A 51334-nucleotide genomic window follows, 5' to 3' on the forward strand; every position below is an offset into this window, starting at 1 on the left:
ATGGCGGGCATTGGGTTGACTGTCGTTATCGGTGTACTAGGTCTATTCTTTAGATTTGGCGGCGCTTTCAGCTATACGAATTCCATCAACTGGGAAAGTGCGGCCCGTCTTAGTTCTAATCTGTTGAATGAAAATATCCTCGATGATGTACAGGCTCTCTATCGTGTTAAAAGCATTGCTAAACGGACGGCTGAGCTTGAGGTTATTAACTTAACGCCTCAAGAGTTAAATGAAAAAATCACTGCCGTTGGTGGTAAGTTTAACGGTACAAATTTTGACGGTTCTTTCACCAGAACTATTACAATACAGCGACTAGCGGAGCAACCACAGTCCATAAACCTCGTTCTTGGAGAATCCTATGGCTTGTGGCCGTTCCTCGCTGAATATAACGAGCCTGGTGCGTACCTCGTTGAACAAGGTCGTAAATACGCTGCTAGTCCTCAAGCGATGAGCACACAGCTAGCCCTCGCCCAAGGTACAGGCACGATGCCGGCCATCAATGGTTTGTTGACGGGTATGCCTGACACAGGGTTATATCCTAACTACGAAGGTGAAAGTTTCAAAGAGCCTTATGGTTTAGGCATTGGTCCTGTTATGAAAAAGCTAGGCTACAAGACTGTATTCTGGTATGGCGGCTTTAGCACCTGGCAAAATGTTAAAAACTTTGTTTTATCTCAAGGTTTTGATGAATTCCACGATGCTTCAGAAATGCCAAGCGAAGACGGCAACGCTTGGGGTGTAGGCGATAAATATTTATTTAAAGCTATTTCTGCCTACATGGATCAACATAGAGGGGAAAAAATTCTCAATGTTATCATGACTACTTCTAATCATCCACCGTATAGCATCAATGTGGGTAAGGAAGGCTACGATGTGAATAAGGTAAAAGGTCATTTGCCAGATTCTATCGAAGAAAACGATAAGCAATTGAACGAAATGGGCCATATTTGGTACGCAGACCACGTAATGGGTGATTTTATCGCTCGCGAAGAAATAGCAGATCCTTCTGCACTCTTCGTCATTACAGGTGACCATAGCGAACGCTTTAACTTTGCTCGTGAAGTAGGCCCTAATGTGGCATCTACTATTCCTATTATTTTTTATGGTCGCGGCATTCATAAAGATTGGCTTGCGCCTAATGCGTTCGGCATGAGCATTCAAATCATTCCAACCTTGGCGGAATTAATAGGCCGACCTGGTCAAACCTATGAAGCGATGGTACCAAGTTTGTTTACACAAGAGAAATTTGTATTTAATCATAGATTATATCTCGATAAAAATGGCAAAGTGTTAGAACAAAGTGCGAGCATGCCTCAATCCTATGGAGATATGATTAAAAACATGCGCGAACTTGCGGCATGGCGTATTAAGCATGGGGATAGTATTCAATAAGGAACTTAAATAATTTAGGAATTAGATTGTATTATAAAATGTAATTATAACTTTAAGTATAATGGGGAGAAAAATGAATATCGTTGTAATATCAGATAAAAATAATGTAGTACGTAGACAAAATGTTATAAATGAATTTAATAAAAAAAATATAGCATTTAGATTTTTTGATGCCATTATGGCTAATAAGATGTCTAAAGAGGAATTAGATGCAAAATCTATAAAAGATACTTTTTTATCACCCAGTGAAATTGGCTGCGCATTAAGTCATTGTGGTGTATATGATGTATTTCTTAAATCTGATGAAAAAAGTATTATGATTTGTGAAGATGATATTTATTTTACAAAGTATTTTAATTATGATTCATTATTAAAAATAAAAGAATTTTTAGAAGAAACAAATGAACCTCGTTTAGTAGTTTTACAAAAGAGTATCTATCATCATAAACGTATAGGAAGTGTGAGAGAAAATATAAATTTATATTCAACACGAAATGCATTTTGTACTCATGGATATATGATTAATAGAACAGCAGCTGAAAATATTAAAAAATTACAAACCCCTGTAAAATTTGAAATAGATGCATTTAAATTTTATTATTGGTTAAATGCATGTAAATTATATTGTCTTGATAAAGATTTAATATTACAACTTAGTGAGGATTTAGCTCCGTCATCTGTAGAAAAAATATGGAAATCAGATCGAAAATCTAAAAAAGATAAAGCATATAAAGAGCTATATAATCAGCTACCTTTAAAAGGTAAACTTATTAGCCAATTTAGAAGATTAAATAAAGCTATATATAAACCTTTTGAATCATTAGATTATTAATTTTTTATTTTAAATTATATAGCTTATTTAGCTAAGATATTATTTTTAAAATAGGAATGTAAAATAATGCCATCTTTATCTGTAATCATTTTAGCCAGAAATGAAGAAAAACATATTGTAGATTGTATTAAAAGTATTCAATTTGCTGATGAAATATTAATTATTGATGATGGAAGTACAGATCAAACGGTACCTCTTGCTACTAACTTGGGGGCTAAAGTTATACCACATCCTCTGAATGGAGATTGGTCACAACAACGGAGATTTGGTATATCTCAAGCACATTGTGAATGGATTCTATTTATAGACTCGGATGAGCGTGTATCTCCTCAATTAGCAAAATCAATCCAAGAATCTATTAAAGGAGAGCCAAAGGCCTATTGGCTACGAAGATATAATTTATTCTATCACAATCCAGCTACTCATGGCGTAGTAAGACCTGATAAGGTTTTGAGATTAATGCCTCGTGAAGGGGCTACAGTGGAGGGGGCAGTCCATGAGACTTTTATTAGTCCTTATCCACAAGTTACATTAGAAGGTAAATTGTATCATTACACTTATGATAACTGGCATCAGTTCTTTGAAAAGTTCAATAAATACACTACAGCAGCGGCCAATAAGTACAAGGAACAAGGGAAATCTTGTAGTTTTTTAGGGGATATTATATTGCGTCCAACATGGGCATTTTTTAAGATATATATTTTGCAAGGTGGCATATTAGATGGAAAAATAGGTTTTCTATTATCTATCTACCATATGATGTACACCATGACGAAATATGTAAAATTATATTATTTAAACAAATCTAATGGGCAATTATAATCAGTAATTTAGTATAGTAGATTGCTATGGGGAATTATTGTTCTTGAAGTAGATATGGAAGTATGAATGAGTGAACAGTTTTTTCTATCCCTACAACAAAATATAAAACTAATGCTTTGGGCTCCTATATTAAGCACCATCTTTCGAATCATATTCATGATTGTGTATAATCCTTACCCTACATGGAAGGGACGCTGGAAATCTGTAGTGGGTTCATTGCGTTATGGCTTTTGGTGGGGGATGGATTTTGATGCTTATGTATTCTTACTACCCTTAGTATTGGTGACACTCCCTGCATTATTATTTGATGGGTATCACCAAATAGAAGATGCTGTACGGTTAGTGGGATTAACTATTTATTCCTGTATACTTTACGCAGCTTTTGCAGGAAAAATGATTTTTTATAAGCATTTCCATGATACGTATAACTATATGGTTCATTATGGAAATCATGCAGAGAAACATAATTTGATTGATGTATTTTTTAATCAAGATCGAGGAATTCTCGTCATTTTAGGATTGATTCCTATGATATTTATATCCTGGTATATGGGAGATTTCTTCTTATCCTTGCCATCTATACCCTATCCAACTATGGAAGAAACTTGGTCTATTGTAGCTTGGAATATAGGGCTTGTGGCTGCCTCCGTTTTGGGGTTTTATTGGTTCCGCTATGGTGGAACCTTATCTCATGATGATAAACCAGAATGGGATACGATTCCTACAGTAGTAAAAGAGGATATATTCTTTGCTCGTGCTACAGTACCAGATCTATGTGCCTTAGAAACTGTGCTAAAACATCCACTTCGTGATGAATATACGGCATCTGCTGAGGACATTGATGACGCGATTCACCGTATTGTTCCTAAGGATTATAAAGATTCTTGGCAGGATTTGAATACACCGCTTCATGCATTCAAGCGCGTTGCATCAGGCCCTCGTATTGATAGACCACAACATATTTTCTTTATTGTTGGTGAAAGTATCCCTCAGTGGTCTCTTGATGAACCTTATAAGGATCTCAATATATGCTCTGGTTTATGGGATTTTAAAGATAATCCTCATACGGTGCAAGTACCTAATTTTTTACCTGCCGGTAATGTATCTCGCCCATCTATTGTGAGTATGTTATCTGGTGTCTATGATGCGGGTACGGAAATCAATGAACGGGAAGCCTTCTGGCATGAACCATTGCCGACTTCTTTGGCATCTCAAATGAAGCGATTAGGCTATGATACGATTTATTGGTATGGTGGTAATGCTTCGTACGGTAATTTTAATCACTTCGGTAATGCCCAAGGATTTGACCGTGTGGAAAGTGCTTCTGTTTTCTGTGGCCCTGATGCACCTAAAACTTGGGTAGGCGTCTATGATCATGTATTTTTAGAACATATAGAACAAGAAATCAAATCTTTAGAACATCCTACATTCCATTTTATTTATACTACATCCAATCATGGTCCTTATAAAATGGAAGATTCCCTATTAGATTATGATCCTGAGAAGGTTATGCCAAATCTTGGAGATGATTTAAAATCTAACAAGAAACGCAATAAGGAATTGGCTACCTATCGCTATAGTGATAAGGCGATATTTAACTTTGTAAATGCTATGAAAGAGGCTTTTCCTGATAGTTTATTTGTTGTCACTGGTGACCATTCTAATCTATTTGGCTCTTTGAATAATACATCCTTAATTCAACGAGATTATACCTTGCGCGATACATTCTGTACTGTAGGATTGTTGCAACATCCTGCTTTCACCAAGGATACGATTACGGCGCCAATTGGCACGCATATGAGCCTCATGCCTACCATTATTGAAGCCATTGCACCAAAGGGTTTCGAATATTATTCCATCGTACCGTCCTTGTTTGATGAACAGCCAGATACATTAGTTACACCATATCAATGGATTACGCCTCATATGATGGGCGATGTTCGTATGGATTATGGTGAAAGCAACATACCATCCTATAAACCGGTTGAGCCAATTCGCCCTATTGATAATCATGGGGACGATGCGCGAGACTGGACATTATTAACTATGTGGTATATTAATTATTATGAAAATAAAGTTAAATACCAATAAGTATTGTTTATAATATTTTTATTCAGTAATAAGCAATTATGTTTTAATCAATATTTCTATACGATGACTAAATACGTAAAGTTTTACTATTTACTAAAATCCAAGGGCAAATTGTAATAGAGGGAGCATTATGTTAGGCAATTTTGGAAAACATTGGCATATAGGCCGTACTATATATGGCAAGCGCACATGGCGTGAAACGAGACGAACCTTCTTACATACAATGCGCTCTTGTCTTCATGACTCAACGGTTACGGAATTTGAAAACTTCTTTAAATCTTATACTCCAGATCCAAAGCTGTTGGAAAAACATCCTAGTCTCTATGAATTGATGAGTCGTATGTTTTTGATTAAAAACTCTACGCCACAATGGCGTTTGGAAGCTCTTCGTCAGCATTTCACCATATTACAAGAGGTGTTTACGGATAAAGCGATTCAGCTCATGTATGTAGACGAAGCGGAGTTTGATTATTTCGATAAAAAACGGGGTATTACCTTTTGGAGTTCCGATGAGCTCAATATGTCTGCTCATCTATATTACGAGCCGGGACAACGTAAGGAAGGTTTCTTGACAGTTATGCTCTTGCTCGAAGATAAGGGCGTATACCATGCAAATATTCGCTTTGCTAAAGGCCCTAATGGAGAGAGAACTCTTGTTATCGGTACTATTCAAGGTTATAAAGATGGTCTTGATCGAGCTAAGAAGATTACGAAAAAGATGTATGGTTACCGTCCGAAGAACTTTATTACCTTCTTGATTCGTGAAATCGCTCGTGCTGCGCGAGTAGAATCCATACTTGCCGTATCTGATGAAGGCTTTTATGCAAATTCACATATGGTGCGTGGTAATAAATCAAAGGTGGCCGTATTAGATACCTTGTGGGAGGATATTGGGGGTACAGTATTGGAATCCGATCCAAATTACTTTACTATTCCTCTTGAAGAAGAACGCAAACCTATGGAAGAGATTAAATCACAAAAACGTAGCCAATATCGTAATCGCTATGCTCTTTTAGATGAGTATGAAACTATAATTCAAGAAAACATAAAACCGTACGTAAAGGCCTAGAGGTGTGCTATGCGCGTAGCAATTTTAGAAAGTATTGTCATGCCTGCTGGTCATGAGGTGGAGTTTGATCGCATCCTCATCAATGAACTGAAGCGTCAAGGTCATGAACCAGTATTATTTGTGCCGGAGAACTTTCCTTTCAAAGTAGACTATGGAGTAGATATAGTGTACATAGGAGGGGGAGAAGTAGTGACCTATGCGGGGGCATCTAAATGGAAGAAGCTATTTTTATCCATTTTGCGAGAACGCCGTCGTCGCAGTTGGTTCACATCAGCAGCAGAAAAAATTAAAGAACATAATATAGATGCTTTAATCATTCCCACAGGGACATACCGTTATATTAAAGCTTTGTTAGACACGCCATTAAAGGACAGTAAGGCAGCAGTACATGTTATCTTCCATGGTATTGGGAAGGGCGAAATGGATCGCTTTATTAAGCAAGCTCATCGTGCTAATGCATATAAAAACGTGTACCTCGATGTTATCTCTTTGCGCGATGATATGTTGCGCTCTGATTTACCAAGAGTTCGTAAAATCTTGCCTCCTGTATTCTTGCCATCGAGTGAATTGAGTGGAGAACAAAAGAATAGTGATACACAAGGTAATGTTAATATACAAGACCAAAAAGTTCCGAATTCTACAACTTGTATAGGTACTAATTTGGAAACCTCTATATCAGCAAATAAACCGATAAAATTAGGTTTCTTTGGTCAATTTAGAAAAGAGAAAAACATTGAGCGCTTTATAGATGCCTTTGTATCGCTGAATTATGATGATTCGGTACAACTCGTCGTTCAAGGGGCAACGGTAAAGCCTGAAGATGGAGCTTTATTTGAGTCTATCATCAAGAAATATAGCCAGTATAATAATATTAAGTTCATCCATGCCAGTCTGATAGGGAAAGACTGGGATACAGCATTGTTGAGTGTAGATGCTCTATTATTGCCCTATGGGGCTGAACGATATCGCTATCACTGGGCAGCTATGTTATTTACGGCTATTGGCTTTCACAAGCCTGTTCTTATATCTCCAGAAATTAATCCCGAGGTATTAGAACAGTATTCTATTGGGGAATTTTTAAATTTAGATGATGCACATTCCATCAGACAGGGGATTCAAACGTTTGTAGAGAATTTACAGCATCATAAAGAGCAATATAATCAAGGTTTAATGAATGCAAATGAGGACTACAGTCATCGTGCATTGATTCAATCCATCATATATATATAGATTTATATTATTTGTAAGGGAGAATTACTATGAGAGTAGTATTAAAGTTAAGTTTAGAGTCATGGATTGCTATTATGATTACGTTAATGGTGTGTCTTACAAGGTTATCCATGGCAGCTGGTCAAGTATTTTATGTTATTGCTATTTTATTAAGTATTTTCTATATTTGGAAACATAGGCATGACTTATATGTTCCGTCCTATGTTAAAAAATATAGTAAAACGTTTGCTCTAATGTTGTTATTGTTATTGCCTTCCGCAGTATTAACGAACAATATAGCTGTAGGATTACCTGAATTTATCAATGTTTGGCTGTGGCGGATTCCTGTGTTTTTCGTTATCGCTCTGTGTATTCGTGATAAGAAAATATTATTTACGATGCTTGCCGTATTCTTTGTGGATTTTGGTATCGATAATTTAGTAGCCTTTTATCAACATTTTTCTGGAATGACTGATAGAGGGTGGGGATTTGGTAGTAGCGTGTTGACCATATCAGGCCTTATGGTTATGCTAGTACCTATTTTCTGCGTCATTTTATTAGATTCGGCCTTTCCTAGCTATGTGAAAGCATCTGCTCTATGGGCACTGGGTTGTGTTGGTTTTGGTATGTATGGCAATCAAAGTAGAGGTTCTTGGCTCTTTAATATGATTATGGTACCTATTGTATCTCTGCCGTATTTGATAAAGCGTTTTGTCTATGTAATAGCAGTTCTTGCTACATTAGGTGGAGTTGTATGGGGATTTAGTACACAGCCACATTATGTGGCTAGATTTGAATCCATTACCAATACGACCACAGATGGTTCCAACCTAGGTCGCTTTGATGTGTGGACATCGTCCATTAATATGTTTAAAGACCATCCTGTGACAGGTGTAGGTATAGGACAATGGCGTACTATATATGAAGCATCCTATCGATTACCAACGGAAAATCAACATTTATATCATGCTCATAATAACTTTATTCAACTTCTTGGTGAGGTAGGTCTGTTAGGTCTACTAGGGGTTCTCATCTTTTATGGATCTATTATCGTTGATAATTTTGTGGTTTGGGTTAAGACGCGAGATCCTTATAGTCTTTGTGCTATGATTGCTGTTATCTGTTATGTATTTGTATTTGGCCAAGTGGAGTATACTTTAGATAATTCGTCCGGAATGCGCATTATGTATTTTATGTTAGCTACGATGCTTCAATTGCGGGATAATTGAGAATCGTATATCTGTATTGGAAAGCATTTAACTACCATCTAATAGACAATTAAGTAGGATTCAAATAGACTTAAAAAATAAATAACTACATAAAAGATAGGTGAAATCTATGTTTTTTTATAGTTTTACATATTTAAATATGATACAATATATGTAAATATTGGTACATTGTATTCGTATGATAGAGAGGTTGTTTTCTTAATATTTTGAGATTGAGAAAATAACCTTTTCTTATAATTTGGGGTATTAGTATGAATAGTTCTATCTGTAATAACAATAATAAAAAGTTATTTATTAGTAAGCTCATAGTGCTTATAGCAGATTATATTGCTATTGTTTTGGGGACATTGGCAGCCTATTATTTACGTTTAAACTTATCAATTTTACCGGTAAGTTCAAATTTTAAGGTAGAAGAAATCTACGTATATGGTATTGTGCCTATCGTATTTTTAACTATATTATTGCTTAATAATGCTTATTCTGTGGTAACACCTTATTGGGATACGATGAAAAATTTATTTCGCAGCATTACCATAGGGGTTGTTGTATCGATTGTTCTAATGTACACGGGCCATGTAATTAATGATGTGTCTCGTCTATTTGTTGCCTTTGCTTATATATGTATGCTCGTATTTATCTTTAGCGAGCGTTTTATTGTAGGAAAAATACTTTCAAAAGCAGGGTATTTAACAATTCCAATCCTTCTCGTTGGGGCGGGTAAGACTTCGGAACTTGTAAAGAGGGCTTTAGATCGCATGCCGATTACTACCTATAAGATTATTGGTTATGTAGATGATAATCCTAAATCATCATCTATCGCTAAAGAATATCCATGCCTTGGGGCCTTTAAAGATGTAGAAAGTGTTATTAAAGATACAGGCGTTCAAACAGTACTGATTTGTGCGCCCGGACTTGAGCCAAAAAAATTGGTTTCTTTAATAAATCAATTACAATTGTTAGTAAAACGGGTGGCCTTTGTTCCTGAATTATTTGGTTTACCTACAAGTAATATTACAGCACGTGGCATGATGGAAGAGCAGGCGGTAGTATTGCGTGTACAAAATAATCTAGCTCGCAAGTCTAATCGTATTATCAAACGTATATTTGATATTGTGGTTACTATATGTGGTGGTTTTTTTATATTACCATTTATGCTATTCATAGCTGTTATTATTTATTTAGATTCAGAAGGACCTATTATATATAAACAAAAACGAATAGGACAGAATGGAAAAGAGTTTAATTTTTATAAGTTTAGGTCTATGGTTAAAAATGCAGATATCATACTTGAAGAATACTTAAATACTCATGAGAGTGAAAAGATAGAATGGCAAAAGAATTTTAAATTAAAGAATGATCCTCGAGTTACTAAGATAGGTAGAATAATCCGAAAAACAAGTATTGATGAACTACCCCAACTATGGAATGTATTGATTGGGGATATGAGTCTAGTTGGACCTAGACCATTATTACCCAATGAAGTAGAACGATATAACAGCTATATTGAGGATTATAAGTTAGTGTTACCAGGGCTCACCGGTGTATGGCAAGTAAGTGGTCGTAGTGATACAACATTTGAACAACGAGCGATAATGGATTCTTGGTATATTCATAATTGGTCCATATGGATTGATATTGTGTATTTGTTGAAAACCGTCTTGGCGGTTGTGAAGTCAAAAGGTGCTTATTAAATAATATATAGGAATTAGTATGAATACATATCTTATTTACATTGCTCCAGGTATTGGTGATTTTATTATTGCCATGCCGCTCATTCAGAGTATTAAATCGCAAGATCCAACAGCAGTCATTGATATGTTTACATGTAGTGATAAAAGACGTATTGGTCTAAACAAAAAGATGGTGGAGTTACAAGGGGATATTCGTCATTGTTACTACTACACTAAGAATGAACCATTTCATTCCTTAATGTTTTTGTTGAAAGTTGGTTATCATAGTTACGATTATGGTATTGTACTTGAGCATTTTAGTTCTAAGTATATGTCATCATGGCCGAGTAAGATAATAAATTTTTGTTGTAAAACTACTATAGGTGCGCATAATCCATATAATGGTGCTACCTATGAGAAATCTATAAATCGTCCAGATAGTTATTATATATATGACTTAGAAAATGATATATTGAAACAGTTAGGTTTTGAGCCAACTGTTATGCAGCTTGAAGCATATTCTGTTGATAAGAACCCTGAATTAAAACCAATCATAATCAATCATCCATCTATCGTTTTTTGTATAGGCTCAGGTCATGTAGCGAATGAAAAATTACACGATCCTTATGCATTAAGTCTTAAGTCATGGCCGACTAAGAATTGGGTAGAACTTGGAAATAAACTAGTTCAACGGGGTTATGAGGTTATCTTTATTGGTGGCTCAATGGAACAAGGTATGATTGAACCTTATCATGATGAATTAGATTCACGTATTGTTAGTTTTATAGGAAAACACTCTATTAAAGAGAGTTTTCAAGTGGTACGAGAAGCAGATCTTGTTGTCGGTGTAGATACAGGGCTTATTCATGCAGCCGCTATACAAGGAACTGCTACATTAACACTTTTTGGGTGTACGGATCCAATTATTGTAAAGCCATTCGGCCCATATAGTAAGATTATTTATCATGCCATAGAATGTTCACCATGTTTGGGATATGATCAATCTTATACATGTACTAATAATAAATGTATGCAGGGAATCTCAGTAGCGGTTGTATTAGATTCTATATTACATATTTTTGAGAGATAGAGAGATAGGAAGAATAAATGGATTGTTATTTATTATTACTAGTATCGTATGTAATATTTGTAGTATTAGGCTATAAGAAGTTTAAATTGCCTATCATATCCCCTACAATGATTACATTGGTATCTTTAACGATTGTTATTGCTTTGGGATACTGGTATAGATATGAAATGGGAACAGACCTTTACTTTTATACCTTCATAGTAATCGCTCTTGGTGGAGGGGTTATTTTAGGTACTGGTTATGGTGTGCAGAAATGGGCTAAACTTAATTGGGGAGATCCAATATCTATTGAGTATAATTTTGATAGTAATCGTTACTCTTTAGTGGGAATAGTAAAACTTCCTGTACGATATAAATACATATCTATGTATATGATATTTTTTATTTTATTTTCTTTATTCTGTGTATTCATTAATACGACTGGTGATAGTGATGTTAGTCGTATGACTCAATATAGGGATATTATTATATATCCTCAATTACATCCTAATGATACACGATTTGTATTTATTAACTCTCAATTTTATAAGATTGCATGGGCCATAACATATGTGTCGGCTTATGTAGCTATATATAATGGTGTTATTTTAAATAAGCCTATTTTTAAAGGAACGGGTCTTCTTACAATAGTTATTTTTTTCTGTATTGGTAGTTCTATTGCTATGGGCGCACGCCAACCAGCTATCGAAATATTTATCTTCATGATTTTGACGTATTTATTTCTCCTAGTAAAAGAGCAATATTTTGATCAAGTTAAAAGATTTTTATTTAAACTCATTCCTATTACTATAATTAGCCCATTTTTATATATTCTTTATGGTATATTAGTAGGTCGCCATGATGGTAATAATGTAACATTGCAACGGGTTACTGAATTATTAGCTGGTGGTATTTATGCGTTGAATATTCATATATGGGAGCCAGCACGCACTACTTATTTTGGACAATCTAGTTTTGCAGATGTATATGATAAATTGATTAATTTTGGCCTGTTACCAGAATCAGCACGAATGGCTTATCATGAATTTGATAAATTTGGCAATACATTATCTTTATTTGGGCGTTGGTATGAAGATTTTGGTATTTTGGGTGTTATTATTATGAGTATTATAGTGACTGCATTATTTTCATTAGCCTATGAATACTTACAACGTCGCTCTAATGGCGATATTTGGACTCATGTTTGGACAGCTATTTTTCTTACTGAACTAGTATCACTTGTATGGGCGGGCTATGATGATCGTATCCGTGCATTATTAGCATTTTATCAATTTGTTATTGTTGGTTTAATAGGTCTATTTATTTACGTAGGTTATCGGGTAAAGATAAAGTAACCAAAGAGGTAGATTATGAATATTTCCATCAAAAAAAGAGATGTTTTATGGTCTTATGGAAGTATGGCTCTCACGATGGCAGTAAATCTCTTACTATTGCCACTTTATATCTATTTCTTTACACCTGATATGGTGGGACTATGGTATGTATTTATTAGTATAGGATCTATTGCCTTACTATTTGATTTTGGTTTTTCCATTACCTTTGCTCGTAATATAACGTATTGTTGGAGTGGTGCTCAAGAACTTAAAGCAAGGCATGTTGCTTTTTCTGAATCAAAAGAAGTTAACTTTTCCTTATTAAAAGCTGTCCTTAAGGCTTGTCAATCGATTTACGCTATCTTAGGTGGTAGTGCTTTAGTGTTAATGTACACTTTAGGAATGTATTATATAGGTAGCTTAGTTGGTCCGAGTTCTCGCTGGGAAGCCTATATCGCATGGGGAGCGTATGGGTTTGGAATTTTTTTAAATCTTTATTATAGCTACTATATCTCATTTCTTCGAGGTGTAGGTGCTATTACATTGGCTAATAAAAGTATTGTTTATGCTCGTTTATTGCAAATGGTATTTACGATTATTTTACTTTTAATGGGCTTTGGTATTATTGGTGCGAGTATAGGCTACCTTATATATGGTCTTGGATTTAAACTCTTTGGGCACAGATATTTTTATAAATATGAGCATATTGGCGAGAAATTGAGATCTGCTACAAATCTTGTTGCTACATCTACAGCAGATATATTCCGAACTATTTGGTATAATGCGTGGCGAGATGGGATTGTATCTATATCTAATTATATATCAACTCAAGCAACTATTATTATTTCATCATTCTATTTAAGTTTGGCACAAACTGGTATGTATTCCATTGCTATTCAACTGACTACTGCAGTAGCTGTTGTTGCTAGTACACTATATAATACATACCAACCGGTCTTTCAAAATGCATATATCACTAAGGATCAGCCTCGTTTAAGAGAATTATTTTCTTTTTCGGTGACATTATTTATTGTGATTTACTGGGTTGGTATATTTGGTTTATGGCTTGTTGGGCTGCCACTATTAAATATGATTAAGTCTAATTTTGTTATTTCTGATACAGTTCTTTGGGGTGCAAGTATTATGCAATTTGTTATTTACTATCGGAACTGTTATACATCTTATTTCTCTTGTACTAATCGTATTATCTATGTAAAAAGCTTCATTCTATCTTCTGTAATGGGTCTTGTGCTATCTCTTGTATTTATGGAACTTTTCGATCTTGGTATTTTGGGGTTACTTGGTGGGATAATTTTATCTCAATTGATGTATAACAGTTGGTACTGGCTCTACAAGACGCATAAGGAAATGGAGATGAGTTGGATAGAATCTATTGTGAAAGGTATTGACAGTGTTTTAGGTAGAATTAAGAAATAATTATATTGACTAATTATTTTGTATGATTATTTTTTCTATTTAGAAAGAGGAATTAATATGGAGAGTAAACCTATACGTATTTTACATATCATTGGAATTTTAGTTGGTGGTGGTGTAGAAACGGTTGTGATGAACTATTATAAGAATATAGATCATTCTAAGGTACAATTTGACTTTGTTGTTCACGACAATGATAAAGTAGATATTACAGATATTGTTGAAAAGATGGGTGGTAGGGTTTATAAGATTCCAGCCTATTATAAAAATATTTTTGGCTTTATGTATAGTATCTATAATATAGTAAGAGAGAATAAATATAATATCGTTCATTGCCATATGACAACCCTTGGTATATTTTCACTATTACCTTCATGGCTAGCAGGTGCTAAGGTTCGTATTTTACACGGGCATAGTACTACTGTTAAAAGTGAAATAAAGCGAAATCTTATGAAATTAGTATTACGTCCATTTTCGACATTTGTAGCTAATCGTCAATTTGCTTGTAGTAAAATTGCAGCTTGTTGGTTATTTGGAAGTGATAAAAATGTAGAAATTATTAAAAATGCAATTGAAGTCGAAAAATTTCAATTTAATGAGAATTATCGAAATAAGCTTCGTGAAGAATTAGGTCTAGAGAATAAGTTTATTATTGGACATATAGGTAGATTTATGTATCAAAAAAATCATGAATATTTGATACAAATATTTAATAATATAGTTCATAAAATTCCCTCAGCACATCTTGTTCTAGTTGGTGATGGGCCATTGAGAGAACATATCTTACAAAAAATTGAGAATTTAGGTTTATCCACAAGAGTGACTTATTTAGGTTTACGGAAGGATGTACATAAATTATATAGTTTATTTGATATATTTTATTTTCCTTCTTGGTATGAAGGTTTAGGATTAGTGGCAATTGAGGCTCAAGCTGCAAAGCTACCAATTTTGATGAGTAATTTTATACCAGATGAAGCTGTCGTAGATAATACATTAGCTAAAAAATTAAATATTACAGAAAATGATATAAATCTATGGATAAATGAAACAGAACAAATTTATCAAAAATCTAATAATTTTATTTCACGTATAGGTGTAAATGATATTATTAGTCGTAATGGTTATGATATACATAAAGAAGTAAAACGTTTAGAGGAGCTCTATTGTGAATACAGTAAAGGCTAATACTAAACAATTAAATATTTTAGTAGAAATTATGCATGGTTTAGGTGATACTGTATGTGCTTTAGCATTATTAAAAGGAGTGCGGTATTTATATCCTGATGCAAGGCTAACAGTACTTTGTAAGATGAACTCAGGCCGTGATATTGTTGAATCTTCATATATTCTCATAGATAAGATTATTGTTCTTGATGTATATAAGAATATATATACAACATTTAAAACAATAATGAATTTAAGAAAACAAAATTTTGATATAGGGATTAGTGCTGGCATTACACCAGTAAAAAAATCACAACTTTTTATGAAATTATGTGGGGTAAAACAACATATAGGTTTTCAAGCTTCAGGAACTAATAAATATGACTATGATATGCATTTTGTGGAAGCTAATGTGAAGACGTTAGGTTTAGAGTTTAATGATGAATTAAGACCACAGTTATATGTAGATACTGATAGTGATAAATCCATATGTCATTATTTTGATAGTTTAGACCAATCAAGACCTATTATTGGTTTATGTATTGGTAATGCAGATCCATCCCTTACCAATCGTTGGCTAAGGGTTGGTCGTGTTTTTCCAAAAGCGTGGGGCATTACAAAGATGCATAATCTTTTAGACTTATTGATAAAAGATGGAAATCAAATTGTACTAATTGGAGGACCTCAAGAGATACCCTTATTAGAAGAGCTAACCGAGTTTTTAAAGTTACCACATGTTATAAATTTAGTGGGTAAATGTAGTATTAAACAAAGTATGGCTGCTATAAAACGATGTACCTGTTCTATAGGTATTGATACTGGTATGCAACATATTGCAGGTGCTTTATCAGTACCTACAATATCTATATTTGGGCCTACAAATCCTAAATATATAGGAGCTTTTTCAGATTGTAGTTATTTTGTAGAATATGAGATCGATTGTAAATATTGCTTTGGAACAAATCAATACGTTCATTGTAATCATCGTCGTTGCTTAACAGAAATTACTCCACAACAAGTGATGGATACTGTGCATCAGGTATTAAAAAAGGGTAATTATGAGAATGTATAGTGCATATAATTGCTATAAATATTAGTTCATTTTATTAATAGGAGGCATTACTTATGGATATTATTACACAAAGATTTGATGATCATTTAGATACTCATACGAAGATGCGTAATTATATTGAAGAGATTCGAGTAGTTGCGGATATATGTAAGAATGCTCTTGATAAAGGACATAAAATTCTTTTCTGTGGTAATGGGGGTTCAGCTGCTGATGCTCAACATTTGGCAGCTGAATTGGTAGGACGTTTTGTAAAAGAACGAGAGTCTTTACCTGCTATTGCTCTTACAACAGATACGTCTATTTTGACAGCTGTAGCTAATGACTATTCTTATGATGATGTCTTTTCTCGTCAAGTAGCTGGTTTGGGACAGGCTGGAGATGTATTAATAGGCATTTCTACATCAGGAAATTCTAAGAACGTGGTTAAGGCTACAGAACTAGCAAGACAGAAAGGTCTAAAAACAGTTGCATTTACTGGTGAAGGTGGCGGTAAACTTGGTGCTCTTTGTGATGCCGTGATAGCTGTTCCGTCTAAGACTACGGCCCGAATTCAAGAAATGCATATAATGGTAGGGCATATTATCTGTGAAATTGTTGAGGAAGATTATGATTAAGAAAACTATTAATAAGTTCTTACATGATAGTCTGCCTAATCTTCGTATAGCTGTCATTGGCGATCTAATGGTAGATCGTTATGTTTTTGGTGACGTAAGTCGTATATCTCCAGAAGCTCCAGTCCCTGTGAATCGAGTAAAACAGATGAAAGAAGTCCTTGGTGGAGCGGCAAATGTTGCTGCGAATCTTGCCAATTTGGATGTTCATGTATATGTCGGTGGAGTAGCAGGACAAGATACCCATGGAAACCTTTTACAAGACTTATTAGATTCTAATGGTATTGATAAGAGCGGTGTAGTGATCTCTAGCGAAAGATCTACTATAACTAAAATGCGAATTTTAGGTGCTCGTCAACAAATGATGCGGCTAGACTTTGAGACAGTTCGAGATGTTGACCAACAGGAAGAGGAGGAACTCATTCGTTGGCTGACTATTCTCTGCCAAAAAGGATTAGATGGAATTGTTATCTCTGATTATGGAAAAGGGGTTTGTACAGAAACTCTTTTAAGACAAGTTTTCAACTTGGCTAATCAATATATGATACCGACTATTGTTGATCCTAAGGGAGCTCAGTGGAATAAGTATGATGGGGCTACCTTTATTACTCCTAATGTGAAGGAGTTATCTGAACGAGTTGGTTACTCTATTAGAAATGATGATGATAATATAGTGACTGCAGCCAAAGAGGCTCTAGATACTAATAATATTCAATATATTATTGCTACTAGATCTGAAAAAGGAATTTCTGTTATTGCTAGAGATGGCCGAATTTGGCATAATCCAGCTACTCAACAAGATGTTTTTGATGTATCTGGTGCTGGTGATACAGTTGTGGCTACAATGATTTGCTCTATCGCGGCTAATCTCTCTATGCGGACCGCTCTTCATGTAGCTAATGGAGCAGCTGGTATCGTAGTATCTAAAGTGGGTACTTATCCTATCCATCGACAAGAATTAATTGACTTGTGGATGTCTCTTCAAGAAGGAAAATCTATAGAAAAGTCACTCTATTCTTGGGAAGAAATGAAGACTTTAGTTCGACAATGGCAAGATCAAGGAGATACAGTTGTTTTTACTAATGGATGCTTTGATATTCTTCATAGAGGGCATATTACGTACTTGCAAGAAGCGGCTCAACTAGGTGATCGACTTATTATAGGCCTAAACTCTGATGCTTCCGTAAGGCGCCTTAAAGGGGAAACGCGTCCTTTAGTAGAGGAAGAAGATAGGGCTTATTTATTGAGTGCTTTGGGTTGTGTAGATGGTGTTGTACTTTTTGATGAAGATACTCCATCCCAATTATTAGAAACTATTCGACCTAATATACTTGTTAAAGGTGGAGACTATAAAGTAGATGAAGTAATTGGACGTGAATTTGTAGACTCAGTACAAATTCTACCTTTTAAAGACGGATACTCAACCACTAATGTGGTAAATAAAATTGCTAATTTAGTAAAAGACAATAAATTATGATGATAATAATAAGATAAGTATTGTTGTTACCTCACATGTATAGAATACAAGACGTTGGACATAATATAGATAAATCTTATATAAAATATACGGAGGAGCTTTAGATTTTCTTCTAACAGCTTTTTTAGTATTTAGGGGCTGTTTTGTTACAGCCCCATTTTATATAGGTGTCAATGGAATTAGTAATGTATTTGTCTTAAAGTATTGAACGATTTATGTTCAAAATTTGCTATTTTTACACATAAATACTATAATTTAGTTAATTGGTGTCTAAAAAATAGAGTTTTTGAACATTAATTTTGAAAGAATTAGATTAGAATATAAAATATTATCGTTTTGTACATCATATTTTATGATCCTGCAGGAAAGATTGGAGAGATAGTATGAAGTTTGAACCTATGTATAAAATATACTATAAACAACCTTCTGATTGGCAGCGCATATTAGATAATCGTCGTAATTCTGAAAGCTCTATCTCCTTGCCTATTCCTATTCATGAATATAATAGACGTAATACATATGATGCTTTTTTTATATATCATCCTGTATTAGTTCAGCTTTTATTATCATTAGAATCTAAAAAAAGTGCTTTTATCAATTTAGTTTCCAAGGTTCCTACAGTTATGATTTTGCATGTAATGAATACATTTTTATCTACTGAAATCAAAGCAAGTAATGATATTGAAGGTGTTTATAGTAGTCGTAAAGAGATTAGGGCGGCTATACAGAATAGTCAGAATGATAAATTAAGATTTTCAAATATTATTGCTAAGTATCAGTCTATTTTAGATAATCCTCATGGATTTAAGTTTGAAAGTAGTAAAGATATTAGAGGTTTATTTGATGATATTATCAGCAATGAAATAGAAAAGAAAAATCAGCCAGACGGCGAGTTGTTTAGACGTGATTCTGTAGATATAGTGAATCATCAAGATAAAATAATTCATAGAGGGACATGGCCAGAGTCAGATATTATTATAGAGTTGGATCGAGCACTGGGAATTCTTAATAATGAGGATTTAGTGTTACCGATTAGAGTATCTATATTCCATTACTATTTTGGATATATTCACCCTTTCTACGATGGAAATGGGCGTACTAATCGTTTTATTTCGACAGCCTATTTGGCAAAATATTATCATCCTCTTATTGCATTACGTTTATCGGCTATAATTAATAATAATAAAAAACAATACTATGATGTTTTTAAAATGACTACAGCCGAGATTAATGGGGGCGATTTAACAACATTTGTAATTGCCTTTATTTCACTTATTGAAAAAACGATAGATAGTGCGATTGAGCTATTAGATAAGCGCATAAATCGGTTAGTTGAAGAGAAATTTAAATTAGAAGCATTTTTTGAAGTTCAACATATCAAAGATTCACTGCTTCAAGAGATATATTTCTTATTATTACAAGCTCGATTATTTTCCTTAGGTGCTGGTATTAGTAAAGCTGAAATTATGAATGCTTGTGGTAAAAGTAGAGGTACTATTTTTAATAGATTTAAACAAATTCCAGAAGAACATCTCATAAGGGTAAAAAATAGTCGTACCGAATCGTATATGTTAAAAACAAGTATATTAGAGTAACTTGGTAATATATAATTTATAAGGACAGTTGATTATATCAGCTGTCTTTTTTATGTGTAAAATTTGTCACAACATTCTCATATATTTCATGTATTTTATGATGTATACAAGTCATCTAGGTAGTTACCAGTTGGCGTAGTATTCATATAGTTTAAGAGGAAGAATATGAGGTATAGAGAATGAGAGCGAGCAATATTGAATTGTTGCGTATCATTTCGATGATACTAATTATTATGCACCATTTCAGCGTGCACGGTTGTTTCCCCTTTACGCCAGATTTAACGTTTAATAAGGTGTTTCTCCAAGTATTTGGACTTGGAGGTAAGGCTGGTGTAGTCGCCTTTGTTATGATAACAGGCTATTTTATGATTTCTAGTAGCTTGAAGTTGCACAAGTTTGCCAAATTAGTTGGGCAAATATGGTTTTACAGCATTGCCATGCTCGGCATGGCTATGGGTTTAGGACTCGATACGGTGACGTCAAGGAATATGATGCTCGCTTTATTGCCCATTGGTGCCATGAGTTGGTTCGCCCAGAACTTTTTAGTACTCTATTTATTAACGCCTATTATTAATCGAGTACTTCATTGGCTACAGCATACATACTACGTTATACTCTTAGTGGCTTCTACGGTAATTTGGTTCTTAATACCGACGGTGCTGAATTTGTGGCCTAATGTACCGCATACTACCTTTGGATTTAAACATATCTTTTCCTTTATCGTATTCTATTCGCTAGGGGCGTACATCAAGCTGTACGGTTCACATATAACAAAGAAAATAGGTATTATATTTAGCACCATAGGCTTTGTAGGGGCTTTTCTAGGGGACATCCTTGTCGATGTACTAGCCATAACGAATCCAGCGTATATGAAACAGATTTTCTACTTTACGCAAAATGATTATGGCTTCTTTCAATTGCTATTAGGCATTGGCTTATTTATTATTTTTTTGAAAGCAAAGATCACTTATCGTCCTTGGATCAATGTGATAGCATCTACTACCTTTGGCATATACCTATTACATGATAATAAGCTATTCCTTCATAACATGTGGGACAATGTATTGGCAACGTATCAGTTCTATGATTCAATACTATTACCTCTGTATGCAATTCTTGTAGTGGCGCTTATTTTTGTCATCGGTATGATTGTAGACTATGTGCGGTTAGCTTTCATAGAAAAACCTGTGATGAAAGCAATCACGCCGAGCCTTGAACGGATTCAGTCAAAGGTTGAGAAAGTACTGCCATTATAATGCGATTATCGGTGTTTTTTGGTATAATATATAAGTATTCTTACCATAAAACGGGAGGTAATTATAATGCGTAAATTCTTATATATGATAGCGGCATTGCTTGTATTAATTGGCATTAGCACAAATGATGTAGAAGCTCGTCAAGATGTGTATGCTACGACATATCTCGGTAATAGCTGGTATGTAGATCAAGACTCTGTAAAGCGAGTGGGAGATATACTCAACTTTACGGTGTACACAACAGCAGGTCTTAGCTATAAAGTGACATCTAGTGATGACAACTATTACAATGCAGACGTGTTTTACGATAATAATAAACTCGTATCGGATAATGGCCAATCCGTCTGGAAGTCGCCAGGCATGATGGCAGCCATGCGCGTGGCTCGTAGATAAACAAAAAAGGCAGGAATTATTGATATATCCTCCATTACTGAACATCTAGTAATGAAGGACATGTTATATAATCTCTGCCTTTTCTTTTGCTTTTTATTATATATTTTTGTATATTTCTATTTATAGATTCTTATGGACTCGCTTATATGTTCGATATATAATTGGATTAGGATAGTCAGCGAGGTTGGGCCTCTCTTCGTTAATGAAGGGAGGGGTGTCTATGAGTGATTATGAGTTAATCATGCTAATTCTAGAGGTAATAACTGTAGTTATTGCCTTTGGAGCACTTGTGGCTCTTATTTGTCTTGGAAAAGACAAATAGCCCTTCGTTACCAGTAACTGGATAACTGAAAGGCCATTTCATCAATTATTTATAGTTCTGAGATGAGCCTAACGGAACCACTCGCTTGGCTATCTACCTATATTATAGGGATAAAAATATATATCGTCAAATTGAGATGAGATACATTATTATAATAACTACATATAAATAATCATAAAAGCTGTACATACATAGATTAGACTGAACGGCTTTGATGTCAAAACGAATGTAACATCAAAGGTGGTTCAAAAATCGATTATGTGTGTACAGCTTTTTGTGTTTTGGTTTTAGTGTGTTTGTGTGAAAGTAGTCATTGGAAGAATAGACAGAAAAGGCTGTAATTGAATGCGATATAACTGCATTTCAATTACAGCCCTTTTTAGGCTCTGTATGAGATTTTAGTTATCTTTCTTGATAAATTTCACGATAATACCGCCTACGGTCGATGCAATGCCGAGGCCGAGACAGAACATACCGATGGTGTGGATAAGAATGGATGTCTGGTTATTCTTGGAAATGGCTTGAGCCGCTTGTTGTGCACTGGTCGCATGTTTTGCGATTTCTACGTTGTTCGCTGATGGATCTGGAATGATCAGCAAGATGACTACGGCGATGATTAAGGCTATAATGCCCATTGGTAATAATTTGTTCTTCATCGTAATTCTCCTTTTAAGAATTCATTAAATGCTATTTATACATCTTAATTATACACTTGTTATAAATATTTAAGAAGAACTTATATATAAATAAAATGAAATTTATTTATGTATATAAAATAATATTATGGATTGTAATGATTATATTGTATGGATATTTTGTATGAATGTAGCATATTGTATTTGCATTGACAATCCTCTATATATTTATATAAAATAGAAATAATTTCATGTTTTGTTCATGATAAAATCATGAGTCATCGACGTGTGTAATCGTGTGTAATTAAGTATTATGTACATAAATAAGTACGTAATTAAGTGCATAATGAGAAGTGTGTTTGTATGTAAGAGTGTGTAATGAAATATATAATCGTGTTGATGAGTGCTCTTTGCATGTTCGTTATGCCCATATTGGGGGAGCAGGTAAATAAAGCAGAGCAGCCAATGCAGGGGACTACGGTAAAACAAGTTCATAGTGAAAGTAAGACCGTATTATCTGACGACTCAGATACATTCCATGTTAATTCGTCTCATACACCGAATCATGTCATCGGGCAGGGCGGATTAGAAATGCCAGAATCCACGGACAAAAAGACGACCCGTTATTCCGACACGGATGCGGTTAACTCTGCGTTACAGGCGGTGGTTATGGCTGGTGTTCATTCTGCGATGCATGGGTCGAAGGCGAAGCCGTGGATGCAGCGAACCGTTTTGTCATTGCGCTTTCAGAAAAATTGGAAGCCCTTGTACGGTGTAGAAACCTTGCAGCCACTAGGTCATTATGATGAGACATCTCGCCATGTTTGGTTTACTCAGGAGCGATTGGCGAATGCAGCGGATACAGGAACGATGGCGAATGTGGGCATCGGCTATCGCCGAGTTGCAGCGAACGATGAACACTATTACGGCGGCAATCTGTTTTATGATCATCGGTTTAGAGGTAATCACGGTCGTATGAGCGTCGGGTTGGAGTATGTATCGGGCATCGGTGCATTCCGTGTGAACTGGTATCGCGGTGTATCTGGCGAGCGTTCCTTTGATGGTGCGTCACGCTTGGAAAATGTGTCTAACGGATATACTGCGGAATATGGGACTAGCTTTAAGAATGCTCGTTGGGCGCGCGTGTACATGGAAGCCTATCGTTGGCAGTTGCGGCGTAGTGAGGATAAGCATGGCTTGCGCATCGGTACGGAGTTGCAGCTCACGCCGAGGATTTCCGTGGACATGGGCTATAACAAGCCGGAGCATAAGCACGGCAGTCCGTACGGAAAAATTATGTTCCGTCTAGCAGGCGTCGATACAGCGTGGTTCGGTGGTAACCATCGGTTGGATGCAAAAGCATCGGTTCGTGCGAATATGTTGGAAAATGTGCGCCGTCACCATACGGTGCACGTTGATTGATAGATTAGTATATATATATTTATTATTTTGATAAAAGCCGCATAAGAATCTATATTTATTTTTAGATAAAAGCAATAGCTTAATTGTAGAATGAAATTGAACACATAAAAAGTCCATAGTGAACCTTGTGTCATGATTTAAGTGACCAAACATAATCTAACCGAGGTAATCACTATGGGCTATACTAATCATAACACGACATTACGTACAAACAAACACTTAAACCTTGAAGAACGCTTTTATGTAGAAAAGAGAATCGCCGCAGGTGATTCTGTTACCGCTATTGCAACCGTATTAGGACGCTCTAGAACCACTATTTATACAGAACTAAAACGTGGTTCAGTTGTCCAAATTCGACAAGGTAAAGTCTGTATTGTATATGTAGCAGATTCAGGGCAATTAACATATGAACAACAACGTCTTGGCTCATTTAATACAATGAAGTTAGGTTCCATAGAGTCCTTCATACTTTGGGTTGAAGAAAAAGTATTTAAAGAACATTGGTCTTTTGATGCTGTTGTCGGATATGCTAATCGTCAGTGTATATTTGCACGTAATGAAATGGTTTGTACAAAAACTTTATATAACTATCTTCATCAAGGTTTACTTGGGGTAAAAGCCATTGATCTGCCTTTGGTAGTACGTCGTTCTATGAGAAAATCCATTGTCAGAAAACATAAGCGCGAACTGGGGCAATCCATAGAACTTCGTGATGCTACAATTGAAACTCGTAAAGAATTTGGTCATTGGGAATTAGATACTGTTCGTGGAACAAAGGATAAAACAGATAACGTATTAGTGACGTTATTAGAGCGTAAGACGACAAGGCCATTTTCTCCGTGGCAGAATGGAAAAGTAGAGCGCAGTCATCGAATTGATGGTGAAAGATTCTATTCTCGTAAGTTTAATAGTATGGAGAGTTTTCTAAAAGCACATAGTCGATATGCTAATAGATATAACAACATTGCACAGAAAGTCTTAAACTTTAAATCACCGAACCAAGTTGTAACAGAGTACTTTATGAATCAAAAGGCATAGGTATTTGTCACAAATGTTTGATTACTCTAAATTAATTGTGAAAACAAGATGAAAAAGGTATTGATTTCGATAAAAAATAATGGTAGTATGAACCTGATTATCATCAGTGTATGTTATAAATGTATAATTAAAAGTTTTTAGTGTGTTTCAAATTATTATGTTGTTAAAATAGGAGTGATGTAATGAATCGAGTCTATAAGGTCGTGTATAATCGCACAAAAGGTCAATATGAAGTAGTGTCAGAATTAGCAAAAAATGGGGGTAAGGCGAATGGCAACCCTCTATTAAAGTCTATTTCGACTTCAGCTAAAGGCTTAAGCAGAGCGTTGTTGGTAGGTATGTTCCTCATGGGAGGAATCTGCGGTGTTCAGGCGGAAACGATTAATGACGGTGATAAAATTGTTGCCGGCCCTAACATTTCTGTAACTAAGGATGCTGCAACTAATACGATTACCGTTGCTGCGACAGGTGTTGCTACTACCGCTGAAATGGCAACAGCTACAACAAATATTACCCAAAATAAGACAGATATTGGGACTAATAAAGCAGCGATCGAAACGAATAAGACAGCTATTGCTGCAAATAAAACTGCGACTGAAACCAATAAGACAGATATCGCTAAAAACAAAGCGGCTATAGATACTAATAAAAATGCTATTGCAGCTAATACTGGTTCTATTAATACTAATAAGACCAATATTCAAGCAAATACTAATGATATCAATACAAATAAGACCAATATTCAAGCAAATACTAATGATATCAATATAAATAAGACCAATATTCAAGCAAATACTAATGATATCAATACAAATAAGGCTGCAATTGGAACCAATAAGACAAATATCGATAAAAATAAAGTCGCCATTGATAAATTGGAAGAACTCAATACTAAATTGGGGTTAGATCCAACTAAACCGGGCATGAAATATTTCAGAGCCAACTCTACAGGTGATGATGCACAGGCACTAGGTGATGATGCAATTGCTATAGGTGTTAAGTCTTATGCGCGTGCTCACGATTCATTAGCTATCGGTAATGATGCTCGAGCTTCTGGCAGTGCTAGCACAAGTGTTGCTATAGGTAATAATGCAGTTAGCGGGTCCTTTGCGGGCATGACAGCTGATGGCAACAGCTCCGTTGTCGTTCTTGGTGGTGGGCACTCCAGCGTATCCATTGGTGATAAAGCTAATGCACGTGGCAATACTTCTATCGCTATGGGTAAAAGGGCCACAGTTTACAATGATGGTGCTAATACTCAAATTGTGAGCAATAGCATGGCAATCGGCACTGATGCTAAAACTATTGCATCAAACAATGCCATAGCTATCGGGAATACTACTACTGTTGAAAAGAACAGCAATAGTGCGATTGCTATCGGTGATGGGACAATTGTTAGAAGTGAAGCCGGTGTTGCTATCGGTAAGAAGACCGTTGCATCCGGAGAAGACAGCTTATCTTTCGGTACGGAAGCGAACGCCGGCAGTGCAGGCGCAGTTGCAATGGGTAAAAAAGCTTCGGCCGGTCAAGCGAATTCCGTTGCCATCGGTACGGAAGCATTAGCTAATGCAGGTACAGGCATTGCCATTGGTAATAAGGCTGAATCTACCGCTACAGGTTCTGTTGTTGTCGGTAATAATGCCGGTAAAGGTATGGTCGGTGACTTATTGGGTGCTAAGGGATCCCATGTTGTCATTGGCGATAGTGCCGGTCATGATATAGATGGTCAACAAAACATCGCTATCGGTTACAAAACCGGCGAAGCCGTTAAAAGTGATCATAATGTGGCTATCGGTTCCGAAGCCGGTACAAATATAGGTTCTACCGGTAATACATCAGAAGGCAAAAACGTATCCATCGGTTATCATGCTAATAAAAATAATGCACCTGTATCTAGAATTCAATCTACTGCTATTGGTAGTGAAACTATAGCGGCTGATGATGCAGTAGCTATCGGCTATCAAGCTAGTGCTAATGATAATGGCGCTACCGCAATCGGTTTTAACGCAAGAGCAACAGGTGCTGCCAGTGTTGCAATCGGTCAAGGTGCTCGCTCTGAAGATGGCAATATCGCTCTTGGGAATAGTTCAGTAGCGACCGCTGCTATGAATACGGGTACCGGATATTTAACCGGTCAAGCAAAACCAAGAAACGTGGTTTCCGTAGGTGACACCGGTGCATTGCGTCGTATCGTAAATGTAGCCGATGGTTCTGCGGATCAAGATGCAGTTACAGTAGCACAATTGAAAAGATCCATTGATGATACAGTGGCTCGTGTAACGAATGCCGGAGCTGGTGGTGCCGGCAATACCGGGATATTCTACGATACCGTAACCACAGGCCCTGCCGATAATAGCATTACTCTTCGCAACACGAGCGGTAAAGGTACTATTGTCCGCAATGTGGCACCAGGTGTATTAGATACCGATGCTACTAACGTAAAACAAGTTAAAGAATTGGTAGATACTTCAAAAACGCATTATTACTCTGTAAAATCATCGAATAATAATAACTTTAACAATGATTTGGCTTCCGGTGTAGATTCCATGGCTGCCGGTGTGAGTATTAAGGCATTAGGCGAACGAAGCGTTGCTATTGGTAATAACAATGAAGCTCAAAGTACGGGCAGTATCACTCTTGGTGTAGGATATTCTGACGGCAATGCTGCAAATGGTCTAAAACAAACACTTGCCGTTACCGGTTATGAATACAACATGGCTATCGGTGCCGGTGCTCAATCCGCAGGTAATAGCTCCATTGCTATTGGTACACTGGCTACATCATCCATTAAAAACAAAGGCGATGCGGTAGATAAAGCGATTGCCATCGGTTATTCCGCAGGCGTATCCGACAGCAAGGCGATTGCTATCGGTAGCGATGCTAAAAGTAATAGTAAGAGTGCGAGTGCATTAGGTGATACAGCACAAGCTTTAGCTAATGATGCTCTTGCTATCGGTACACAAGCACAAGCATCCGGAAGTACATCCGCTGCAATTGGTGCAAGAAGTGCCGTATCCGGTGCCAATACATATGTGGTAGGTAGTGATAACAGCAACAATCCGGCAGGGACTGGAGCTACTATTACAGCTACTAATTCCGGTGTATTCGGTAATCAAAACCGTTTAGAAGGTAATAAGAATAGACTTGTCGGTAATAGTAATACCGTTAAATTGGAATCCATGGCGTTATTGACAACACCTAAGAAAATCGAAGATGTGATGATCACCGGTAATGATAATACTGTTTCCGGTGATCCTGATGCGTCTACTCAAGGCGATGCAGGCAATATCCTCGGTATTTCTGTAACAGGTTCCAAGAATACTATTCAAGCCAAAAACAGTGGCAACAAAGATCTTAAAAATATCGGTATTGTAGGTAATAACAATACTATCGACACATCCAATACAGCACGTGATCTCTCCGATACTCAAATATTGGGTAGCGATGTGACGGCAACATTGGGTAATTCCGTATACTTAGGTAGTAGATCCGCTTATGTAGCAGCCGGTGACAGTACAAAAGGCATGGATGCATACACAGGTAACGGTACCTATAACTATGCGGGCGGTACACCTGCAGGCGTAGTTACTGTTGGCTCCGTAGGCAAGGAAAGACGAATTCAAAACGTGGCAGCAGGCTTGGTAAGCAATACGAGTACAGATGCTATCAATGGTAGCCAATTGTATAACCATACATTACCATTGCGCTTTGGCTCCGACAATTCTACAATCGGTGCTACCGCGGCGGCTGACAATAATGTAATACACCGTGGTTCCAATCAAGCTATGTCTATCCTTGGTGGTGCAAACGGAAATAATTTAACTGATAATAATATCGGTGTCGTTACAGAAGCCACAAATAATAAGATGACCGTAAAATTAGCGAAGGATCTCAATGGTCTTAATACCGTGAATGCTAATACGGTTAAAACTGGCGATACTACGATGACAACGAATGGTGTGACTATCAACAACGGTCCTAAGATCGTTAAGACCGGCATCGACGCAGGCGGTAAGAAGATTACTAATGTAGCTAATGGTACTGATAACAGTGATGCAGTTAACTTCGGTCAATTAAAATCTCAAAGTGATGCATTGACTGCAAAAGGCTTCGGCATCAAAGCGGAAGACGGCAACAAGGTTCATAAAGCTCTTGGTGAAGATGTTGACGTGATTGGCGATGGTAAGAATATCTCTACAAAGGTGGACGGTACATCCGTTCGTGTAGCTATGAAAGACGATATTACCGTGACCAGCGTAACAGCTCAAGATGGCAATGGTAACAAAACCGTTACTAATGCAAACGGTGTAACGACTGAAGATAATGCAGGCAACAAGACCGTTGTTAATAAAGACGGTATTACCATCAATAAAGCAGACCCAACAGGTAATAAGACCGTATCTTTAACAGGAGATGGCCTAAATAATGGCGGTAACCAAATCAAGAACGTAAAGGCGGGTACAGACTTAACAGATGCTGTCAACCTTGCTCAATTACGTCAGGAAATCAGCTCCAATGCGACTAAACTTGTGGACGGTAAAAACACAACCGTTGAAGGCGACGGTTCCGCTAATAATCCGTATAAAGTCAATGTAAGCGACGACTTAGTGCTTGGTAAGAAGGGGGCTGATGGCAAAGACGGATCTATCGGCGTTAACGGTAAAGACGGCTCCGCTGTAGTGATCAACGGCAAAGACGGCTCCATCGGATTGAACGGTAAGGACGGTGCTAACGGCATCTCCATCAAGGGTGGCGAGGGCAAAGCTGGCGTTGACGGCACTAGCATCACACGCCTCGTTGTGGAAGAAAAGAATGGTACTAAACATGACGTAGCTACATTGGATGACGGCATGAAGTACGGTGGTGACACAGGAAATGTCATCAATAAGAAACTTAATGAACAAGTAAACGTAGTTGGTGGCATTACGGATGAAGGTAAATTGACTACCGATGACAATATCGGTGTTGTATCTGACGGTATGAACAATCTGAAAGTACGGTTAGCTAAAAAACTTACCGGCTTAGAATCCGTTACGACCGGCAATACGACTATAGATACCAATGGTATTACCATCAATAACGGTCCTTCTATGACGACAAATGGTATCAATGCTAACAGCACAAGAATCCAAAATGTTGCCAATGGCACCAGCGATACTGATGCAGTAAATCTTGGTCAATTAAAATCTCAAAGCGATGCATTGATTGCAAAAGGGTTCGGTATCAAAGCGGAAGACGGCAACAAGGTTCATAAAGCTCTTGGTGAAGATGTTGACGTGATTGGCGATGGTAAGAATATCTCTACAAAGGTGGACGGCACATCTGTTCGTGTCACTATGAAAGATGATATTACCGTTACTAGCGTAACGGCCCAAGATGGCAATGGTAACAAAACCGTTACAAATGCAGACGGTGTAACGACTGAAGATAATACAGGCAACAAGACCGTTGTCAATAAAGACGGTATTACCATCAATAAGGCAGACCCAACAGGCAACAAGACCGTATCCTTAACAGGAGATGGCTTAAATAATGGGGGCAATAAGATTACGAATGTAGCTGACGGTGTTGATGATAAAGATGCAGTTAATAAATCTCAATTGGATAATGCAACTGCAGCTGCGACTACTACCGTAACTGCCGGCAATAATATTATTGTTACAAAAACTACAAATCAAAATGGTTCCACGAACTATGAAGTTGCTCTTAAAGATCAAGTGACATTGGGTTCAGATCCTACGAAACAAATCGCGCTTGATGGTACTACAGGTACGATCAAGGCCGGCGATAAGGTTACAATCGATGGCAACAAAGGTAATATTATTGCAGGTAAAGTGGCGATTGATGGTGAAAATGGTATCATCAAGGCCGGCGATAAGGTAACTATCGACGGTAAAGATGGTAAGATTGATGCCGGTAAAATCGCTGTGAACGGTAAAGACGGCTATGTTACAGGTCTAGAAAATAAAACATTTGATCCTGCTAATATCGTTAGTGGCCGAGCTGCTACAGAAGATCAATTAAAAGCATCTCATGACTCTTTAAATCAAAAGATTACCAATATGGGTGATGAAATCACGAAGAAAGGCATGGATTTTGCAGGTAATACAGGCGAGTTCCACCGTGATTTAGGTCAAAAGGTTACTATTAAAGGCGAAGGTACCGAAGCGGATGATAAATATTCCGGTGAAAATATCAAAACCGTAGCTGATCAAGCGGGTAACATCACCATCAAGATGGCGAAGAACATCAAAACCGATAGCGTAACTACTGATAAGGTGAAGGTTGGTAAAGATGGTCAAGACGGTGTTTCCATTACGGGTCCTAACGGTGCTGACGGTACAGATGGAAAGGTAGGTATTTCCGGTAAAGACGGTAAAGATGCTGTATCTATGTCCGGTAAAGACGGCATTGGTCATATCGGATTAAACGGTAAAGATGGACGCAGTGCTGATATCACCGTTGAAAAAGGAGATCCTAACCTTGATGACAAAGAAATCACTCGCATCAAGTATAAAGATGAAGATGGTACGACTCACCAAGTAGCAACCAAAGACGACGGCATGAAATACGGTGGTGACAGCGGTAACGTTATCAAGAAGAAGCTTAACACGCAAGTTAATGTTAAGGGTGGCATTTCCGATGAAAGTAAATTGACGGATGAAGCTAATATCGGTGTTGTTTCCGATGGCACAGATACCTTGAAATTGCGCTTGGCGAAAGACTTGCAAGGTCTTAACACTGTAAATGCTAATACAGTTAATGCTACAACTGTAAATGCTACAACTGTAAAAACAGGTGATAGCAGCTTAAATAATAACGGGTTGACTATCGAAAACGGTACAGCTGGCAAGACTGTTTCCGTTACTAAAGATGGTTTAGACAACGGTGGTAACAAGATTGTAAACGTAGCACCTGGTGAAGTTTCCGCAAACAGCACAGATGCTGTAAATGGCAGCCAACTATATGGTTTAAGTGGTCGTGTTTCTAAATTAGGTACACAAATTAATCGTGTAGGTGCTAGTGCCGCTGCGTTAGCCGGTTTACATCCGCTAGATTTCGATCCTGATGATAAATGGGATTTTGCGGCTTCCTATGGTAACTATAAAGGTACAAATGCCGTTGCTATTGGTGCATACTATCGTCCTAATGAAGACACTATGGTCAGCGTAGGCGGTTCTTTCAGTGGCGGTGAAAACATGCTTAATGTAGGGGTAAGCTGGAAATTTAGTCAAAATAATACGGTATCTCGTTCACGCGTTTCCATAGCAAAAGACGTGTTGGGCTTGAAACAACAAGTAGAAATGTTGACTAAGAAATTAGAAGCTTACGAATCCGGTCAAGTTCCGGTACCTGGAAACGGTTCTCGTCATGCCATGGTATTCCCTGATGTTCCTGAAAATCACTGGGCATATCAATATGTTAAGACATTGGGAGAACGTGGATACTTACAAGGGTATCCTGATGGAGAATTCAAAGGCGATCGTACGTTAACACGTTATGAATATGCGGCCATCATCTATAGAGCATTACAGAATGGTGCTCCTGCAGATGGAAACATGGCTCGTTCTGTTGATGAATTCGGTTCCGAACTCGAATCTATCAGAAATATCGATAGATTCCGTGTGGATCGTGTGTCCGGCGGCGATAATGATCGCAATAAGGTAGAACGTGTTCGCATCAACGATAAAGACGATGTTGACCAAAACGACTACAGAGATAACTATGGATCTCGCATTGAAAAAGCAAAATAATCGATGTATCATAGCATATTATTAGGGAAATGAAATACTATTTCTCACTAAGAAAAAGGAAATGACATAGCATTTCTCACAAAAAAAAGAGATGGCTGATCAAAGGAGATTGGCCATCTCTTTTTGTATTCATATGGAAAGTTTATGAAGTAAAATTAATAAATGATATATGTTATATTAGACGTTTTGTCCTCTTTGTTAAAACGGTTTAGCCTATATTTATGAGGTTTTGCAACGAGTTATGTAAAACGTTTACAGATTTTTTCAATGTGCTATAATATTCATGTAATTATCATGATTTTGTGAAAAAGTTTCGCCGATGGAGACGAAGTTAATGTTTATGAAATGGGGATTGAACGATATGAACAAACGGAAACGTTTATTAACACTGTTAATTAACGGTGTATTAATGTCTAGTCTTTGCATTGCCTATGCGGCACCTGATAATAATCCGGGTTCCGGTAGCGGTGTGGCTATTGGTACAGGAAGCAATGCGCCAAAAGCGGAAAATGTGGCTGTTGGCAAGGGCGCCGGCATCAGCTATTCCAATGGTGCAAGTAATGCTACAGGCGATATTGTTGTAGGTAATGGTGCTAATATCAATAACTATGCGAGCCAAGGCGGTAGTGTTGCCATCGGTAAAAATGCAAAAATCGAAAACATGGCAGGTGGTGTAGAAGCAAGCTTTGCTCTAGGCCAAACGACTTTCAGCGGAAGCTGGTTCTCATCTGCTAGAATTCCTGCAGATCCAACAAAGGTTGTGGGCAGTGTTGCTATCGGTGATAATACATTTGCACGTACCGGTAGCACCATGATCGGTTCTCATAATTACAAAGGTAAGTTGGGTGATATCGATGTAGATAGTGCTACGACTAGAACCTATGCTCTTAATGCATATGCTACAACCATCGGTGCTAACAGCTTCAGCAATGGCGCTTTCACTACCAATACAGGTGTGTATAACATCATGTCCAGTGAATATAATGGTGGCCGTTTGGCTAATCCACTAAAGAATTTTGGTGCTACGATTACCGGTTCATTAAACAGCATTGAATCGCAAACTGCTACTAACCGGTATGCAGGTATTGCGAACAGTATCGTAGGTACAGCGAATAGAACATTTAATTCCAACGGTTCCATCGTAATGGGTGCCGGCAATGAGATTACAAATTCCATTACTACCATTTCGGCTCCAAGTGACGGTGGTAATTCTGCCAAGGCGTTAGCTGATAACTTGCGTGGTGCTATTAAAGACTCTAAGAGCGGCGGTGCTACCATGGCTCTCGGCGGTGGTAATAAGGCCGACTATACATTGCGTACATCCATAATCGGTGTGAACAACACGATCACGGGTGCTAGTGGTGATGAAAGCACCAATAACCTTTCCATGGGTGTTGATAATACAGCGGATAAGGTTAAAAATACAACCGTAATCGGTACGGAAAATAATATAACTAACTCTACAGGAACGCTTGTTCTTGGCGATAAACGTACCATAACGAACGCTAACCATGCGGTTGTTATGGGCTCCAGCGATAACGGCACAACGATGAATGTCGATGATGCGGTAGCCGTAGGCCATAATACAGATGTTTCCGTAGCAGGTGGTGCCGCTATCGCTAGTGAAGCAAAGGCAGGCGTTGACAAAGGTGAAGTTGGATATGATCCAAGTAAAAAGGCTGCATCCACTGAAACGAACGCTACATGGAAATCGACGCGTGCTGCAGTATCTGTCGGCGATGTGGACAATGGTGTGACTAGACAAATCACGTCTGTAGCAGCAGGTTCCAAAGATACAGATGCTGTTAACGTGGCACAACTTAAACAATTACAAAACCAAGTAAATTCTGTTGGTTCAACAACTGTTAGCGCAGGTAATCACATTAAAGTAGATGCTACGACAAACGGCAATGTTAAGGACTACAAGGTTAGCTTGGCTGATGATATTACTAATCAAATCAACAATAACACAACGAATATCACGAACATCCAAGGTGATGTTAACAATATTAAACAAGATGTAACTAACATTCAAAATAATATTACAAATATCGGTCAAAATATTTCTCGTTTCGATAGAAAAATCAATCGAGGTGTAGCAGGTGCTGCCGCTCTTGCCGCTTTACATCCATTGGATTTCGATCCTGATGCAAAATGGGATTTCGCAGCCGGTTATGGTCATTTCCACGATGGTAATGCTGCTGCATTAGGTGCTTTCTATCGTCCTAATGAGGATGTACAACTCAGCATCGGCTCCACATTGGGTAACGGTGAAACCGTTGTTAATGCCGGTCTTTCCGTGAAAGTCGGCGCTCATAGCAATGTATCCCGTTCTCGTGTAGCTGTTGGCAAGGAAGTGTTGGAACTTAAGAAAACCGTGGCTGTACAAAATGCGCAAATTCAAAAATTGACTGCCATCATCAATAGCTTGGCAGGCATGAACATGAAGGCGGATCGCACTACATTATTCCCGGATGTACCTAGCAATCACTGGGCTTATGATGCAGTATATGCACTCTCCGAACGTGGATTGGTAGAAGGGTATCCTGACGGTACATTCGGCGGAGACCGCATGATGACTCGTTATGAATTCGCTCAAATCGTATACCGCGCTATTCAAAAGGGTGTAAGCGTAGATGAACGTCTCGTAACGGAATTTGGTCCTGAAATGGCATTGTTCCGCGTGGACACAGTTGCAAAAGACGCTAACGGTCAACCAACTATCGAACGTGTCAGAGTCAACAAAAAATAATTAATCAGATACAGTATTAAGTTTTGTTTATATTGATTGATGTATCGCATATTGATTAATAGGTATAAATTATATTAGAAATAATATAATTAAAGACTTATATACTAGCATATTATCTGATAAAAATAGACAATAAAAAGGGTAGTAACTGTCGAAGTTGCTACCCTATTTTATTATTGTCTTTAGACTGGTTCGAGACGTAGTCGCGAATCATAAAACCACCCGCTATGCGGGTGCGGCAACGAAAGTTATACAAAAAAATCACCTTGCTTAAGTATAATGTAGGTGTTCAAGTCGCATTATATGCAAAAGAAAGGTTTGAACAGTGTAACTACCGGTAATACTGTTATGAACAGTGATGGCTTGACTATCAATGGCGGTCCTAAGATTGTTAAGGACGGTATCGATGCCGGCGTTAGCTTGAAACTTGGTCAAGGCAATCACGTATCTACTTCCAGAGTAGCTATGGCGAAAGAACTTAAGGATCTTCGTGCAGAACTTGAAAATATGAAGGGCGCACTCATAGAAGTTTCCGAAGGTAAACAGCTTAATTCCTTGGATTTGGATAAGATGCAACTCTTCCCAGATGTGCCTGAAAACCACTGGGCATATGACTATGTGGCAACATTGGCAGGTAATGGCATCATCGTTGGCTACCCAGACGGTAAGTTTGGCGGAGACCGCATGATGACTCGTTATGAAATGGCTGCTTTGATTTACAGAGCTATTCAAAACGGTGCTGTTGCCGATGAACAAATGGCTAGAGCTCTTAAAGAGTTCCAACCAGAACTTGAACGTATCAGAGTGGATACTATTTCTAAACATAAAGATGGTACTCCTGATATTCAACGTGTTCGCGTTATCAAAGGTCGCGGTTAATCGAAGCGAAAGGCGTTCATATGAAAAAATTGTGTTCTCTTGTGATTGGAGTGTTATCAATACTATTGCTGTCGGGGCCTATGAAGATTGCCTTCCAAATCAACCTATGGTGAGCTACAGAAAAGATGTTGAAGATTCTTCTTCAAAGATAATGACACGGAAACCTCCTAAGGTTGAGATAACTCGTGATGCAGGCTATTTTCAAGGTCCTGTAAAGAGCGATCTTAACAATTGGTATCAAGTCAATCCTGGCGCTTTACGCATAGATCAGCTAGATGGTTATCAAGTTGCGTGGAATTTATCCGGGATTCCAATGAGGACTAAAATCTGTACCGTTGGTAGAATTATATCCTCTGCGGAAGGCGGACTCATGAATTTCCGTACGGCTCAAGGGACTACTATTCTTGTAGATCTCAATGGTGCAGTTGTTCCTATGGGACAACGGGTAACCATTTTGGGGATTATCTCCTCTCCGTCGGTATTGATGATTCAGTTCGTACACAGCATTGGCAGCGAATGAGATAAAGGATCTTTTTAAAAATAAAACCAAATAAACTTTTCTCCGGAAAGAGCTTTTATCAATACGATGCCTTGGAATGGGGCTGGACGGTCAATGACAGAACGTCAATATATCATTTACAACCTATAATTTTATAAAATCTTTGTAAAAAACTTTGAGTTATGTCTCCTTGAATGTATAATAGTAGTATTGAGGAGACATAGCTCATTTTGTTTTTTTAGGGAGTGTGTTTTTCAATCCAAAGGGAGGATAATTATAAATCACATTTATAAAGTAATTTGGAGTCGAGTGAAGCATTGCTACGTAGTGGTTTCCGAAATCGCTACTAATGGTGGAAAAAGCAGAATTATTTTTGAAAAGAAAAATGCATCATTCGGTGCACTTTTATGCGCTTTTGCCTTGGCAGGATGTTTAGTGCCGAGTGTGGTGGAAGCATCATTTAATGCGGGGATTGGATCTTCTGTATTCCATCAAAACAGTATTGCTGTAGGGGATACTGCTAAGACTACACAAGAATATACGGTGGCTCTCGGTAGCAGAACACAGGCAACTGATATATATGCTATCGCTATCGGTGACCAAGCAAAAGCTACAGGTCAAGGGGCGACGGCTATAGGTTCTTTATCTCTATCTACGGCACTACATTCTCTTGCTGTTGGTGATCAAGCTCATGCTACGGGTCAAGACAGTTCGGCATATGGTCTTAAATCTCAAGCTACCGGATTGGCCAGTGTAGCAGTGGGAGCCGATGCTAAGGCAAACAATGAAAATGCAATCGCCATGGGTAACACATCTACTGTAACAGGATTAAATGCTATAGGAATTGGTTCCTTAGCAAATGCGGCAGGTACTCAAACGGTCGTAGTAGGACGTCAGGCCCATTCCGATGCAAACTCTGAAAACAGTGTTGCTATAGGTCAAGGCGCTCATGCAGGGGGACAAAAAAGAGCAAACGATCCTTATTCTGCAAGCACAATTGCTATTGGTAATGTAGCACATGCAATGGAAAATGGCGATATTACTATTGGTCGTCAAGCTACAAGCTCGGTATCCAAATACCATAATCAAGAAGGATCTGGTGCAGTTGTCATGGGGGCGGAAGCTCATTCTTACGGCTCTCGTGGTGATGTAGTTATTGGTTCCGGAGCGGAAGCCAGCATCATTAGAAAGAGCGTTACCAATCCTGATGATCATCCTGAATACTCTCAAGGCACGGCTATCGGTAGTATGGCAAAGGTGTATGGCACTCAATCTATAGGTATCGGTGGAGATGTAAGAGCTATTGGTCATTCCTCTATTGCCATCGGTGGGGATGATATTGAAACGGCGAAGCCTGATTTGAATACAGTAGTGCCTGATATGGCGGTTGCTGGTACACAAAAAAACTTTAATCGTGAACTAGCCGCTCTATACCCTGGAACTACATTGGGATCTGGTGCACTTAATGATAGTAAAAAGTATGTAAATACCGCTTCTATCGGTCATGGCAGTATGGCTATCGGTATGATGACGCAGTCTCTTGGTACGGGTTCCACGGCAATCGGTGTTAACTCATTGACAAAAGGCGTTGCCAGTACAGGTATCGGTGTCATGGCACGAAGCTGGGGTAAAAATTCTCTTGCCGTAGGTAGCCAGGTAGGTGCGTATGGTGACAAAGCCATATCCATTGGTGATACGAATACAGTCGGTTTCGATATGACCGATGGCGCTACATCCGGTACTAAATCTGCTGCTCTCGGTGTAGAAAATAAAGTGTATGGAAGCAATTCCTATGCTATTGGTGATGGTAATACGATTGGTTCCGCGACTATTACGGAAACCACAGAAACTAATGGCGATAAGATTAAAAAGGTTACTGCCGGTACGGTTAAAGGTAATACGGCAGGCGCTTTCGGTAATAAGAATACCATCACAACGGATAATGCGTATGCGGTAGGTAATAATTCCACAGCTTTTGCTGATGGGGCCATGATTCTAGGGAGCACTGCATCCGTAACAGGAAAGAATGGTGTAGCTCTCGGTAACAATACAAAAGTAGCAAATGAAAATGCCGTAGCTATCGGCAATGGTTCTGAAACAGCGGCAGCAGTGGCGACACAATCCGCAACGATTAATGGAGAAGCTCATAATTTTGCCGGTGTAAATCCGACTTCCACGGTGAGTGTAGGCAAGGCGGGTGCAGAACGGACCATCACTAATGTGGCGGCCGGTCGTATTTCTGCTACATCGACTGATGCTATTAATGGTAGCCAATTATATGCGATAACTACGGAAATAGATAAGGGCGTAGTTTATGCAGGTGATGTAAAAGCTGCTGCGGCTCCGGATAATAAGTTTACCCAAAAACTAGGTACTCAAACTAATATTGTCGGTGGCGTGACAGATGAGTCTAAATTGAGTGACAACAACATCGGTGTGGTATCTAATGGTACAGATACATTAAATGTCAAATTAGCTAAAGATCTAAATGTAGAGAGCGTAACAACAGGTACTACGGTAATCAATAATAATGGATTGACCATTGGTGGAAAGAGCTTTATTACTCCGAATGGTATCAATGCCAATAATGCGCCTATTACGAATGTTGCCGACGGCAACGTAGCCCCTAACTCCAAAGATGCAGTTAATGGTGGTCAATTGAACGAAGTAAAAGAATTAGCCGGCAAACATACCATTGTGAAGGTAGATGGACAAGAAAACAGAACTGACGGAAACTTGCTCATCGCTAAGACTGACAATAATGGTCAAGCTACTTATGATTTGAAGTTAAATGATAATCTAGCGATCGGTAAGGAAGGTCCAACAGGTAAAGATGGTTCCATCGGAGTCAAGGGTAAAGATGGTTCTGCTGTTGCTATCAACGGTAAAGACGGTTCCATCGATCTTAATGGTGCAAATGGTGCAAACGGTCTTACTATGAAGAGCGGTGACGCGAAACCGGCTGTAGATGGTACCGGTATTACTCGTCTCGTCCTTGAAGAAAACGGAGTGAAACACGATGTAGCAACCCTGGATGATGGCTTACAATTCACAGGTAACAATGAAAACACCGTTAATAAACACAAATTAAATACCTTGGTAAAAGTACAAGGTGAAGGTGTGACACAGGCGGATTCTGATAATTTTGCAAGTGCGTCCGGCAACATCAACGTAAAGGCGAACGGTACAGACAAATTAGAGCTTCAATTGGCAAAAGATCTTAAGAATCTCGACTCCGTAACGGCAGCTAAGACTGTGAAAGCAGGCGATGCTGTTATGGGCGGCCAAACAGTGACTAATGCAGCGGGTGACAATGAAACCGGTAATTATGTAACAGGTTTAGATAATAAGACTTGGAATCCGGATAAAATTGTATCCGGTCGTGCTGCCACAGAAGATCAAGTGAAAGATGCTATAGCGGCTCAAACGGCTACGGGTCTTAAGTTTGATGCCAATGTGGGCGGTGTGAAAACTAATAAATTAGGCTCCACTGTGCTTGTGAAAGGTGAAGGCACTGCAGCCGATAACGATTACAGCGGTGAAAATATCAAGACTTTCATCACCCAAGATAATGATGGTAATACTACTATTAACGTGAAGATGAATAGAAGTCTCCTAGCTGATTCCATTAAGGTCAATAAAAAAGGTAAAGATGCCAAAGATGGCGTTACTCTTACAGGCCCTGACGGAGCAAACGGTACAGACGGTAAGGTAGGTATTTCCGGTAAAGACGGTAACGATGCGGTATCTATGTCCGGTAAAGACGGTATCGGTCACATCGGCTTGAATGGCAAGGATGGCCGTAATGCTGATATGATAGTCGATAAAGGCACTCCTGATCTTGACGGTAATGAAATCACTCGTATTAAATACACCGATGAAAATGGTACCCCTCATGAAGTGGCAACCAAAGATGATGGTATGATGTACGGTGGTGATTCCGGTACTGTTATTAAGAAGAAACTTAACTCGCAAGTCAATGTTAAGGGCGGTATCACTGATGAAAATCTATTGACCGATGAAGATAATATCGGTGTTGTTTCTGATGGTAACGATACATTGAAATTACGCTTGGCGAAAGATTTGCAAGGTTTGAAATCTGCAACTTTCAAAAATGGTAATGTTAATACTGTTATCAACGGTGACGGTATGACCATTACTGAAAGAACTCCGGCTGGTAACAATTCGGTGAGCCTCACTAAAGATGGTCTCAATAACGGCGGTAAAAAGATTACCAATGTAGCTGAGGGTACTGATCCTAATGATGCAGTCAATGTTAATCAGTTGAAAAAAGCGACTGATGCAGCGACTACTACAGTAACTGCCGGCAACAATATCACTGTTACACCAACTACTAATCCTAATGGTTCCACGAATTATGAAGTTGGTCTTAAAGATCAAGTGACATTGGGTTCAGATCCTACGAAACAAATCGCGTTTGATGGTACTACAGGTACAATCAAGGCCGGTGATAAGGTTACAATCGAAGGCAACAAAGGTAATATTACTGCAGGTAAAGTGGCAATCGATGGTGAAAATGGTATCATCAAGGCCGGAGATAAGGTAACAATTGACGGTAAAGACGGTAAGATTGATGCAGGTAAAATCGCTGTGGATGGTAAAGACGGCTATGTTACCGGATTGGAAAATAAAAAATTTGATCCTGCGAATATCGTTAGCGGTCGAGCTGCCACAGAAGATCAATTAAAAGCATCTCATGACTCTTTAGATCAAAAGATTACCAATATGGGTGATGAAATCACCAAGAAAGGCATGGATTTTGCAGGTAATACAGGCGAGTTCCACCGTGATTTAGGTCAAAAGGTTACTATTAAAGGTGAAGGTACGGAAGCGGATGATAAATATTCCGGTGAAAATATCAAAACAGTAGCCGATAATAATGGTAATATCACTATCAAGATGGCGAAAGACATCAAGGCTGACAGCGTAACTGCGAATACGGTTAATGGCGGCACAGTGAATGCTGATAAGGTAAAAGTTGGCAAATCCGGTCCTGATGGTGTAACCATTACCGGTCCTAACGGTGCTGACGGTACAGATGGCAAGGTAGGTGTTTCCGGTAAAAATGGCAAGGATGCGGTTTCCATGTCCGGTAAGGACGGTGTCGGTCATATCGGCTTAACAGGCAAAGACGGTCGCAATGCGGATATCACTGCTGAAAAAGGCGATGAAGATCTTAACGGTAATGAAATCACTCGTATGAAATACATAGATGAAAATGGTACACCTCATCAAGTGGCAACCAAAGATGACGGCATGAAGTACGGTGGTGATTCCGGTGCTGTGATTAAGAAAAAATTTAATGAACAAGTCAATGTTGTGGGCGGTATCTCTGATGTTAGCAAATTGTCCTCTGAAGATAACTTAGGTGTGGTATCCGATGGTACCGGTAACCTTAAGATTCGTATGGCGAAAGACTTAAAGGGACTTGAATCCGTAACGACTAAGGATGCTGCAGGCAATACGACTGTTGTAAACGGTGGCGGGATGACGATTACACCTTCTACAGGAAATTCCGTAAGTCTTACTAAAGACGGATTGAATAACGGCGGTAATAGAATTACCAATATAGGTCCTGGTGTAAACGGTACAGATGCTGTTAATATGAATCAATTGAATGGTTTAATGAGCGATATGGAAGGTCAGATTGCAGACTCCGGTGCGGCTAGTGCGGCTATTTCCGGTCTTAAACCGTTACAATACGATCCATTAGAACCTACTCAAGTAATGGCTGCGTTAGGTCACTACAAAGGTAGCACCGCTGCTGCTTTAGGTGTGGCTCATTACACTAATGAATCCACATTGTTCCACATGGGTGTATCCCTTGGTGGTCATGACAATATGTTCAATGCGGGCGTATCTTATAAATTCGGTACATCCGATGCGAAGAAAGCCGTTCCGGAACGTTATAAAGGCGGTCCAATCAGCTCTGCTTATGTAATGCAAGATGAAGTGACAGCTTTGAAAGCGAAGTATGAAAAAGTACAACGCGATAATGAAGAAATGAAAGCACAAATTGCATTCTTGATGGAACAATTGGGTAACAAATAATATGATAAACATATTGATGTAATATGATATGAAATCACATATTCATATTGTAGTGCCATAAAAGGCGCCAAAAGCATTTTGCTTTTGGCGCCTTTTAGTATTTTATGAATTTACTCTTGCTTTTATTGGGGGTATTCGTACATATTATCTATCGAGTATATGTTGCATATATGTAAGGATAATTCATTATCGATTTAATATAAACGAATGAAATTAGATATAAACGAATGTGAGTAGAAAGAAAAAATTTTTAGTTGGTTTTATGCGAAAAAAATGGTACATTTGGAAGGTAAAAGTCGGCAATTATAGGGGCGAAACTGCGGCCGCTTTAGGTGTTGCACATTACACAGCAGAAGATACTATGTTCCATGTAGGGGTATCTGTTGGCAGCCATCACAATATGGTGAATGCCGGTGTAACCCGTAAATTTGGTACTTCCGATAAAAGAAAGGCGATCCCGGAACGTTACAAGGGGGGGCCTATTAGATCCATGTATGTAATGCAAGATGAATTGACGCAATTGAAAGCTGAGAATGCACTCATGAAATAACGTGACCAAGAATTGACCGCTAAGTACGATCAAGTGCAACGAGACAATGAGGAAATGAAGGCTCAAATTGCATTGCTCATGAAACAAACAGGACTTACTAAATAATTTGTACTTGGAAGTATTTGATTTTTGTTATATTCTATTTATGTAAGGAATATGAAGTCCGCTCATTTGGCGGATGATTATAAGGAGGATTAGGGTTTATGAAATTAATGAGATTTATGCCTATTTTAGCGCTTGCCTGTGTATGTGTTGCAGGTCAAGCTGATGCAGCTTGCGATACATTGATGATGCGTGAACAAGCACCGTTACCTTTAACTAATATCGAGCAGGAAGTAGTTCTTCCTGTTCCTAGTGAAGAAGTGCGTGACGTAGTAAGGGATTTCACACATTTTCAATTGAATCAAGCCGGTAAGCTTATCAAAGACGATACCAATGTTGTGTCCGGGCAAGAACGTTATAGTAATAATGCGCTTTATTATATGAATGTCCGCCGCAGCTGGTACATCGTGAGTCATCGCTATAAAGAAGACAGCTATGCACGCGTGGCTTTAGATCGTTTGTATAATGACTATAAAAAGTTCTTTGAATCACATACTACGGTATCTGAAGCGGGTAGAATGGAGTATGCACAAGAAATCATCGATATCTTGGATCGTAATACTGCCGGAATTAAAAATGATGAATTGCGCTTTTACATGAATGAAATGGTTATTTTCAGTTTGAAACAATCTATGAAAGATGGGAATAATCGTGTGAAAGTTGTTCAACAAACAAATGAACTGGCAGCTGAAGGGGATCGTGTAGTTAATCTTCGCAAAGCTATCAACACAGAGGAAGCTCTTGACTAATATGGTTGAAAGTTTACTCGAATAGCAAGTCATATAATAGCTTGTATAGTAATTCTCATAGTGACTGAACTATATTCATACTTTTTAATTAAGTGCTAAGGGGTATCATTTTGGTATCGCCTTAGCACTTTTATTATTGTCTTTAGACTGGCTCGAGACGTAGTCGCGAATCATAAAACCACCCGCTATGCGGGTGCGGCAACGAAAGATAAACTTAGTGTAAAAGAATATGAGGACCCTTTTAAGGGTAGCAAGTAATACATATCCCCTTTAAGGGGACCGTTACGAGTCAATGGCTATGTGGCTTGAACGTAGTGAAAGCCAGCGCCTTTAGACGCTGGCCTAGTAATACGGGCTTATAGCCCGTGAGCAAACCACCCGTTTTACGGGTGGTTCTGATTTGGCTCTAAATTTATTTGATTTGTTTGCTACTAGCAATATTCCTATATTAAGTTCTATAAAAACAACTGCTGAAATTATACATGATATACCTAATATGATTTTTTATCAAAGCTAGATTATTTTATTAAAGCTATATAGAGGATACAAAGAATATATTGACTTGAAAATTATTTTGTATATTTGTTAATGCTATTGAACTTTTGTTAGTTCAAGATATAGAATTTATACTAACTTGTGAAAAAAACGGAGGATATTTTGTGAATCGATAAAATCATTCAGTATATTTGATGAATTAAAAGATGGAACAACATTAAAATTGGGTCTTATGCCTGATAGTTTAGAGGTACCAATAGATCAAAATTTGAAAATATTATTGAGTTATTTAGAAACAAATATAGATTAATTAGTAATAATATCCTCAATTGTATTTTTATTATTAGAATATGAATATCTTAGTGATATTATTTATAAGTTTTATGTGGAAATAATAAATAGTTAGGACTAAACTATTAGTTAAGTTGAGGGATGGTAAAGTTTATGTAGAAAAGAAAAGAACCTCCTAGCGACGAAAAGTCCGTTATAGGAGCACAGCAAATTACCTATTTTACGGCTGGTTATGATCGTTGAATATATACAATTACATATTTTAGCAGGATTTTATTCTCTCTTTATTGAAACGTATTAATAAGTATTTTGTTGATACGTTTTTATATATTAGGAGGGTTTTTATATGATTGAAGATAGGATTGTTTTTGACGGAGAAGAGATTCTTTGTATATATCACAAAGGGATTGATGATTTTGTCACTGTTAATCATGAGGAACGCACTACACTAGATGGTAAACTATTAGAATTCATCGAACAAAAAGTAGACAGTGATATTGTGCTTAATAAGGTGAGTTCATTGGCATCTATACAGGGGGTGTTATCTACTGGAGAGGATTTGAATCCTTATGGCCATAGGGCATCAGCACATTGTAGTCATTATATAGTAGCTAATAAACTATCATTTTTGTTATATAGCGATGAGTTTACATCTAATGATGCTAACGTATTGGTAGAACTATTTGATTTTATTAACACATATTGTGGTTTACAATTTAAAAAATATCCATTACATTTAGGGGATATTTTTATCTTTGAGCCTATTCCTGTAGAAGGACGGGGAAATGAAGTAGATGGGGTTGATGGTCTTACGCTTACAAATCTTCCTGTAGATTCTATGCTTATTGTACATTTTAAAAGTTATGATGATTTAGGTGATACTGAGTATATTGTTGATACGGCTATTATTAATGTTGAGAGTGGGAACAGAAGCATTAATATTAGTTCTGAGCATCCTTGGCAAAGTTTTGATATATTTATATATCGTGAAGGAAAATTAATATATAAATCTATTGATAACTCTATTATGCGTTTGATACATATGACGATTGATATACAATGTGAACCTGTGGAGTTATCTTTTAAACGATTAGGGAAAACAACTATTCAACAACCTAGTGAAAAAGGAACTTTTACAGTGGGAAAGATGATTGAGCCGAAATTGTTAAGGAAATATAATAAACAAATTGTTGATAATATGGCCTTGTATGTGGATGATGTAAATAAAATATTGTATGGTGGAAGTGATGAAGATATACAAATTGAAAAAGATTATATAATTAGACAATTGGAACATGCTGCTGATGAGATTGTTATTTGTGATAGTTATTTTACCGATTATCGGGATGATAAGGACAAGGATAAGATTTTTGAATGGCTTGCTATTTTGGCTAATATGTCGGCAAAATCGAAAACTATTGTTTTCTATATTACTCGAAAAGATGGGATTAATCGAGCTTTTACAGCAGATGAGTTATTAAGACATATTCCTTTACATCGAGCAGTAGCAAATTATTATCGGAATCATAATAATAGTTTAGGCATACGTTGTATTGAAACAAAAATACCGATTCACGATCGATTTATATTTACGAGGACAGATAAAGATGTACAATGTCTTGTTGTAGGGACATCATTCAATTCGTTAGGTGAAAATTTTCATTGTATTCATAAATATACAGGGACTACAGCTAAATCACTATATGAAAATATAATGAACAATGCAGTACAACCTCATATGGATGGGGAGGCAAAGCTGTTATGAGTGAATTAAATGTACATGTTAAATATGATACTTTAAGTGCTTTATATGATTTATTTAATGGAATAAATTCAAATGTATTTGACTTATATAAAGATTACTGGCAACGAGAACTAGATATGTTTCGTGGGAATATTGAGAAAATTCAGTCACCCTTGGATATTGTATCTATGTTAATGGTATGGCTTGTTATATATCCTAATGATGAGGCTGTAGTAAGGACCTTTATAGATCAACATCATTTAAAAGGTAAATTATATGGTGGGCTAGTTCGCTTACTATCAAGCAAAAATCATAAAATAAGGCCTTGTATTGATGACCGTTCTCATAATTTCATGTATCATGCGATTGATACGCAATATATGGAATGTCGTCATTTAGAATATAGTTATAAATTTCTATTTATTCTTGTTGATATATTACATGATATAGATATAGATAAGTATATTGACTTATTAGGAAAAGATAATACATACTGGTTAGTATTCCATCATATTATCAAGTATCGAAATAGTCGTATCGATACTTTACTATGTTCTACCAGTTTTGTTACAGCGAGTATTGCATTTTATTCATTAACACAGTATTTAAACGGTTTAATCACTAAGTATAATAATAATATACGATTGCAGAATCAAAATTTAGTAATACATAGCTTGCCAGGAGATAGTTTATCTCAAGATGAAATTAAAGAGAAGATAGAGCGATTGTATCAAGCCATTTGCTTTAGATTACAGTTGAAGAAAGCTCCTTATTTGTGTGAATTATTGATGTATCATGTATTGGAAACTAATCGGGTATATCATGTAACTGGTCAGCTACTGCTTAATGATACATTAATACAATCATTATTTAGTAATTCATCATTAGAAAATATGAAGGAGAATTGGAAACAAGTTATATGTGGTGCAAAAGAATTGTTGATTTATTTTAGAATATTACAAGTAGCACAGTTATCGTTAGATGTATTGGATAAATACTATCGTCTAGGTATACAAATATTAACTGACTTAATAAAGAATAGAAGTATATTATTAATTGAAAATAGTAGTGATAAACTTTTTGTATTTGACTATGAATATATGAGAATTGTGATAGGCATGTTATCTAATAATCTAAGAATAGAATTAAAAACAATATTACTTCACTATAGAGATTCTCTATATGCATCTCCATTGGATCGATTAGTAAGATATTCTTTATATATACGAGATATCTCTCGATATGAGACGATTCAGAAATTATTAGAGGTCATATAAATGTTATTGACAGGTGTTGTTATATAAAAATAGAATTACAAAATCTTTTTTTACTTTTTTGAACAAAATAAATGTTTTAAATATGTTGCTTATGATATAATAATTAAAAAAAGGGGGTGTTATAGTGCGGTTGTTAGGGTTTGAAATACATAATACTAATTTGTTTGGTAAAAATTTACATATTGATTTAGTAGCAACTGATAAAGTAAGCCAATTACTTACTGATAATGACAATATAGAAAGGGCTTATAGGATTGATAGTGGAGCATCTATTTATTCCCAAAATATAATAGCTTTCACAGGTCTTAACGCAACAGGTAAGACCACGATTTTAGAAGTTATTCAGATATTGTTACAGATTGTGGCTAATGATGCTAGGTTGAATGATCCTCATATCAAATTAATTCTTCAGAAAATTCTAGGAAATGCTGATGGTACAAATGAAAAACCAATCATTTTTGTTATGTGGTTTGAAATTGGTAAACAAATATTAGAGTTAACATCTTCAATTATAAAACGATATAAATTGGATGATGAATATGATTTTGTTTATAAGAATGAGATATTGAAAGTACGATCGTTCTCAAAACTAACTAAAAAGAATCTATTTAATTTTGTACGCTCTAAGGTTGTTAATCAACGTACCGATTTTGAAGATGCTAAGTTTTTACTTGATGACATGAGTATTGCGAGTATGTTTAAGAATAAGGCAACAAAGGTACTTTGTTCGTTTGAAAAATATAATACCGTTCGGAATATACGACCTACAATTCCTGATGTGTCGATTATACAGTGTTTTGATAGTGCAATTAGTTGTATTGAACAGTCAGAGGGCAAAGATAAATACAAATTGAAATTCAAAAAAGATGGTGATTCCGAGTATAATCTATCTTATGATGAACTAGAATCCATTTTATCTTCTGGAACTGTAAAAGCATTGCACTTTTTTCCAGCTCTCCAATCCGTATTGAAAGCAGGAGGGTATATTCTATTTGATGAGATAGAAAATCATATTAATAAACGCCTTGTAGAATGGATTCTATCTTTATTTGAAAATCGCGATTATAACCCACATGGGGCCTGCTTGATTTTTACAACTCACTACCCAGAACTATTAGATACTTTTGTAAGAAAAGATAATATTTATATCACTCGTAAACGTAATGATGGAACATTAGAGGCTGTTAAATACAGTGATGAAATTGAACGTAATGAATTACTCAAATCAAATGTCATTTTAGGTAATTTAATTAAAGGGACAGTGCCTAAATATGCATCTATGAAAGCAGCAGAACAGGCGTTAGCGGGTACTGTTAAATAGGTGTTGTATGTCTACATTAACAGATATATGTGAAAATCATTATATTATTTTCTTTTGTGAAGGCCGGAATGAAGAAGATGCCTTAAGGTGGCTATCTGAAGAAGAAAAGTTAACTTTAGATGTAAGTAGTTGTAATTTTGATAATTTAAGAAAATTGCGCACTCGTAAACAACGCACTAAACATTTACAAGAAATACTGCGTAATGATTATGATAAACCACCAGTACTCATTTATATATTAGATAGCTTGAAAGAAACGATTACGTTACCTAGAGAGTTTCGGGAAATTCCTATCTATTATATATATACGTACCCTGAGTTTGAGATTTTATTTATTATACATATAAAGGAATGGAAAACATATAATCGGCAAAATCCTAAACCTAAAGCATCTGAATTTGCCCAAGGCTTTTTCGATTGGGATATAAAAACTGAAGGTTCAGTTAAGCGTGTGTTTGAATTTGAGGTTACTAATTTAGTGGAAGCAGCTCATTTGTTGAAGGTACAATATAATAAAATACGTGATTTGAGAGATAAATATGGTCTCTATGATTTGTGTCATTAGTTTTGTATTACGAAGGTAAAAACTTATAGTAATAAGGCTGTCCTAAAATGTGATTTATGATCTGCACCCATTTTCTTGGACAGATATAATTAAGCTACTTTTTGGGAATGAGTTCAGTATTCTACCGGACTCATTCCTTTTAATTTGAGCTTAATGCGTTTTGTATTGTAATAATTAATATAATCCTTTAATTTGTTGATAAAATCTTCATAGGAAGCAAACTTTTCTAAATATAACAACTCTGACTTTAACAAACCAAAGAAGTTTTTCATCACGCTATTATCCAAACAGTTTCCTTTTCGAGACATGCTTTGGATGATAGCGTGATTTTTTAATGTTTCTTGATAAGTACTATGCTGGTACTGCCAGCCTTGATCTGAATGTAGGATGCAGCCTTTGCTATTTGGTCTATTCCTAAAGGCTTTATCCAGCATAGATAATACCTGTGTTAATACAGGTCGTTCTGATATTTCATAGGATACAATTTCACCATTATATATATCTAAGATTGGTGATAAATAAACTTTACGCCCAAACACGTGAAATTCGGTAATATCTGTGGTCCATTTTTGATCTGGCTTTGTTGCAGTAAAGTTCCTCTTAATAATATTGGGAGCGATTTTTCCTTCAGTACCTCTATATGAGCGGTATTTCTTTAGGCGAACTTTACATGTTAAGTTTTCTTCCTTCATAATACGCATTACAACTTTATGGTTTATATGAATGCCTAATTTATGCAATGCTATTGTAATTCGGCGATACCCATAACGACCTTTATTCATCGCCACAAGTGTGCGAATAGCTTCTCGTTCCTCTGCATATTTGTCTCCACTTTTTAAGCTAGCTAAACGTGCATAATATGTACTACGACTAATGCCAAAGTACTCGAGCATAAACTGAAGGGGGTATATTTTTCTTAATCTTTCGATGGCAATTGTTTGTGCTTTTTTTTACAGCCTTATTGGGTTTAGCTATTTCACGCATTTCTTTCATAAAGTCATCGTAAAAAGACATTTCATATTTCAACCGAGCAATTTCAGCTTCTAGTTCTTTTATCCGTTCTTTGTCTGATTTAATACTTTGATCTTTTGTGGGTGGTATTAGTTCTTTCGGTTGCATAGATGGTCTACCTTTAGGTTTAGGTTGTA

33 protein-coding genes and 1 pseudogene (1 of these 34 only partly in view) are annotated in these 51334 nt (G+C 37.1%); 31 read left to right on the top strand and 3 right to left on the bottom strand.

The window, feature by feature from the left end:
• From DWV85_RS05715 to DWV85_RS05800, 18 genes are all read left to right on the top strand, one after another.
• A protein-coding gene (locus DWV85_RS05715) for an alkaline phosphatase family protein (protein ID WP_123138259.1) crosses the window boundary here: on the top strand, nucleotides 1–1392 show its 3' portion. 642 nt of this gene lie to the left of the window's left edge; the window shows 1392 of its 2034 coding nt (coding positions 643–2034); its start codon lies beyond the left edge, outside the window; it ends in the stop codon at nucleotides 1390–1392.
• Nucleotides 1393–1465: 73 nt separating this feature from the next.
• Nucleotides 1466–2224 carry a glycosyltransferase family 25 protein gene (locus DWV85_RS05720; protein WP_165851644.1) on the top strand — a complete coding sequence of 253 codons (759 nt, stop codon included), beginning with the start codon at nucleotides 1466–1468 and terminating at the stop codon, nucleotides 2222–2224.
• Nucleotides 2225–2290: 66 nt separating this feature from the next.
• Entirely contained in the window at nucleotides 2291–3046 is a 756-nt protein-coding gene (locus DWV85_RS05725; protein ID WP_123138261.1) for a glycosyltransferase family 2 protein, read from the top strand.
• A gap of 66 nt (nucleotides 3047–3112) precedes the next feature.
• Nucleotides 3113–5137, top strand: a complete 2025-nt coding sequence (locus DWV85_RS05730) for an LTA synthase family protein (RefSeq protein WP_123138262.1) — start codon at nucleotides 3113–3115, stop codon at nucleotides 5135–5137.
• Between the two features lie 130 nt (nucleotides 5138–5267).
• Nucleotides 5268–6206 (top strand): DUF535 family protein, encoded by a 939-nt coding sequence (locus tag DWV85_RS05735; RefSeq protein WP_123138263.1) that lies wholly within the window; start codon nucleotides 5268–5270, stop codon nucleotides 6204–6206.
• A gap of 9 nt (nucleotides 6207–6215) precedes the next feature.
• A complete protein-coding gene (locus DWV85_RS05740) occupies nucleotides 6216–7436 on the top strand; it encodes a glycosyltransferase (RefSeq protein ID WP_123138264.1) in 1221 nt (406 codons plus the stop codon).
• 29 nt (nucleotides 7437–7465) lie between these two features.
• Entirely contained in the window at nucleotides 7466–8644 is a 1179-nt protein-coding gene (locus DWV85_RS05745; RefSeq protein WP_123138265.1) for an O-antigen ligase family protein, read from the top strand.
• A 251-nt stretch (nucleotides 8645–8895) separates the two neighbouring features.
• Complete coding sequence (wbaP, locus tag DWV85_RS05750) at nucleotides 8896–10335, top strand: undecaprenyl-phosphate galactose phosphotransferase WbaP (protein ID WP_123138266.1); 1440 nt, start codon at nucleotides 8896–8898, stop codon at nucleotides 10333–10335.
• 19 nt (nucleotides 10336–10354) lie between these two features.
• The gene (locus tag DWV85_RS05755; protein WP_123138267.1) at nucleotides 10355–11404 is read left to right on the top strand and encodes a glycosyltransferase family 9 protein; all 1050 of its coding nucleotides are present in this window, start codon (nucleotides 10355–10357) and stop codon (nucleotides 11402–11404) included.
• Nucleotides 11405–11421: 17 nt separating this feature from the next.
• Nucleotides 11422–12738, top strand: a complete 1317-nt coding sequence (locus DWV85_RS05760) for an O-antigen polymerase (RefSeq protein ID WP_123138268.1) — start codon at nucleotides 11422–11424, stop codon at nucleotides 12736–12738.
• A 15-nt stretch (nucleotides 12739–12753) separates the two neighbouring features.
• A complete protein-coding gene (wzx, locus tag DWV85_RS05765) occupies nucleotides 12754–14154 on the top strand; it encodes an O-unit flippase-like protein (protein WP_123138269.1) in 1401 nt (466 codons plus the stop codon).
• Between the two features lie 57 nt (nucleotides 14155–14211).
• Nucleotides 14212–15336: a glycosyltransferase family 1 protein gene (locus tag DWV85_RS05770; protein WP_123138270.1), complete on the top strand. Its 1125-nt coding sequence runs from the start codon at nucleotides 14212–14214 to the stop codon at nucleotides 15334–15336.
• Nucleotides 15317–16387, top strand: coding sequence for a glycosyltransferase family 9 protein (locus DWV85_RS05775; protein ID WP_123138271.1), 1071 nt, complete (start codon nucleotides 15317–15319; stop codon nucleotides 16385–16387). Before DWV85_RS05770 ends, DWV85_RS05775 begins: the two co-directional genes overlap by 20 nt.
• Nucleotides 16388–16440: 53 nt before the next feature.
• Nucleotides 16441–17001: a D-sedoheptulose 7-phosphate isomerase gene (gene gmhA, locus DWV85_RS05780; protein ID WP_123138272.1), complete on the top strand. Its 561-nt coding sequence runs from the start codon at nucleotides 16441–16443 to the stop codon at nucleotides 16999–17001.
• A complete protein-coding gene (gene rfaE1, locus DWV85_RS05785; protein WP_123138273.1) occupies nucleotides 16994–18475 on the top strand; it encodes a D-glycero-beta-D-manno-heptose-7-phosphate kinase in 1482 nt (493 codons plus the stop codon). Before gmhA ends, rfaE1 begins: the two co-directional genes overlap by 8 nt.
• Nucleotides 18476–18858: 383 nt before the next feature.
• Complete coding sequence (locus DWV85_RS05790) at nucleotides 18859–20070, top strand: Fic family protein (RefSeq protein WP_123138274.1); 1212 nt, start codon at nucleotides 18859–18861, stop codon at nucleotides 20068–20070.
• Between the two features lie 179 nt (nucleotides 20071–20249).
• Nucleotides 20250–21326 (top strand): acyltransferase family protein, encoded by a 1077-nt coding sequence (locus tag DWV85_RS05795; RefSeq protein ID WP_123138275.1) that lies wholly within the window; start codon nucleotides 20250–20252, stop codon nucleotides 21324–21326.
• 66 nt (nucleotides 21327–21392) lie between these two features.
• Nucleotides 21393–21719, top strand: a complete 327-nt coding sequence (locus DWV85_RS05800) for a hypothetical protein (RefSeq protein WP_021148824.1) — start codon at nucleotides 21393–21395, stop codon at nucleotides 21717–21719.
• 720 nt (nucleotides 21720–22439) lie between these two features.
• Here the strand turns inward: DWV85_RS05800 and DWV85_RS05805 are convergent.
• Complete coding sequence (locus tag DWV85_RS05805; protein ID WP_060919556.1) at nucleotides 22440–22697, bottom strand: hypothetical protein; 258 nt, start codon at nucleotides 22695–22697, stop codon at nucleotides 22440–22442.
• A 696-nt stretch (nucleotides 22698–23393) separates the two neighbouring features.
• On the opposite strand from DWV85_RS05805, the gene DWV85_RS05810 reads away from it, so the two are divergent.
• The 13 genes from DWV85_RS05810 (at nucleotide 23394) to DWV85_RS05870 (ending at nucleotide 50186) form a co-directional block, all read left to right on the top strand.
• The gene (locus tag DWV85_RS05810) at nucleotides 23394–24098 is read left to right on the top strand and encodes an inverse autotransporter beta domain-containing protein (protein WP_230949613.1); all 705 of its coding nucleotides are present in this window, start codon (nucleotides 23394–23396) and stop codon (nucleotides 24096–24098) included.
• A gap of 174 nt (nucleotides 24099–24272) precedes the next feature.
• Complete coding sequence (locus DWV85_RS05815; protein WP_123138276.1) at nucleotides 24273–25136, top strand: IS30 family transposase; 864 nt, start codon at nucleotides 24273–24275, stop codon at nucleotides 25134–25136.
• 182 nt (nucleotides 25137–25318) lie between these two features.
• Nucleotides 25319–32890: an ESPR-type extended signal peptide-containing protein gene (locus DWV85_RS05820; protein ID WP_123138277.1), complete on the top strand. Its 7572-nt coding sequence runs from the start codon at nucleotides 25319–25321 to the stop codon at nucleotides 32888–32890.
• 361 nt (nucleotides 32891–33251) lie between these two features.
• A complete protein-coding gene (locus tag DWV85_RS05825; protein ID WP_123138284.1) occupies nucleotides 33252–35642 on the top strand; it encodes an S-layer homology domain-containing protein in 2391 nt (796 codons plus the stop codon).
• Between the two features lie 303 nt (nucleotides 35643–35945).
• Entirely contained in the window at nucleotides 35946–36521 is a 576-nt protein-coding gene (locus DWV85_RS05830; protein WP_243632532.1) for an S-layer homology domain-containing protein, read from the top strand.
• Between the two features lie 31 nt (nucleotides 36522–36552).
• Nucleotides 36553–37041: a hypothetical protein gene (locus DWV85_RS05835; protein WP_123138278.1), complete on the top strand. Its 489-nt coding sequence runs from the start codon at nucleotides 36553–36555 to the stop codon at nucleotides 37039–37041.
• Between the two features lie 255 nt (nucleotides 37042–37296).
• Nucleotides 37297–43092: an ESPR-type extended signal peptide-containing protein gene (locus DWV85_RS05840; RefSeq protein ID WP_123138285.1), complete on the top strand. Its 5796-nt coding sequence runs from the start codon at nucleotides 37297–37299 to the stop codon at nucleotides 43090–43092.
• A 262-nt stretch (nucleotides 43093–43354) separates the two neighbouring features.
• Nucleotides 43355–43642, top strand: coding sequence for a YadA-like family protein (locus tag DWV85_RS05845; protein ID WP_123138279.1), 288 nt, complete (start codon nucleotides 43355–43357; stop codon nucleotides 43640–43642).
• Between the two features lie 203 nt (nucleotides 43643–43845).
• Nucleotides 43846–44493 carry a hypothetical protein gene (locus DWV85_RS05850; protein WP_123138280.1) on the top strand — a complete coding sequence of 216 codons (648 nt, stop codon included), beginning with the start codon at nucleotides 43846–43848 and terminating at the stop codon, nucleotides 44491–44493.
• 1132 nt (nucleotides 44494–45625) lie between these two features.
• On the top strand, nucleotides 45626–47044 hold the full coding sequence (locus DWV85_RS05855) for a hypothetical protein (protein WP_060919909.1): 1419 nt from the start codon (nucleotides 45626–45628) through the stop codon (nucleotides 47042–47044).
• Nucleotides 47041–48300: a hypothetical protein gene (locus DWV85_RS05860; RefSeq protein WP_123138281.1), complete on the top strand. Its 1260-nt coding sequence runs from the start codon at nucleotides 47041–47043 to the stop codon at nucleotides 48298–48300. Before DWV85_RS05855 ends, DWV85_RS05860 begins: the two co-directional genes overlap by 4 nt.
• 124 nt (nucleotides 48301–48424) lie before the next feature.
• A complete protein-coding gene (locus DWV85_RS05865; protein ID WP_060919911.1) occupies nucleotides 48425–49621 on the top strand; it encodes an AAA family ATPase in 1197 nt (398 codons plus the stop codon).
• A 7-nt stretch (nucleotides 49622–49628) separates the two neighbouring features.
• Nucleotides 49629–50186: a hypothetical protein gene (locus DWV85_RS05870; RefSeq protein ID WP_060919912.1), complete on the top strand. Its 558-nt coding sequence runs from the start codon at nucleotides 49629–49631 to the stop codon at nucleotides 50184–50186.
• Nucleotides 50187–50299: 113 nt separating this feature from the next.
• Here DWV85_RS05870 and DWV85_RS05875 read toward each other — a convergent pair whose 3' ends face one another.
• Complete coding sequence (locus tag DWV85_RS05875) at nucleotides 50300–51079, bottom strand: IS3 family transposase (protein ID WP_123138282.1); 780 nt, start codon at nucleotides 51077–51079, stop codon at nucleotides 50300–50302.
• Nucleotides 51057–51334: pseudogene (locus tag DWV85_RS05880) on the bottom strand (transposase); the annotation flags it as partial. The gene DWV85_RS05875 and the pseudogene DWV85_RS05880, both read right to left, overlap by 23 nt.

Origin of the sequence: Veillonella sp. AF13-2, assembly GCF_003603295.1 — a bacterium.
GTDB classification, from domain to species: Bacteria; Bacillota; Negativicutes; order Veillonellales; family Veillonellaceae; genus Veillonella; species Veillonella parvula_E.

Excerpts from the sequence above, each read along its gene's own strand:
- DWV85_RS05720 (WP_165851644.1), top strand. The coding sequence starts at position 1,466 with ATGAATATCGTTGTAATATCAGATAAAAATAATGTAGTACGTAGACAA.
- DWV85_RS05725 (WP_123138261.1), top strand. The coding sequence starts at position 2,291 with ATGCCATCTTTATCTGTAATCATTTTAGCCAGAAATGAAGAAAAACAT.
- DWV85_RS05730 (WP_123138262.1), top strand. The coding sequence starts at position 3,113 with ATGAGTGAACAGTTTTTTCTATCCCTACAACAAAATATAAAACTAATG.
- DWV85_RS05735 (WP_123138263.1), top strand. The coding sequence starts at position 5,268 with ATGTTAGGCAATTTTGGAAAACATTGGCATATAGGCCGTACTATATAT.
- DWV85_RS05740 (WP_123138264.1), top strand. The coding sequence starts at position 6,216 with ATGCGCGTAGCAATTTTAGAAAGTATTGTCATGCCTGCTGGTCATGAG.
- DWV85_RS05745 (WP_123138265.1), top strand. The coding sequence starts at position 7,466 with ATGAGAGTAGTATTAAAGTTAAGTTTAGAGTCATGGATTGCTATTATG.
- wbaP (WP_123138266.1), top strand. The coding sequence starts at position 8,896 with ATGAATAGTTCTATCTGTAATAACAATAATAAAAAGTTATTTATTAGT.
- DWV85_RS05755 (WP_123138267.1), top strand. The coding sequence starts at position 10,355 with ATGAATACATATCTTATTTACATTGCTCCAGGTATTGGTGATTTTATT.
- DWV85_RS05760 (WP_123138268.1), top strand. The coding sequence starts at position 11,422 with ATGGATTGTTATTTATTATTACTAGTATCGTATGTAATATTTGTAGTA.
- wzx (WP_123138269.1), top strand. The coding sequence starts at position 12,754 with ATGAATATTTCCATCAAAAAAAGAGATGTTTTATGGTCTTATGGAAGT.
- DWV85_RS05770 (WP_123138270.1), top strand. The coding sequence starts at position 14,212 with ATGGAGAGTAAACCTATACGTATTTTACATATCATTGGAATTTTAGTT.
- gmhA (WP_123138272.1), top strand. The coding sequence starts at position 16,441 with ATGGATATTATTACACAAAGATTTGATGATCATTTAGATACTCATACG.
- rfaE1 (WP_123138273.1), top strand. The coding sequence starts at position 16,994 with ATGATTAAGAAAACTATTAATAAGTTCTTACATGATAGTCTGCCTAAT.
- DWV85_RS05790 (WP_123138274.1), top strand. The coding sequence starts at position 18,859 with ATGAAGTTTGAACCTATGTATAAAATATACTATAAACAACCTTCTGAT.
- DWV85_RS05795 (WP_123138275.1), top strand. The coding sequence starts at position 20,250 with ATGAGAGCGAGCAATATTGAATTGTTGCGTATCATTTCGATGATACTA.
- DWV85_RS05800 (WP_021148824.1), top strand. The coding sequence starts at position 21,393 with ATGCGTAAATTCTTATATATGATAGCGGCATTGCTTGTATTAATTGGC.
- DWV85_RS05805 (WP_060919556.1), bottom strand. The coding sequence starts at position 22,697 with ATGAAGAACAAATTATTACCAATGGGCATTATAGCCTTAATCATCGCC.
- DWV85_RS05810 (WP_230949613.1), top strand. The coding sequence starts at position 23,394 with ATGCAGCGAACCGTTTTGTCATTGCGCTTTCAGAAAAATTGGAAGCCC.
- DWV85_RS05815 (WP_123138276.1), top strand. The coding sequence starts at position 24,273 with ATGGGCTATACTAATCATAACACGACATTACGTACAAACAAACACTTA.
- DWV85_RS05820 (WP_123138277.1), top strand. The coding sequence starts at position 25,319 with ATGAATCGAGTCTATAAGGTCGTGTATAATCGCACAAAAGGTCAATAT.
- DWV85_RS05825 (WP_123138284.1), top strand. The coding sequence starts at position 33,252 with ATGAACAAACGGAAACGTTTATTAACACTGTTAATTAACGGTGTATTA.
- DWV85_RS05830 (WP_243632532.1), top strand. The coding sequence starts at position 35,946 with ATGCAAAAGAAAGGTTTGAACAGTGTAACTACCGGTAATACTGTTATG.
- DWV85_RS05845 (WP_123138279.1), top strand. The coding sequence starts at position 43,355 with ATGCGAAAAAAATGGTACATTTGGAAGGTAAAAGTCGGCAATTATAGG.
- DWV85_RS05850 (WP_123138280.1), top strand. The coding sequence starts at position 43,846 with ATGAAATTAATGAGATTTATGCCTATTTTAGCGCTTGCCTGTGTATGT.
- DWV85_RS05855 (WP_060919909.1), top strand. The coding sequence starts at position 45,626 with ATGATTGAAGATAGGATTGTTTTTGACGGAGAAGAGATTCTTTGTATA.
- DWV85_RS05860 (WP_123138281.1), top strand. The coding sequence starts at position 47,041 with ATGAGTGAATTAAATGTACATGTTAAATATGATACTTTAAGTGCTTTA.
- DWV85_RS05870 (WP_060919912.1), top strand. The coding sequence starts at position 49,629 with ATGTCTACATTAACAGATATATGTGAAAATCATTATATTATTTTCTTT.
- DWV85_RS05875 (WP_123138282.1), bottom strand. The coding sequence starts at position 51,079 with ATGCTCGAGTACTTTGGCATTAGTCGTAGTACATATTATGCACGTTTA.